This is a genomic window from Nocardioides sp. REDSEA-S30_B4 (genome assembly GCF_001627265.1).
Classification (GTDB): domain Bacteria; phylum Actinomycetota; class Actinomycetes; order Propionibacteriales; family Nocardioidaceae; genus Nocardioides.
The window spans coordinates 1-56,777 of sequence record NZ_LUPI01000022.1 but is presented as its reverse complement, the minus strand read 5'-3'; the positions used below and the strand labels follow the sequence as shown (position 1 = coordinate 56,777).

At 72.8% G+C, this 56,777-nt stretch carries 54 protein-coding genes, 2 tRNA genes and 1 pseudogene (1 of these 57 running past the window's edge); 14 read left to right on the top strand and 43 right to left on the bottom strand.

The features are described from left to right. The 26 genes and pseudogenes from trmD to A6R01_RS05975 form a co-directional block, all read right to left on the bottom strand. Nucleotides 1–783: the 5' portion of a tRNA (guanosine(37)-N1)-methyltransferase TrmD gene (gene trmD / locus A6R01_RS06100; RefSeq protein ID WP_292604538.1), read on the bottom strand. The gene continues 384 nt to the left of window position 1, outside the view; 783 of the gene's 1,167 nt are visible here — the first part of the coding sequence; the start codon lies at nt 781–783; the stop codon falls past the left edge of the window. A 7-nt stretch (nt 784–790) separates the two neighbouring features. Further along, nucleotides 791–1,369, bottom strand: a complete 579-nt coding sequence (gene rimM, locus A6R01_RS06095; protein WP_292604536.1) for a ribosome maturation factor RimM — start codon at nt 1,367–1,369, stop codon at nt 791–793. After that, nucleotides 1,329–1,571, bottom strand: coding sequence for an RNA-binding protein (locus A6R01_RS06090; protein WP_179531545.1), 243 nt, complete (start codon nt 1,569–1,571; stop codon nt 1,329–1,331). Before A6R01_RS06090 ends, rimM begins: the two co-directional genes overlap by 41 nt. 5 nt (nt 1,572–1,576) lie before the next feature. After that, a complete protein-coding gene (rpsP, locus tag A6R01_RS06085) occupies nt 1,577–2,074 on the bottom strand; it encodes a 30S ribosomal protein S16 (RefSeq protein WP_292604534.1) in 498 nt (165 codons plus the stop codon). Nucleotides 2,075–2,290: 216 nt separating this feature from the next. Beyond that, the gene (locus A6R01_RS06080; protein ID WP_292604532.1) at nt 2,291–3,373 is read right to left on the bottom strand and encodes an amidohydrolase family protein; all 1,083 of its coding nucleotides are present in this window, start codon (nt 3,371–3,373) and stop codon (nt 2,291–2,293) included. Nucleotides 3,374–3,401: 28 nt separating this feature from the next. Beyond that, nucleotides 3,402–3,770: a hypothetical protein gene (locus tag A6R01_RS06075; protein ID WP_292604530.1), complete on the bottom strand. Its 369-nt coding sequence runs from the start codon at nt 3,768–3,770 to the stop codon at nt 3,402–3,404. Next, on the bottom strand, nt 3,767–5,353 hold the full coding sequence (gene ffh / locus A6R01_RS06070) for a signal recognition particle protein (protein ID WP_292604528.1): 1,587 nt from the start codon (nt 5,351–5,353) through the stop codon (nt 3,767–3,769). The genes A6R01_RS06075 and ffh overlap by 4 nt, the downstream gene beginning before the upstream one ends. Before the next feature lie 9 nt (nt 5,354–5,362). Then, nucleotides 5,363–7,606, bottom strand: coding sequence for a [protein-PII] uridylyltransferase (locus tag A6R01_RS06065; RefSeq protein WP_292604526.1), 2,244 nt, complete (start codon nt 7,604–7,606; stop codon nt 5,363–5,365). Then, nucleotides 7,603–7,941, bottom strand: a complete 339-nt coding sequence (locus A6R01_RS06060) for a P-II family nitrogen regulator (protein WP_292604524.1) — start codon at nt 7,939–7,941, stop codon at nt 7,603–7,605. Before A6R01_RS06060 ends, A6R01_RS06065 begins: the two co-directional genes overlap by 4 nt. 187 nt (nt 7,942–8,128) lie before the next feature. Next, the gene (locus A6R01_RS06055) at nt 8,129–8,467 is read right to left on the bottom strand and encodes a P-II family nitrogen regulator (RefSeq protein WP_292604522.1); all 339 of its coding nucleotides are present in this window, start codon (nt 8,465–8,467) and stop codon (nt 8,129–8,131) included. Between the two features lie 2 nt (nt 8,468–8,469). Next, complete coding sequence (locus tag A6R01_RS06050) at nt 8,470–9,753, bottom strand: ammonium transporter (RefSeq protein ID WP_292604520.1); 1,284 nt, start codon at nt 9,751–9,753, stop codon at nt 8,470–8,472. A 222-nt stretch (nt 9,754–9,975) separates the two neighbouring features. After that, a pseudogene (gene ftsY / locus A6R01_RS06045) lies at nt 9,976–11,089 on the bottom strand (signal recognition particle-docking protein FtsY). Between the two features lie 124 nt (nt 11,090–11,213). Beyond that, on the bottom strand, nt 11,214–11,426 hold the full coding sequence (locus A6R01_RS06040) for a hypothetical protein (protein ID WP_292604518.1): 213 nt from the start codon (nt 11,424–11,426) through the stop codon (nt 11,214–11,216). A gap of 25 nt (nt 11,427–11,451) precedes the next feature. Further along, nucleotides 11,452–11,904, bottom strand: a complete 453-nt coding sequence (locus tag A6R01_RS06035) for a thioesterase family protein (protein WP_292604516.1) — start codon at nt 11,902–11,904, stop codon at nt 11,452–11,454. Nucleotides 11,905–11,952: 48 nt separating this feature from the next. Further along, complete coding sequence (gene smc, locus A6R01_RS06030) at nt 11,953–15,534, bottom strand: chromosome segregation protein SMC (RefSeq protein WP_292604514.1); 3,582 nt, start codon at nt 15,532–15,534, stop codon at nt 11,953–11,955. A gap of 85 nt (nt 15,535–15,619) precedes the next feature. After that, nucleotides 15,620–16,912 (bottom strand): MFS transporter, encoded by a 1,293-nt coding sequence (locus tag A6R01_RS06025; protein ID WP_292604512.1) that lies wholly within the window; start codon nt 16,910–16,912, stop codon nt 15,620–15,622. Between the two features lie 142 nt (nt 16,913–17,054). Then, nucleotides 17,055–18,182 carry a hypothetical protein gene (locus A6R01_RS06020; RefSeq protein ID WP_292604510.1) on the bottom strand — a complete coding sequence of 376 codons (1,128 nt, stop codon included), beginning with the start codon at nt 18,180–18,182 and terminating at the stop codon, nt 17,055–17,057. Between the two features lie 71 nt (nt 18,183–18,253). After that, nucleotides 18,254–18,457: a hypothetical protein gene (locus A6R01_RS06015; RefSeq protein WP_292604508.1), complete on the bottom strand. Its 204-nt coding sequence runs from the start codon at nt 18,455–18,457 to the stop codon at nt 18,254–18,256. Nucleotides 18,458–18,595: 138 nt separating this feature from the next. Further along, complete coding sequence (gene mutM / locus A6R01_RS06010) at nt 18,596–19,465, bottom strand: bifunctional DNA-formamidopyrimidine glycosylase/DNA-(apurinic or apyrimidinic site) lyase (RefSeq protein WP_292604506.1); 870 nt, start codon at nt 19,463–19,465, stop codon at nt 18,596–18,598. Between the two features lie 6 nt (nt 19,466–19,471). After that, nucleotides 19,472–20,203, bottom strand: coding sequence for a ribonuclease III (gene rnc, locus A6R01_RS06005; RefSeq protein WP_292604575.1), 732 nt, complete (start codon nt 20,201–20,203; stop codon nt 19,472–19,474). A gap of 26 nt (nt 20,204–20,229) precedes the next feature. Then, complete coding sequence (gene rpmF, locus A6R01_RS06000) at nt 20,230–20,415, bottom strand: 50S ribosomal protein L32 (RefSeq protein WP_179531562.1); 186 nt, start codon at nt 20,413–20,415, stop codon at nt 20,230–20,232. Nucleotides 20,416–20,501: 86 nt separating this feature from the next. After that, nucleotides 20,502–21,032 (bottom strand): YceD family protein, encoded by a 531-nt coding sequence (locus tag A6R01_RS05995; RefSeq protein ID WP_292604504.1) that lies wholly within the window; start codon nt 21,030–21,032, stop codon nt 20,502–20,504. Nucleotides 21,033–21,186: 154 nt separating this feature from the next. Next, the gene (coaD, locus tag A6R01_RS05990) at nt 21,187–21,696 is read right to left on the bottom strand and encodes a pantetheine-phosphate adenylyltransferase (protein WP_292604502.1); all 510 of its coding nucleotides are present in this window, start codon (nt 21,694–21,696) and stop codon (nt 21,187–21,189) included. A 3-nt stretch (nt 21,697–21,699) separates the two neighbouring features. After that, complete coding sequence (rsmD, locus tag A6R01_RS05985) at nt 21,700–22,284, bottom strand: 16S rRNA (guanine(966)-N(2))-methyltransferase RsmD (protein ID WP_292604500.1); 585 nt, start codon at nt 22,282–22,284, stop codon at nt 21,700–21,702. 36 nt (nt 22,285–22,320) lie between these two features. Beyond that, nucleotides 22,321–24,540 (bottom strand): ATP-dependent DNA helicase RecG, encoded by a 2,220-nt coding sequence (locus A6R01_RS05980; protein ID WP_292604498.1) that lies wholly within the window; start codon nt 24,538–24,540, stop codon nt 22,321–22,323. A gap of 78 nt (nt 24,541–24,618) precedes the next feature. Further along, the gene (locus A6R01_RS05975; protein ID WP_366925092.1) at nt 24,619–26,361 is read right to left on the bottom strand and encodes a DAK2 domain-containing protein; all 1,743 of its coding nucleotides are present in this window, start codon (nt 26,359–26,361) and stop codon (nt 24,619–24,621) included. A 142-nt stretch (nt 26,362–26,503) separates the two neighbouring features. On the opposite strand from A6R01_RS05975, the gene rpmB reads away from it, so the two are divergent. Then, complete coding sequence (gene rpmB, locus A6R01_RS05970; protein WP_179531565.1) at nt 26,504–26,689, top strand: 50S ribosomal protein L28; 186 nt, start codon at nt 26,504–26,506, stop codon at nt 26,687–26,689. A 137-nt stretch (nt 26,690–26,826) separates the two neighbouring features. On the opposite strand, the gene A6R01_RS05965 is transcribed toward rpmB, so the two are convergent. Next, on the bottom strand, nt 26,827–27,792 hold the full coding sequence (locus A6R01_RS05965; protein ID WP_292604496.1) for a thiamine-phosphate kinase: 966 nt from the start codon (nt 27,790–27,792) through the stop codon (nt 26,827–26,829). A gap of 146 nt (nt 27,793–27,938) precedes the next feature. On the opposite strand from A6R01_RS05965, the gene A6R01_RS05960 reads away from it, so the two are divergent. Genes A6R01_RS05960 through A6R01_RS05950 form a run of 3 tightly spaced genes read left to right on the top strand, consistent with a single transcriptional unit; the run spans nt 27,939 to nt 29,637 of the window. Next, nucleotides 27,939–28,175 carry an Lrp/AsnC ligand binding domain-containing protein gene (locus tag A6R01_RS05960; protein ID WP_028636164.1) on the top strand — a complete coding sequence of 79 codons (237 nt, stop codon included), beginning with the start codon at nt 27,939–27,941 and terminating at the stop codon, nt 28,173–28,175. Then, on the top strand, nt 28,154–28,651 hold the full coding sequence (locus A6R01_RS05955; protein WP_292604494.1) for a DUF3515 family protein: 498 nt from the start codon (nt 28,154–28,156) through the stop codon (nt 28,649–28,651). The genes A6R01_RS05960 and A6R01_RS05955 overlap by 22 nt, the downstream gene beginning before the upstream one ends. A gap of 29 nt (nt 28,652–28,680) precedes the next feature. After that, nucleotides 28,681–29,637, top strand: a complete 957-nt coding sequence (locus A6R01_RS05950; protein ID WP_292604492.1) for a D-alanine--D-alanine ligase — start codon at nt 28,681–28,683, stop codon at nt 29,635–29,637. 106 nt (nt 29,638–29,743) lie between these two features. Here A6R01_RS05950 and A6R01_RS05945 read toward each other — a convergent pair whose 3' ends face one another. Together A6R01_RS05945 and murF are read right to left on the bottom strand one after the other, a co-directional pair. Continuing rightward, nucleotides 29,744–30,823 carry a D-alanine--D-alanine ligase family protein gene (locus A6R01_RS05945; protein ID WP_292604490.1) on the bottom strand — a complete coding sequence of 360 codons (1,080 nt, stop codon included), beginning with the start codon at nt 30,821–30,823 and terminating at the stop codon, nt 29,744–29,746. A 10-nt stretch (nt 30,824–30,833) separates the two neighbouring features. Then, nucleotides 30,834–32,210: a UDP-N-acetylmuramoyl-tripeptide--D-alanyl-D-alanine ligase gene (gene murF, locus A6R01_RS05940; RefSeq protein ID WP_292604488.1), complete on the bottom strand. Its 1,377-nt coding sequence runs from the start codon at nt 32,208–32,210 to the stop codon at nt 30,834–30,836. A 23-nt stretch (nt 32,211–32,233) separates the two neighbouring features. On the opposite strand from murF, the gene A6R01_RS05935 reads away from it, so the two are divergent. Next, nucleotides 32,234–33,307, top strand: coding sequence for an aminotransferase class I/II-fold pyridoxal phosphate-dependent enzyme (locus A6R01_RS05935; RefSeq protein ID WP_292604486.1), 1,074 nt, complete (start codon nt 32,234–32,236; stop codon nt 33,305–33,307). Between the two features lie 54 nt (nt 33,308–33,361). Here the strand turns inward: A6R01_RS05935 and A6R01_RS05930 are convergent, their stop codons facing one another. After that, nucleotides 33,362–34,372 (bottom strand): NAD(P)H-dependent glycerol-3-phosphate dehydrogenase, encoded by a 1,011-nt coding sequence (locus A6R01_RS05930; protein ID WP_292604484.1) that lies wholly within the window; start codon nt 34,370–34,372, stop codon nt 33,362–33,364. Next, entirely contained in the window at nt 34,369–35,112 is a 744-nt protein-coding gene (locus tag A6R01_RS05925; RefSeq protein WP_292604482.1) for a 1-acyl-sn-glycerol-3-phosphate acyltransferase, read from the bottom strand. The genes A6R01_RS05930 and A6R01_RS05925 overlap by 4 nt, the downstream gene beginning before the upstream one ends. 112 nt (nt 35,113–35,224) lie before the next feature. Between A6R01_RS05925 and cofC the strand changes: the two genes are divergently transcribed. Beyond that, nucleotides 35,225–35,875 carry a 2-phospho-L-lactate guanylyltransferase gene (gene cofC / locus A6R01_RS05920; protein WP_292604480.1) on the top strand — a complete coding sequence of 217 codons (651 nt, stop codon included), beginning with the start codon at nt 35,225–35,227 and terminating at the stop codon, nt 35,873–35,875. 96 nt (nt 35,876–35,971) lie between these two features. Here the strand turns inward: cofC and A6R01_RS05915 are convergent, their stop codons facing one another. The 3 genes from A6R01_RS05915 to leuC all read right to left on the bottom strand — a co-directional run bounded on the left by A6R01_RS05915 (nt 35,972) and on the right by leuC (nt 38,829). Further along, the gene (locus A6R01_RS05915; RefSeq protein WP_292604478.1) at nt 35,972–36,643 is read right to left on the bottom strand and encodes an HU family DNA-binding protein; all 672 of its coding nucleotides are present in this window, start codon (nt 36,641–36,643) and stop codon (nt 35,972–35,974) included. A 183-nt stretch (nt 36,644–36,826) separates the two neighbouring features. Beyond that, nucleotides 36,827–37,414 carry a 3-isopropylmalate dehydratase small subunit gene (gene leuD, locus A6R01_RS05910; protein WP_292604476.1) on the bottom strand — a complete coding sequence of 196 codons (588 nt, stop codon included), beginning with the start codon at nt 37,412–37,414 and terminating at the stop codon, nt 36,827–36,829. 14 nt (nt 37,415–37,428) lie between these two features. Then, complete coding sequence (gene leuC / locus A6R01_RS05905) at nt 37,429–38,829, bottom strand: 3-isopropylmalate dehydratase large subunit (RefSeq protein WP_292604474.1); 1,401 nt, start codon at nt 38,827–38,829, stop codon at nt 37,429–37,431. 222 nt (nt 38,830–39,051) lie between these two features. Between leuC and A6R01_RS05900 the strand changes: the two genes are divergently transcribed. Next, entirely contained in the window at nt 39,052–39,783 is a 732-nt protein-coding gene (locus A6R01_RS05900) for an IclR family transcriptional regulator (protein ID WP_179531577.1), read from the top strand. Between the two features lie 88 nt (nt 39,784–39,871). Here the strand turns inward: A6R01_RS05900 and A6R01_RS05895 are convergent, their stop codons facing one another. After that, a complete protein-coding gene (locus tag A6R01_RS05895) occupies nt 39,872–40,354 on the bottom strand; it encodes a methylated-DNA--[protein]-cysteine S-methyltransferase (protein WP_292604472.1) in 483 nt (160 codons plus the stop codon). After that, nucleotides 40,354–41,928 carry an AlkA N-terminal domain-containing protein gene (locus A6R01_RS05890; protein ID WP_292604470.1) on the bottom strand — a complete coding sequence of 525 codons (1,575 nt, stop codon included), beginning with the start codon at nt 41,926–41,928 and terminating at the stop codon, nt 40,354–40,356. Before A6R01_RS05890 ends, A6R01_RS05895 begins: the two co-directional genes overlap by 1 nt. A 136-nt stretch (nt 41,929–42,064) precedes the next feature. On the opposite strand from A6R01_RS05890, the gene A6R01_RS05885 reads away from it, so the two are divergent. Both A6R01_RS05885 and A6R01_RS05880 read left to right on the top strand, forming a co-directional pair. Next, nucleotides 42,065–43,231 carry an LCP family protein gene (locus tag A6R01_RS05885; protein WP_292604468.1) on the top strand — a complete coding sequence of 389 codons (1,167 nt, stop codon included), beginning with the start codon at nt 42,065–42,067 and terminating at the stop codon, nt 43,229–43,231. Nucleotides 43,232–43,402: 171 nt separating this feature from the next. Continuing rightward, a complete protein-coding gene (locus A6R01_RS05880) occupies nt 43,403–43,780 on the top strand; it encodes an MmcQ/YjbR family DNA-binding protein (RefSeq protein ID WP_292604466.1) in 378 nt (125 codons plus the stop codon). A 112-nt stretch (nt 43,781–43,892) separates the two neighbouring features. Here the strand turns inward: A6R01_RS05880 and A6R01_RS05875 are convergent. The 7 genes from A6R01_RS05875 to A6R01_RS05845 all read right to left on the bottom strand — a co-directional run bounded on the left by A6R01_RS05875 (nt 43,893) and on the right by A6R01_RS05845 (nt 50,110). After that, a tRNA-Glu gene (locus A6R01_RS05875) sits at nt 43,893–43,965 on the bottom strand. Nucleotides 43,966–44,094: 129 nt separating this feature from the next. Further along, a tRNA-Gln gene (locus A6R01_RS05870) sits at nt 44,095–44,166 on the bottom strand. A gap of 49 nt (nt 44,167–44,215) precedes the next feature. Next, nucleotides 44,216–45,271, bottom strand: a complete 1,056-nt coding sequence (locus tag A6R01_RS05865; RefSeq protein ID WP_292604464.1) for a type II CAAX endopeptidase family protein — start codon at nt 45,269–45,271, stop codon at nt 44,216–44,218. 14 nt (nt 45,272–45,285) lie between these two features. Beyond that, nucleotides 45,286–46,740, bottom strand: a complete 1,455-nt coding sequence (gene gltX / locus A6R01_RS05860) for a glutamate--tRNA ligase (protein ID WP_292604571.1) — start codon at nt 46,738–46,740, stop codon at nt 45,286–45,288. Nucleotides 46,741–46,802: 62 nt separating this feature from the next. Further along, the gene (locus A6R01_RS05855; protein ID WP_292604462.1) at nt 46,803–47,612 is read right to left on the bottom strand and encodes a fumarylacetoacetate hydrolase family protein; all 810 of its coding nucleotides are present in this window, start codon (nt 47,610–47,612) and stop codon (nt 46,803–46,805) included. Nucleotides 47,613–47,645: 33 nt separating this feature from the next. Continuing rightward, entirely contained in the window at nt 47,646–48,950 is a 1,305-nt protein-coding gene (locus A6R01_RS05850; protein ID WP_292604460.1) for a D-arabinono-1,4-lactone oxidase, read from the bottom strand. After that, the gene (locus A6R01_RS05845) at nt 48,947–50,110 is read right to left on the bottom strand and encodes an alanine racemase (RefSeq protein ID WP_292604458.1); all 1,164 of its coding nucleotides are present in this window, start codon (nt 50,108–50,110) and stop codon (nt 48,947–48,949) included. The genes A6R01_RS05850 and A6R01_RS05845 overlap by 4 nt, the downstream gene beginning before the upstream one ends. Before the next feature lie 78 nt (nt 50,111–50,188). On the opposite strand from A6R01_RS05845, the gene A6R01_RS05840 reads away from it, so the two are divergent. The 5 genes from A6R01_RS05840 to A6R01_RS05820 all read left to right on the top strand — a co-directional run bounded on the left by A6R01_RS05840 (nt 50,189) and on the right by A6R01_RS05820 (nt 56,568). Beyond that, nucleotides 50,189–51,076 carry a 3-methyladenine DNA glycosylase gene (locus A6R01_RS05840; RefSeq protein ID WP_292604456.1) on the top strand — a complete coding sequence of 296 codons (888 nt, stop codon included), beginning with the start codon at nt 50,189–50,191 and terminating at the stop codon, nt 51,074–51,076. A 44-nt stretch (nt 51,077–51,120) separates the two neighbouring features. Beyond that, nucleotides 51,121–51,384 (top strand): hypothetical protein, encoded by a 264-nt coding sequence (locus A6R01_RS05835; RefSeq protein ID WP_292604454.1) that lies wholly within the window; start codon nt 51,121–51,123, stop codon nt 51,382–51,384. A gap of 125 nt (nt 51,385–51,509) precedes the next feature. Beyond that, nucleotides 51,510–52,973: an aspartate aminotransferase family protein gene (locus A6R01_RS05830; protein WP_292604452.1), complete on the top strand. Its 1,464-nt coding sequence runs from the start codon at nt 51,510–51,512 to the stop codon at nt 52,971–52,973. Then, nucleotides 52,970–54,280 (top strand): SidA/IucD/PvdA family monooxygenase, encoded by a 1,311-nt coding sequence (locus A6R01_RS05825; RefSeq protein ID WP_292604451.1) that lies wholly within the window; start codon nt 52,970–52,972, stop codon nt 54,278–54,280. Before A6R01_RS05830 ends, A6R01_RS05825 begins: the two co-directional genes overlap by 4 nt. Further along, entirely contained in the window at nt 54,277–56,568 is a 2,292-nt protein-coding gene (locus A6R01_RS05820) for a GNAT family N-acetyltransferase (protein WP_292604450.1), read from the top strand. Before A6R01_RS05825 ends, A6R01_RS05820 begins: the two co-directional genes overlap by 4 nt. Nucleotides 56,569–56,777 lie beyond the last annotated feature (209 nt).

Below are 56,777 nucleotides of genomic sequence, written 5' to 3'. Positions count from 1 at the left end.
GTTCACGACGGCCTCGGTGACCCAGCAGGCGCGCTGCAGCGTCCACAGCTCACCGGCGTCGGCAGGGACGGCGGGCTCGATCGTCCAGTCCGCCCCGACCGCGGTCGGGGGCAGCAGGTCCGGGCGACGCTCCGCGGTCCGGGACAGCGCCTGCTCGTGGCGCCATGCCGAGATGGCGCCGTGGTTGCCCGACATGAGCACCGGCGGGACCTCGTGCCCGCGCCAGGACGCGGGCTTGGTGTAGACGGGGTGCTCGAGGAGCCCGGACTCGTGGGACTCCTCGACCAGCGAGGCGGCGTTGCCCATGAAGCCGGGCAGCAGCCGCACGACCGCCTCGGTCATCGCCAGCGCCGCGACCTCCCCGCCGTTGAGGACGTAGTCGCCCAGCGAGAGCTCGACGAGCTCGGCGCGGGTCGCCACGTGGTCGAGCACCCGCTGGTCGATGCCCTCGTAGCGCCCGCACAGGAAGACCAGGCGCTCCCTGGTCGCGAGCTCGCGCGCCAGCGGCTGGGTGAACCGTCGCCCGGCGGGGGTCGGCACCACGACGGTCGCGCCGTCGACCGCGAGCTCGTCGAGCGCCTCGCCGAACGGCTCGGGCTTGAGGACCATGCCGGCGCCACCGCCGTACGGCGTGTCGTCGACGGTCCGGTGCCGGTCGTGGGTCCACGAGCGCAGGTCGTGGACGTGCAGCTCGAGGAGGCCCTTCTCGACCGCCTTGCCGGGCAACGAGAGCCGCAGCGCGTCGAGGTAGTCGGGGAAGATCGTGAGGTAGTCCAGGCGCACGGCGCGCTCAGTCCTCGTCGGGCAGCGGCGCCACGAGACCGGGCCGGTCGGCGACCACGACCCGGCCCCCGTCGAGGTCGACCTCGGGCACGAGGGCCGCGACGAAGGGCACCAGCGTGGCGCGGCCGTCGGTGGCCCGGACCGCGAGCAGGTCCTGCGCACCGCCGTGGACCAGCCCGGTGACCTCGCCGATCACCACGCCCTCGAGGTCGTGGACCGCGAGCCCGACCAGCTGGTGGTCGTAGAACTCGTCGGGGTCCTCGGGGGTGTCCTCCGCGCCGAGGGTCACGTGCAGCACCGTGCCACGGAGGGTCTCGGCGACGTTGCGGTCGGCCGCCTCCTCGAAGGCGACCAGCAGCACGCCCTGGTGCCAGCGCGTCCGGGCCACCGTCAGGTGGCCGGGGACGCCCGCCGACCCACGGGGTGCCTCGGTGCGCAGCCGCGCTCCGTCGGCGAACCGCTTCTCCGGCTCGTGTGCTCTGAAATGTGCACCGACCCGCCAGAGATCCTCTGGCGGGTCGGTGCGCGGAACTACAGGCTGCCGGTCAGCGCCGACGGTCGACGTCGACGAAGTCGACGCGCGCACCGCCCTTGCCGGCCAGCGCGCTCACCACGGTGCGGAACGCGCTCGCGGTGCGGCCACCGCGGCCGATCACCTTGCCGAGGTCGTCGGGGTGGACCCGGACCTCGAGGACCGAGCCGCGTCGCAGCTGCTTGTCGCGGACGCTGACCTCGTCGGGGTTGTCGACGATGCCGCGCACCAGGTGCTCGAGCGCCTCGGCGAGCATGGCGCTCAGGCCTCGGCCTTGTCGTCGCCGGCCTCGGCGGCGGGCGCCTCGGCGGTCTCCTCGGCCTTGGGCTCCTCAGCCGGGGTCTCCTCGGCCTTGGGCTCCTCGGTCTTCTCGGCCTTCTTGCTGGCCTTCTTGGTGGTGGCCGCGGCGGCGTCGCCGTCAGCCTCCTTGAGGGCCTCGTTGAAGATCTCGAGCTTGTCGCGCTTGGCGGGCTTGACCTTCAGGGTGCCCTCCTCGCCCGGGAGGCCCTTGAACTTCTGCCAGTCGCCGGTGATCTTGAGGATGGCGGCCACGGCGTCCGAGGGCTGCGCGCCCACGCCGAGCCAGTACTGCGCCCGCTCGGAGACGACGTCGATGTACGACGGGTCCTCCTTGGGGTGGTACTTGCCGATCTCCTCGATTACCTTGCCGTCGCGCTTCTTGCGGGAGTCGACGACGACGATGCGGTACTGCGGCACCCGGATCTTGCCCAGGCGCTTCAAACGGATCTTGACGGCCACGGTTGTGGTGTCTCCTCGATGGTGGAAGGTGGTGAGGCGCACGGGAACCAGGTGGGGACCGGGCACGCGTGCCTCGCGGGCTCTGCCACGGGCGGGAGTGAGAGGGTTCCCACCGGGCAGGACTCAGCCCGAAATGATGCCACGGCCCCCTCAGGACCAGAAATCGGCTCAGAAATCGGCTCCGTCGTCGGATCCGCCGTCGGTCAGGCCGCGTGGCTACCGGGCTGCGACGACGCTCCCCCGCAGCACCACGCGCTCGGGCTCGGCGAGCACCGACAGGTCGGCGCGCGGGTCGCGGTCCAGCACGACGAAGTCGGCCTCCGCCCCCTCCTCGAGGCCGGAGAAGCCCAGCCACTCCCGCGCACGCCAGGACGCCGCGGCCACCACGTCGGGGGCGGGCATGCCCATCTCGTGCATCGCCCGGACCTCCTCCCACAGGTAGCCGTGACGCCCGGTCCCGCCCCCGTCGGAGCCGACGTAGAGGGCCACACCCGCCTCGTGGGCCGCCATCAACGCCTCACGACGCCGGGCATGCAGGGTCTCCATGGTGTCGGCGTACGCCGGGAACTTCTCGCGCCCCTGGTCGGCGAAGACCGGGAACTTGTCGGTCTGCAGCACCGTCGGCACCAGCGCGACGCCCTGCGTCGCCATCTGCTCGACCTGGTCGATCGAGAGCCCGGTGCCGTGCTCCAGGCAGTCGATGCCCGCGTCGAGCAGGCCCTGCAGCACGTCGCGACCGAAGCAGTGCGCGGTCACCTTGGCGCCCTCGGCGTGCGCGGCCTCGATGGCCGCGGCGAACGCCTCGGTCGGGAACGACGGCGCCAGGTCACCAGCGTCGCGGGAGATCCAGTCCCCCACGAGCTTGACCCAGCCGTCACCGCGCCGCGCCTCCTGGACGACGTACGCCGGCAGGTCGGCCGGCTCGACCTCGTGCGCGTAGTTGCGGATATAGCGCTTCGTGCGCGCGATGTGCCGCCCGGCGCGGATCAGGCGCGGCAGGTCCTCGCGCTCCTGGACCCAGCGGGTGTCGGCGGGCGAGCCGCAGTCGCGCAGCAGCAGGGCCCCGGTGTCGCGATCGGCCAACGCCTGCGCGAGCGTGTCCTCCTCACTCACCGCCCCACCGTCCTCGAGGCCGAGGTGGTTGTGGGCGTCGACGAGGCCGGGGACGATCCAGCCTCGGCCGGCCGTCTCGGCCCCGGGCTGCGGCTCGAAGGTGATCCGTCCGTCGACGACGTACAGGTCGCGGACCTCCTCGCCCTGCTCGCCCAGCACCGGACCGGAGAACTTCAGCGCAGTCATGGCCCGCACCGTACGCGGTTCAGCCAGCTCAGAGGCGGTCCAGCAGCCACGACGGGCCGACGACCCGGGCCCCGGCACCGGTGACGTTGGCGGCCAGCGCCCGGTCGGCGGTGACCACCGTGACCGATCGCCCCTTCTCCGCAGCCCGACGCGCCTCGGCAAGGATGGTCGCGTCGCCGTCCTTGGGCGCGTGCACGGTCCGCACGTGGGCGTCCCGCCCGGCCTTCACCCCGCCCTTGGCGGCACCCTCGAGGACGAGCACGAGCTCGTCGCCGGGCACGTCGGCGGTCAGGAGCTGCTCGTGCAGCCGGCGCGCCGCCCCGGCGCGGTCCTTCCACCAGCCATCGGGTCGCGCGCCGACCACGTTGGCGGCGTCGACGACCAGGACCGACCTCACTTCAGGAACTTCGAGAAGTCCTTCGGGAGGTTCAGCTCGGCGGCGGCCTTCTCGTAGTCGACCTCGTCGCCGCCCGGCATCCCGAAGGGGTTGCCACCGGCGGAGGCGGCCTTCTCCTTCGCCGCCTTCTCGGCCTGGGCCGCCTTGGCGGGGTTGCCGGAGACGCGCTTGCCGCCCTTGCCCTTCTTCTGCTGCTGCTTGGGCTTGCGGCCCTTGCCGCCGCCCATCCCGGGCATCCCGGGCATCCCGGGCATCCCCGGCATGCCGGGCATCCCGCCGCCCTTGGCGAGCTGGGTCATCATCTTGCGGGCCTCGAAGAAGCGGTCGACGAGCTGGTTGACGTCGGTCACGGTGCGCCCGCATCCCTTGGCGATGCGCTGGCGGCGGGACCCGTCGATGATCTTGGGGTTGATGCGCTCGGCCGGCGTCATCGAGTAGATGATCGCCTGGATGCGGTCGATCTCGCGGTCGTCGAAGTTCTCGAGCTGGTCGCGGAACTGCCCCATCCCGGGCAGCATCCCCATGATCTTCGACATCGAGCCGAGCTTGCGGACCTGCTGCATCTGCTCGAGGAAGTCGACCAGGGTGAACTCACCGCCGCGACCGGAGAGCTTCTCGGCGGCCTTCATCGCCTGCTCGGCGTCGAAGGTCTTCTCCGCCTGCTCGATCAGGGTGAGCACGTCACCCATGTCGAGGATGCGCGAGGCCATCCGGTCGGGGTGGAAGAGGTCGAAGTCGGTGAGCTTCTCGCCGTTGGAGGCGAACATGACCGGCTTGCCGGTGATGGAGGCGATCGACAGCGCGGCACCACCGCGGGCGTCGCCGTCGAGCTTGGTGAGCACGACGGCGTCGTACCCGACACCCTCGAGGAAGGCCTGGGCCGTGGTCACGGCGTCCTGGCCGATCATGGCGTCGACGACGAAGAGCACCTCGTCGGGCTGCACCGCGTCGCGGATGTCGGCGGCCTGCTGCATCAGCTCGGCGTCGACGCCGAGTCGACCGGCGGTGTCGACGATGACCACGTCGTGGAGCTTGCGCTTGGCCTCCTCGATCGACGCCTGGGCGACCCCGACCGGGTCACCGGTCCCGTTGCCGGGCTCGGGGGCGAAGACCGGGACGCCGACGCGCTCACCGTTGACCTGCAGCTGGTTGACCGCGTTGGGGCGCTGGAGGTCGCAGGCGACCAGCATCGGGGTCTTGCCCTGCTCCTTGAGCCACAGCGCGAGCTTGGCCGCGAGCGTGGTCTTGCCGGCGCCCTGGAGGCCGGCGAGCATGATGACGGTGGGGCCGTTCTTGGCGTAGCGCAGCCGGCGCGTCTCGCCACCGAGGATGTTGACGAGCTCCTCGTTGACGATCTTGACGATCTGCTGCGCCGGGTTCAGCGCACCGCTGACCTCCTCGCCGCGCGCACGCTCCTTGACCGCGCCGACGAACTCCTTGACCACCGGGAGGGCGACGTCGGCCTCGAGCAGCGCGATACGGATCTCGCGCGCGGTGGCATCGATGTCGGCCTCGGAGAGACGGCCCTTCCCCCGGAGGTTCTTGAAGGTGTCGGCGAGGCGATCGGAGAGGGTGGCGAACACCCGCCCAGCCTAACGACCCGGCGCGCGCCCCTGGTCGACACCCTGACCCGACAGCGCCGCCCTGACCGCGTGCGCCGCGTCGGCGGCCCGTGTCTCCGACAGCACACCGGCCCCCGCCTCCTGCAGGTAGAACACGTCCACCGCCTGCGGGCCCAGCGTGTCGACGTGCGCCGAGCGCACCGCCACGTCGAGGTGGGCGAGGGCTGCGCAGACGAGGTAGACCACGCCGGGACGGTCCGCGGCACGGACCTCCAGCACGGTGGCCTGGTCCGAGGCGTCGGCGCGGACCTCCACGATGGGCGCGAGCTCGGTCGCGTCGGCGGGCCGCAGCCGCTGGGCGGGGTCGACCCGGCCCTCGACGATCGCGTCGTACTTGTCCTTGACGAAGCCGGCGTCGAGCTGCGGGTCGGCGACCTCCCAGATCGAGACGCCGTAGCTGTCCTGCGCCCAGATCCGGGCGGCGCGTACGGCGATGCGCTGCAGCGCGAACATCCCGGCGAAGTCCGCGAGCAGCCCCACGCGGTCGGGGGCGATCACCGTCACCCGGGAGCCGTCCTCGGTGTGCTGCACGTGGACGGAGATCTCGCCGTTGCGCACCTCGCGGGGGATCTCGACCTCCTCCATGAGCACCGGCGGCAGGCTGGTGCCGCTGTCGAGGGCTGCCCGGACCCGGCGGGCGAGGTCGCGCACCAGGCCCGAGCGCCAGGCCGACCACGCCTGGGCGGAGGCGGCCTTGGCGTCGGCCTCGGTGAGGGTCGTGAGCAGCGAGAGCGCCTCGGTGGTGCCGATGCGGCTGGCCACGCGGTCCACCGTCGCCGGGTCGTCGGGGTCGCGGGTCGTCGCGGTCTCCGAGAGCAGCAGGTGCCACCGCACCAGCCGCGCGATCAGCTCGACGGCGGAGGGCTCGAAGCCCATCCGAGCGGCGATCTCACGGGCCAGCGGCTCGCCGGCCACGCTGTGCTCGGTCAGGCTCCCCTTGCCGATGTCGTGCAGCAGCGCCGCGACCATGAGCACGTCGGGGCGGCTGACGTGGCGGATCAGGGAGGCCGCCTCCAGGCAGGTCTCCACCACGTGGCGGTCGACGGTGAAGCGGTGGATCGCCGAGGCGTGCGGCAGCAGCCGGATGCGCTCCCACTCCGGGAGCAGCCGGTTGACCGCACCGGTCTCCTCGAGGGTCTCCCACACGTGCAGCAGGCCCTTGCCGGCCAGCATCCGCACCAGCTGCTGGCGGGCCTCGGCGGGCCACGGCTCGGGCATCGGCGGGGTGTCGCGGGCCAGGCGGGCGGCCGTCGGGGGTGCGAGCACGACGTCGAGCTCGCTGGCGGCGGCCGCTGCCCGCAGGAGCAGGACGGGGTCCTCGGACGGGCGGGCCTTGGCGTCGAGCACGATCTCGTTGCGCGACAGCGCCACCCCTGGCGCGACCGGGGTGAGCTGGGGTCGACGGGCGGTGCGTGCGGACACCGGGCGCTTGAGGTAGTCGTCGACCCGGCGCCAGGTCAGGCGGGACAGGTGGGTGATGCGGCGCCCCAGGGTGCGGACGTGGACCTGGGCGCTGCGGGCGTCGGGGAGACCGAGTCCGGTGGCCAGCTCGCTCCACATCTCGGGGTTGATCCGGTCCGTCGAGCGGCCCGCGGCGCCCTGGACGAGGTCGCGCACGTCGAGCAGCGCCTGGCGGCTCTGCTCGAGCTCGATGTGCGGCACGTCCACCAGCCAGGTGGCGGTCAGTGCCTTGAGGACCGTGGCGTCGCGCAACCCGCCCTCGGACTCCTTCAGGTCGGGCACCGAGCGGTGCGCCAGCTCCCCCATCAGCTCGTGGCGTGCCCGCACGAGCTTCTGCAGCGCCGGGAGCCGTTCGCGAGCCTGCTGGCGCCAGTGCGCCAGCATGGTGGTGCGCAGGCGCAGGGTGAGGTTGGGGTCGCCGGCGAGGTGCCGGATGTCGACGAGCCCCAGGGCGACCTTGAGGTCGGCGTCGGCCGCGGCGACCATCTCGTCGAGCCGTCGCACGCTGTGGTCGATCGTCTGTCCCGAGTCCCACAGCGGGTACCAGACCTGGGAGGCGACCTCACCGGGGTCGACGCCCTCGTCGTGCACCAGCACGACGTCGAGGTCGGAGTGGGGCGCGAGCTCGGCACGGCCGTAGCCGCCCACGGCGATCAGCGCGCACCCGACGTCACCGCCGCCGGCGGACTCGTAGGCCTTCGCGCACAGAGCGTCAGCATCGACCGTGCGCTGGGCACGGTCCTCGGCGGTCACAGTGCAGCACTGTCCTTGTCGCCGGTGCGCACGCGCACGACGGTCTCGACCGGGCTGACCCAGACCTTGCCGTCACCGATCCGGCCGGTGGCTGCGCTGCGAGTGATGGCCTCCACGACCGTGTCGGTGTCCTCGTCGGCCACGACGATCTCGACCCGGATCTTGGGCACCAGCGCGATGTCGTACTCCGCACCGCGGTAGACCTCGGTGTGACCCTTCTGGCGCCCGTAGCCGGAGACCTCCGAGACGGTCATGCCGGAGACCCCTGCTGCCTCGAGGGCGGCACGGACGTCCTCCCACTTGTGCGGCTTGATGACCGCGGTCACGAGCTTCATCGCCTGCCTCATCTCTGCTGCTGTGCGGGGGTGGGCCCCCACGATCATGCCGGAACCGGCCGGGTGCCGTCCTCCCGCCCCGCCGGTGGATGCGAACGGCCCGACTCCCCCAGACGGGAGAGCCGGGCCGCTCGTCATCAGGTGCTGCTCAGGCCCCTCGAGAGCCCGTGGGTCAGGGACCCGTGCCTCACAGGGCCGCAGCGTCGCGGTCGCCGGTCCGCACGCGGACCACGCTCTCGACGGTGCTGAGCCAGACCTTGCCGTCACCGATCCGACCGGTCTGCGCGGTCTTGACGATGATGCCGACCACGTCCTCGGCGTCGTCGTCCTCGACCACGATCTCGATCCGGATCTTCGGGACCAGCGCGATGTCGTACTCCGCACCGCGGTAGACCTCGGTGTGACCCTTCTGGCGGCCGTACCCGGAGACCTCCGAGACGGTCATGCCGGTGACGCCGAAGGTCTCGAGGGCCTCGCGGACGTCCTCCCACTTGTGCGGCTTGATGACCGCGGTCACGAGCTTCATTCTCAGGCCTCCGTCTTGGTCGCGAGCAGGCTGGAGCCACCACCGGACAGGCTGGTGTGCAGGTCGTAGGCGCCCTCACCGTGCTGGTCGGAGTCGATGCCCTCGACCTCGGCCTCGTCGGTCACGCGCCACCCGATCGTGTACTTGATGGCCAGCGCGATGATCGCGGTCATGACACCGGACCACACGATGGCGATCAGGGCGGCCATCACCTGGTCGACGAGCGAGTCCACGCCGCCGCCGTAGAACAGGCCGTCCACACCACCCGGCGCGTTGGCCGAGGAGAAGAAGCCGATCAGCACGGTGCCGACGATGCCGCCGACGAGGTGCACGCCGACGACGTCGAGCGAGTCGTCGAAGTTCAGCTTGAACTTCAGGCCCACGGCCCAGGCGCAGAGCGCACCGGAGATCGCACCGATGGCGATGGCGCCCTCGAGGTCGACCGCACCACAGGCCGGGGTGATCGCGACCAGACCGGCCACGATGCCGGACGCGGCACCCAGCGAGGTGGCCTTGCCGTGGAGCAGGCGCTCGACGACCAGCCAGCCGATGATCGCGGCCATCGTGGCGATGGTGGTGTTCAGGAAGGTGACACCGGTCTCCTCGATGAACTGCGCGACGATCTCCTCCTCGGTGGAACCGGAGAAGACGATCGAGCCGACGTTGAAGCCGTACCAGCCGAACCACAGCAGACCGGCACCGATCATGGTGAGCGGCAGGTTGTGCGGCTTCATCGGCTCCTTGCCGAAGCCGATGCGGCGACCGATGATCAGCGCGAGGACCAGGCCGGCGACACCGGCGTTGATGTGGACGACCGTGCCGCCCGCGTAGTCCTGGGCCGGGAAGTTCTCACCGATGAAGCCGCCGCCCCACACCATGTGGGCGATCGGGAAGTAGCTGAAGGTGACCCACAGCGGAAGGAAGACGACCCACGACGAGAGCTTGACGCGGTCGGCCACGGCACCCGAGATCAGGGCCGCGGTGATGACCGCGAAGGTCATCTGGAAGGCGACGGCGACGTAGTCGCCACCCCCGAGGCCGTCGAGGAAGAACAGCTCGAACGGGTCGGCGAAGAACCCGCCGGCCATGCCGGTCGAGAACGACATCGACCAGCCCCACAGCACGTAGACGATGCCGACCACGGCGACCGACACGTAGGACATCATCATCATGTTGAGCACTGACTTCGACCGGCTCATGCCTCCGTAGAAGAGGGCCAGAGCAGGTGCGGTCATCATCAGGACCCAGGCTGTCGCCACCAGCATGAAGGCGGAGTAGCCGTCCACAAAACCTCCAGGGGAATCTGTACGGGGGGAACGGCACCCAGGGCTGCACGACAGCACTGTCGGGAGGGGGTCCGCCCCATTCGTGACTCGACCAAACAGGCCGGAGGTTTCCTCGCTCCGCGCGCGTTGTTTCGGTCACGCAACAGGTGCGCCCGCTGTGTTACATCTGCATGACGGCAGCGGGCGGGAGGTTTGCGCCCACCGCCGCGGTGGAAGCGCGGCTCAGCCGAGCAGCGCGTCCACGAAGGCGCCGGCGTCGAAGGGCGCGAGGTCGTCGGGCCCCTCCCCCAGGCCGACGAGCTTGACGGGCACGCCGAGCTCGCGCTGGACCTGCACGACGATGCCGCCCTTGGCCGACCCGTCGAGCTTGGTGAGCACGATGCCGGTGACCGCGACGGCCTCGGAGAAGACGCGGGCCTGGATCAGGCCGTTCTGGCCGGTGGTCGCGTCGAGGACGAGCAGCACCTCGGTGACCGGCGCCTGCTTCTCGATGACCCGCTTGACCTTGCCCAGCTCGTCCATCAGGCCCTGCTTGTTCTGCAGGCGGCCGGCCGTGTCCACCAGGACGGTGTCCACGCCGCGCTCGGTACCGCTCTGGACGGCTCGGAAGGCGACGCTGGCGGGGTCGGCCCCCTCCTCGCCCCGGACGACGTCGACGCCGACCCGCTCGCCCCAGGTGGCCAGCTGCTCGACCGCCGCAGCGCGGAAGGTGTCAGCAGCACCGAGGACGACGCTGCGGTCCTCGGCGACGAGGATGCGCGCGATCTTGCCCACCGTGGTGGTCTTGCCGGCGCCGTTGACACCCACGACCAGCACGACGCCGGGGGTCCCGTCCTCGCCGCTGACCTGGAGGCGACGGTCGAGGTCGGGGTCGACCAGCGCGACGAGCTCCTCGCGCAGGACCGTGCGGGGATCGCCCTCCCCCTCGACGCGCAGCCGGGTGCGGAGGCGCTCCACCAGCTCCTGGGTGGGCGCCACGCCGATGTCGGCGGTGAGCAGGGTGTCCTCGATGGACTCCCACGTGTCCTCGTCGAGACGGTCCCGCGAGAGCAGGGCGAGCAGGCCGCGGCCCAGCGTGCCCTGGGACCCGGCCAGGCGCTGGCGCAGCCGCACGAGCCGCGAGGCGGTGCCCTCCGGCCGCTCGAGCACCGGCGCCGCCGGCTCCTCGACCCCGGGCTCGACCTCCGGCTCCAGCGTCGCCGGCGGCGCACTCAGCTCGGTCGGGGCCTCGGGGCGCCGGCTTGCGCCGTCCGGTGACCACGAGCCCGACGACGACCGCCACGAGGGCGACGCCGGCCAGGGCGACGAGCAGGATCAGCAGGGCGACGGAGTCCATGGGCGCCATCCAACCACCGGCCCGGGGACCGTCAGGAACCGGCGGGTCCTCCCGGGCGGCGATCCCCGGCCGAGCACCGGGCAGGCACGGTTCACGTGCGGGTCAGGTGCGGGTCAGGTGCCGGTCAGGTGCGGGGGTCCGGCTCCGGGCGCGGCCGGACGGCGGCGTCGCCGTCGGTCTCGTCGAGGGTGGGCAGACGGTCGGCGGCCCGGGTCATCGCGGACCCGAGCCACTCACCGTTCGTCGGCGTCTCGCCCCGGTGCGGGAAGGCCACGTAGAACAGCACGAGGCCGGCGATCACCACGATCCCGAGCATGGCGATGAGGATGGTCAGCACACCGGCCACCGTGCCACAGGTCCGGTCAGGACGGCTCCTCCCCGCGCACGAGCGGGGCGACTGCGGCGCGGATCACGTCCGGCATCGGGGTCACGGGGCGGGCGGGGTCGGTGTTGTCGACGTACACGTGCACGAAGCGCCCCTCCGCGGCCGCCTCGTCACCGTCCCCCTGGAAGAGGCCGATCCGGTAGATCGCCGAGGAGGTGCCGAGACGGTCGCAGACCATGCCCATCTCGATGGGCTCGGGGAACCCGATCTCGCGGAAGTACTGGCACGAGGTCTCCGCCACCACGCCAATCTGCGGGAGCTTGCGCACGTCGACGCCGGTCGCCTCGTAGAGGTGGGCGTTCACCGCGGTGTCGAAGAGCTCGTAGTACGTCGCGTTGTTGAGGTGGCCGTAGGCGTCGTCGTCACGCCAACGGGTGGTCACGGTGCGCCAGGCGACGTACTCGTCACGGGTGGGGCGGGGACGGGGCATGGGACGGCGCCTCTCGTGCTCGTGGGTGGTCCGGGCTGGTCGGCCCGGTCAGGCCGGCTCGGTGTCGCGCAGGCGCTGGCTGATGACCGCGGAGACCCCGTCGCCGCGCATCGTGACGCCGTAGAGGGCGTCGCCGACCTCCATGGTGCGCTTCTGGTGGGTGATGACGAGCAGCTGGGAGTTCTCGCGCAGCTCCTCGTAGATCTCCAGCAGACGCCCGAGGTTGGTGTCGTCGAGCGCCGCCTCCACCTCGTCGAGGATGTAGAACGGACTGGGACGGGCCTTGAAGAGCGCGACGAGGAACGCCACGGCGACCAGGGACCGCTCGCCGCCGGAGAGCAGCGAGAGCCGCTTGACCTTCTTGCCGGGAGGACGCGCCTCGACCTCGACGCCCGTGGTGAGCATGTCGGAGGGGTCGGTGAGGACCAGGCGCCCCTCACCGCCCGGGAAGAGCCGGGCGAAGGTGGCGTCGAAGGCCTTCTCGACGTCGGCGTAGGCCTCGCGGAAGACCTGCTCGACGCGGTCGTCGACGTCCTTGACGATCTCGAGGAGGTCCTTGCGGGTGCGCCGCAGGTCGTCGAGCTGCTCGGAGAGGAACTGGTGGCGCTCCTCGAGCGCGGAGAACTCCTCGAGCGCCAACGGGTTGACCTTGCCGAGCATCGAGAGGGCACGCTCGGCGGCCTTGAGCCGCTTGACCTGCTCGTCACGGACGAAGGGGACCGCCTCTGGGGCCGCGTCGTCCTCCCCCTCACCCTCGGTGGTGGCGCCGTCCTGATCGCCCTGCACCGGCACCAGCTGGTCGGGTCCGTAGTCGGCGACCAGTGCGTCGGGCTCGAGGCCCAGCTCCTCCAGGGTGCGGTTCTCCAGCTGCTCGATGCGCATCCGCTGCTGGGTGCGGGCGACCTCGTCGCGGTGCACCGAGGAGACGAGCTCCTCGTGCTCCTTGGCCAGGTCCCGCAGCTGGCCGCGCACGGTCCGCAGCTGCTCCTCGCGGCCTCGCCGGGCCTCCTCGACCTCGGCGCGGGCGTCGGCCGCCTGCTGGATCGAGGTCTCCAGGCGATGCAGCACGAAGCCGACCGCCGCGGAGACCGCCTCGGCGGCACGCCCCTCCCGCAGGACCCGCTCCCGGCGGGCCGCGGCCTGGGCGCGCTGCTCGCGCTCCTTCGCGGCGCTGCGGCGCAGCCCGTCGGCGCGACCGTGCAGCGCCCTGGCCCGCTCCTCGGACGTGCGCAGCGCCAGCCGGGCGTCCATCTCGGCCTGCCGGGCGTCGCGGGCACGCTCCGCGAGCTCCTCGCGTACGCCGGGGTCCGGCTCCTCCTCGGGGGTCTCCTCGGCCGCGGCCAACCGCTCCTCGAGCTCCGCGAGCCCGGCGACCGCCTGGACCCGTGCCTCTTCGGCCTTCGCGATGGCCTGCTCGAGCCGCTCGGCCTCGCCCCGCGCGGCCCGGGCCTGGGACCCGTGCTGCCCGAGCTCCTCGGCGACGGCGGCGAGGGTGGCGTCGGACTCGTGCAGGCGCGCCAGCGCCACGTCCACGCGCTTGGTCGCCTCGTGCCGCTCGGCCTCCAGCCGGCTGGTCTCGAAAGCGGCCCGCTCCCCGGTGGCGACCGCCTCGGCGAGAGCCGCCTCGGCCTCCTCGACGGCCGCCTGGATCTCCAGCAGGCTCTGCTGCTGACCGGACCCGCCGGCGGCGTACCGCGCGCCGAGCACGTCGCCGGTCGCAGTGACGGCGGTGAGCGACGGCTCGGCCTCGACCAGGGACCGGGCGGCCGCGAGGTCCGCGACCAGCGCGACACGGTCCAGGAGGGTCGCGAGGCCCGCACGCAGCTCACCGGGGCAGTCGATGACGTCGAGGGCCCAGGTCGCCCCCTCGGGCAGGGCCGGCCGCTCCACCGTGCCGGGCGGGGTCGGGCCGTCGGCCAGCAGCAGGGCGGCCCGACCGAGCTCGTGGCCCTCGAGGTGGCCCAGCGCCGCGAGCGCGGCGGCGACGTCGCGCACGGCGACCGCGTCGGCGGCCGCGCCCAGTGCAGCGGCCACCGCGGCCTCGTGCCCGTGCTGGACGGTGAGCAGGGCGACCAGCGAGCCGAGGATCCCGTCGACCTCGTCGGCGGCGGCGAGCAGTGCCCCGGCACCGTCCTTGCGGGTCAGGCCCAGCTCCAGGGCGTCCTTGCGGGCGGTGAGGCTGTGCCGGTCGCGGTCGGCCTGCTGGGCCCGGTCGCGGACCTCGGCCAGCCGCTCCTCGACCTCGTCGAGGGCGGCGGCGGCCTGCTCGTGCTCGGCGTCGAGACCCTCCTCGCCGGCGTCGAGGCCGGCGACCTTCGTCTCCAGGGTGGTGAAGGCAAGCTGTGCCTTCTCGGCGCGGGCGAGGGCGTCCTCGCGCGCCTGACGCAGCCGCTCGACCTCCTCGTCAGCGCCGGCCGCGCGCGACTTCAGCGCGTTGACCTGTCCGTGCAGCCGGGCCAGGCCCTCGCGCCGGTCGGCGGCGGCGCGCTGCAGGCCGGAGATGCGGCGCTCCTCCTCGGCCGCTGAGTCCTCGGCCGCCTTGCGGGCGGTGACCGCGGCGTCGAGGGCGGCGCGGTGGGCGTCGACCTCGGCGGCGATCTGCTGCTCCTGCTCGGCGACCCGGTCGGCCTCGGCCTCCAGTGCCTCGGGGTCGCGACCGCTGGCCGTCTCGACGACGTTGCTCCCAGCGGCGTTGCGGATGCGCTCGGCGGCCAGCGACTGGGTGCCGCGCAGACGCTCGCGCAGGCCGGAGAGGGAGTACCAGGTGTCCTGGGCCGCCGACAGCGCCGGCAGGTCCTCACGCAGCGCCGCCTCCAGGGCGGCCTCGCTCTCCCGGGCCGCGGCGATGGCAGCCTCGACCTCCTCCCGGCGGGCCAAGAGGACCGACTCGTCGGCCATCTCCTGCTCCAGCGCGAGTCGCGCAGTGACCAGGTCGTCGGCGAGCAGGCGGGCCCGGGCGTCGCGCACGTCGGCCTGGACCGTCGCGGCGCGCCGGGCCACCTCGGCCTGGCGGCCCAGCGGCTTGAGCTGGCGGCGGATCTCGGTGAGCAGGTCGTTCAGACGCGTGAGGTTGCCCTCGCACGCGTCGAGCTTGCGCAGCGCCTTCTCCTTGCGCTTGCGGTGCTTGAGGACGCCCGCGGCCTCCTCGATGAAGCCGCGGCGGTCCTCCGGCGTGGCGTGCAGGATCGTGTCGAGCTGCCCCTGCCCGACGATGACGTGCATCTCGCGCCCGATGCCGGAGTCACTGAGCAGCTCCTGCACGTCCAGCAACCGGCAAGGTTGGGAGTTGATGGCGTACTCCGAGCCGCCGGAGCGGAACATCGTGCGACTGATCGTCACCTCGGCGTACTCGATGGGCAGCGCGCCATCGGTGTTGTCGATGGTGAGCAGGACCTCGGCCCGGCCCAGGGGCGGGCGGCCGGAGGTGCCGGCGAAGATGACGTCGTCCATCTTGCCGCCGCGCAGGCTCTTGGCGCTCGCCTCGCCCATCACCCAGGCCAGGGCGTCGACGACGTTGGACTTGCCCGAGCCGTTGGGCCCGACGATGCAGGTGATGCCCGGCTCGAGCTGCAGCGTCGTGGAGGACGCGAAGGACTTGAACCCCTTGAGGGTCAGGCTCTTCAGGTACAACGCGGGACCTTCCCCGTGGACTGGCTGGTGGGTGGGTGGGCGGCTGCTGGTCGGGCGCCGGACCCTCAGGGGGCGCTCGGCGCGCTCACCCTACTCCCGCCGGGGCCTGGTCCTGGGGCTGCTCGTCGGCGTGGGCGATGTGGGAGAGCTGGCCCCACAGCAGCACCAGGAAGACCGCGGACCCGCCGAAGGCGAACCAGAACGGTGCGGTGACGCCGTACGTCTGCGCCAGCGCACCCCCCAGCAGGCCGCCGAGGACCAGGCCACCGAAGCAGCCGACGAGGTTGACGCTGGACACCCGGCCCTGCAGGCGCGTGGGCACCGCCCGCTGCTGGACGGTGATCGAGGTGGTGCCCCAGATGAAGGCGTGCGCCCCGAAGACGAAGAAGATCGCCAGGGCCACCGCGGGCTCGGTGGTCAGCGCCAGCCCCAGGTGCGTGAGGGTCTCCACGACCAGGCCGATGCGCATCAGGTCGCCGAGGCTCACGCGCCGGGTGATCCAGCCGTACGACGCCGTGCCGATCAGCCCGCCCACGGCTCCCACGGTGGTGATCAGCCCGAACCCGACCGCGTGCAGGCCCAGCCGCTCGGTGGCGTAGAGGACGAGCACCGACCAGGCGGCACCGAAGGTGAGGTTGAAGATCATCAGGGTCAGCACCAGGGTGCGGACCGCGGCGTGGTGGGCGACCCACCGGAAGCCCTCGACCACCTCGTGGAGGACGCGCGTGCCCGCAGCCTCGTCGCGGCCGTGGGCCGGCAGCCGGACCCGCGCGATCGTGGCGACCGCGGCGAGGAGCAGCACACCCTGCGCGACGAAGGGCAGCGTGGTGCCGGCCGCGAACAGCGCGGCCCCCAGGGGCGGACCGGCCAGCTGGTTGACGGTGATGAAGCCGGTCTGTATGCGCGCGTTGCCGACCGCGAGGTCGTCGCGGTGCACCAGCATCGGGAGCAACGTCCCGGAGGCGTTGTCGGCGAAGGTCTCCGCCGTCCCGAGGAGGAACAGCGCCACCAGCACCACGCCGATCGACACGGTGCCCGTGACGATGCTCGCGACCAGCAGCCCGAGGACCGCGACCCGGACCACGTCGACACCGATGACCAGCAACCGCCGGTCGAGCCGGTCGGTGACCACGCCCGCGGGCAGCGCGAAGAGCAGCTTGGGCAGCCACTGCAGGGTCGCCGCCAGCGCGATCAGGAACGGCGAGTCGGTCTGCTGGGCCACCAGCAGCGGGCCCGCCGCGATGGCCAGCCCGTCACCGAGGTTGCCGGTCCACACCGAGGACAGCAGCCACCGGAAGTCGGTGCCCAGCCGGGCCGGAGCAGCGATCTCGCCGACCCGGCCCGCTGCTCGACGTACGACGCCCGGGGTGGTCCTCACGAGGTCGGGAGGCTAGTCCGCGCGACTCCGTGGCGCCTCCGAGTTTCTCGGTGGGTCATGGGCCACGCCTGGCTGCACATCGACCCATCCCGCGTCGAGCCGGCGTATTGATACGCCGGGTCGGCGGGTCTCACGGACATGCTCAGGCGGGGGTCGGACGGCGCCGCAGGCGACCGACGCCGAGCACCATCACCACGGCCGCACCGACCAGTGCCAGTGGCGTGGCGCTGCCACCCAATCGCTGCGGCACCGCGACCGAGGAGGCCAGCCGCATCGACGAGCCGGCACCGTGGCCGGTGACGTCCACGGCGTACACGTCGAGACCACGCAGCAGGTCGATGGCGTAGACGATGCTGGTGCGGCGCTGGGTCTGCTTGCCGTTCTTGTAGACCGGGACCCACATGGCGTCCCAGACCTCCGAGGCACCCCACACCGCGCTGGCGTGGGAGGTGGTCTCGCGCGGGTCGCTGACGTCGAGGATCTGGGTGCCGCCGCCGTAGAAGCCCACGGCCACGAGGCCGCCGGGGCGGTAGTCGAACCAGTGGCTGGAGCAGAACGCACCGACGGGCAGCGGGTAGGTGCCGAGGTCGGAGAGCTCGACCTTGTCCAGCGGCACGATGCTCCCCGGCTTGCCGTTCAGCCGCTTGACCCACCAGGTCTGGAAGAAACCGGCCAGGCTGCAGTCGGTCTGCTCGTAGTCCTCTTCGGTGACGAGCAGGACGTTGCCGCGCTTGAGTGAGGGTTTGCGGTTCGGCTTGAAGCGCTTGGCGTGGGGGCGGAAGGAGTTGTGCAGGATGAAGTCGTTCCACCCCTCGAGGGCAGGGTCCTCACCGGCGCCGGCTGCCCCGGTGGTGCCGAGCAGGCGCGGGCGGCCCGGCTTCCTCGTCGACCACATCGACGCGCCGTCGAAGCCGGTGTGGGTGCCGACGCCCGCGGCGTCGAAGTTCCACTTGTGCCCCGCCGTGGGCGAGGGGAACGCCTGCAGGCCCTCGGTACGTCGATCCCCGTCCAGCTCGACGGGGGCGTCGAGGTCGCGCAGGTCGAAGACGGAGAAGGTGCCACTGCCGGAGTTTCCGGCGGAGCAGGCGTAGCGGCACCGAGCACCGTCGACGCAGGCGACGGCGTGGGTGCTGGTGAGTCCCTCCGCACGGGCCGTGATCGCAGGGTCGGTCGGGTCGGTGACGTCGACGACGATCAGCTCGCCGCCCCCGACGTTGACGTGCTGGGGGTCGGTCGGGGCCGCAGCGACCAGGTCGACACCGATGAGCACGAAGCGGCGTACGCCGTCGCGGGTGCGGCGCCGTGCGTGGCGTCGCGGTCACGCCCCGAGGGGCGCGGCGTTCAGGCGGGCTGCATCTCCTGGCGAGGCTCCAGCGGGGCGATCAGGTCGGCGGCCTGGGCGGCCACGAGCCGGTCGTTCTCGGCGGAGAGCTTCGTCACGAGGGCCTCGAGCTCGCTGACGCGGTTGCGCAGTCGCGCGTTGTCCGCGGCGAGACGGGGATCCCGCAGGTCGCTGTTCAGGTAGCCGATCAGCGCCTTGGCCATGAGGAGGACCTTCCGGAGGAGGTGGGAGGGGACGACCCGTGATCCGGGCCGTCTATCAGAATCGCACTGGACAGGCGTCCGGTCAAACCCGCGCAGCACGCGGCTGGACCGGTGTGCTAGTGCTCAGCCCCGACCCTCTCAACGAGGGGAACGCCGGGTGGCCCGAGGCACCGGCTGGCAGCCCGGGCAGAAGTACGACGATCGGTTCATGAACGCCACGCGCCGTACTGCCCGCCCGCACCGGTCGCAGGGCTCCCCCTCGCGGCCGTAGGCGTGCAACGAGCGGTCGAAGTAGCCCGACTCCCCGTTGACGTTGACGTAGAGCGCGTCGAAGGACGTGCCGCCCTGGGCCAGCGCGTCGAGCATCACGTCGCGCGCGTGGCCGAGCAGCTCGACGACCTGGGCCCGGGTGAGGCGGTCGCCGGGCCGCTCCCCGTGGATGCGCGCCCGCCACAGCGCCTCGTCGGCGTAGATGTTGCCGATGCCCGAGACGAGGTCCTGGTCGAGCAGCTGCCGCTTGATCGCAGAGCCGCGACGACGCACCCGGGCCACCACATCGTCGAGGTCGAAGAGCGGGTCGAGCGGGTCCCGGCCGATGTGGGCGATCTCGGGGGGCAGCACCGCTCCCCCCGTCGAGACCATCAGCCCGCCGAACATCCGCTGGTCCACGAAGTGCAGGTGCCGACCCTCGGCGGCGCCGTCGAGGCGCAGACGCACGCGCAGGTGCTTCTCGGGCTCGGCGTCGGCCGGCTGGACCAGCATCTGGCCGCTCATCCCGAGGTGGCACAGCAGCGCGTCGCCGTCGTCGAGGGGCAGCCAGAGGTACTTGCCGCGGCGGCTGGCGCCGGTGATCGTCCGGCCGGCCAGCGCGAGCGCGAAGCCCTCGGGACCGCGCGGGTCCCGGCGTACGGGGCGTTCGTGGAGGACGTCGACGGCGACGACGCGGGCGCCGACCACGTGGCGCTCGAGGCCGGCGCGGACGACCTCGACCTCGGGGAGCTCGGGCACCGCGGCTCAGTCGCTGCCGGCGGCGCTCGCGGTGTCGCCGGAGGTGGTGCCGAGCTGGCCGACGATCTCGCCGTACGCGGTCTCGGCGGCAGCCTGCTCGGCCTCCTTCTTCGACCGGCCGCTGCCGTTGCCGTAGAGCTGCTCGCCGACGCGGACCTTGGCGGTGAAGGTCTTCATGTGGTCGGGCCCGGAGTCCTCGATGACGTACTCCGGGACGCCGAGACCGTGCTCGGCGGAGAGCTCCTGCAGGGAGGTCTTCCAGTCCAGCCCGGCGCCCATGGCCGAGGCGGCCTCGATGAGGGGGTCGAAGAGCCGGTGGACCACCTCGGCGGAGGTCTGCATGCCTCCGCCGGAGAGGTGCACCGCCCCGATGACCGCCTCGACGGTGTCGGAGAGGATCGAGGCCTTGTTGCGCCCGCCCGTGGCCTCCTCGCCGCGGCCGAGCTTGACGTGCTCACCCAGCCCGATGCTGCGGCCGACCTCGGCGAGAGCGCGCGCGTTGACCACCGCGGCCCGCAGCTTGGCCAGCCGTCCCTCGGAGAGGTCGGGGTGGGTGCGGTAGAGCGTCTCGGTCACGACGACGCCGAGCACCGAGTCACCCAGGAACTCCAGGCGCTCGTTGGTCGGCAGGCCGCCGTTCTCGTAGGCGTAGGACCGATGCGTGAGGGCGCGCTCGAGCAGCTCGGGGTCCAGCTCCGGGTCCCCGAGCGCCGAGCGCAGCCCGCTGTAGTCGTCGATGGTGCCGGTCAGGGCAGCAGGGCCGCTCAGAGGACCTGACGACGGTCGGACCGGGCGCCGTACTGGCCGCACTCGCCGCACGCGCGGTGCGGGAGGTGCTTGGCACCACACGCGGGGTTCGCGCAGGTCACCAGGGTCGGGGCGCTGGTCTTCCAGGCCGAACGACGGTGCCGGGTGTTGCTGCGCGACATCTTCCGCTTCGGGACAGCCACTGTTCTCTCCTTGTACCGGGGCCGGGAGGTCCGGCCCAGCTCTGCTTGTCGGGCTCTGCTGGCCGACCCTGCGCTGGCGGGGCCGACTACTGCTGGTCTGGGTCCTGCTGGTCCTGCTGGAGGCCCGCGAGACCGGCCCACCGGGGGTCGATCGGTGCCTCGTGCGCGTGGTCCGGGTCCTCGGCCAGTCGCGCCCCGCACTCGGGGCACAGACCGGGGCAGTCCGGCTCACACATGGGCTGGAACGGCAGCTCCAGCACCACCGCGTCCCTCAGCTGCGGCTCCAGGTCGACCAGGTCGTCCTGCAGCCTGCTGACCTCGTCGTCCTCGTCGTGGGAGGTCTGGTGCTCGGCGTAGACGTACAGCTCCTGGAACCGCACCTCGACGTCGTCGTCGATGGGCTCCAGGCACCGTGCGCACTCACCCTCGAGCGCGGCTCGCGCCGTGCCCGTCACCAGCACTCCCTCCATGACCGCCTCGAGCCGCAGGTCCATCTCGACCGGCGAGCCCTCGGGGACACGGAGGACGTCGATGCCCAGATCCGCTGGGGCCGGCACCGTCCGTGACACCTCACGCTGGGACCCCGGGCGGCGGCCGAGCTCGCGGGTGTCGAGCACGAGCGGCGCTCTCGGGTCCAGGCTGGTCAGGTGATCACTTCCGGGTCCGGGCACAACAGATCGCGTAGAAGCGTAACCGTCGTGCGGGTGGGCGACAAAACGACGTCGGGGCAGGTCAGCGGTGGAGCTGGCTCCCCCGGGGACCGTGGTGCGGTCAGCCCCGCGCGGCGTTGCGTGCGGCGTTCTCGGCGATCCTCTCAGCCAGACGCTCGTGGACGAAGTCGGGGACCAGGGTCGACACGTCGCCGCCGTAGGTCGCCACCTCCTTGACCAGGCTGCTGGCCAGGAAGGACCACTCGGGGCTCGTGGGGACGAACACGGTCTCGACGTCGGTGAGCGAGGCGTTCATCTGCGCCATCTGCAGCTCGTAGTCGAAGTCGCTGACCGCCCGCAGGCCCTTCACGATGGCCTGGATGTCGTGCTCGACGCAGAAGTCGGTGAGCAGCCCGGTGAAGCCCTCCACCCGGACGTTGGCCCACGGCGCGCAGGCCCGGCGCAGCATGTCCATCCGCTCGTCGGAGGAGAACAGTCGGCTGCTCGACTTGGACTTGTTGACACCGACCGCGACGACGACCTCGTCGAAGAGGGAGGCGGCCCGCCCCACGATGTCGAGGTGTCCGTTGGTGACCGGGTCGAAGGACCCCGGGCAGACGGCTCGGCGCACGCGCTACTCCTCCGGCTGGGCTGACGGGCCGGGCCACTCGGCCGACCACAGGGTCGTCTCACCGTACTTGCGGCGGCGCTGCCCGGTGAACCCGACCGGCCACGCGGGCTCGGGACTGCGCCGGCCGCGCTCCACCACGACCAGGGCGTCCGGTGCCAGCCACCGGTGCTCGACGAGGGCGGCCAGGTCGGCCTCGATTTCGTCGTCGTCCAGGGGGTACGGCGGGTCGGCCAGCACGAGGTCGTAGGGCTGCTCAGGGGCGGCCGAGAGCACCGTGCGGACCGCCCCGGTCACCACCCGGGCGCCGCTCAGGCCCAGGGTCCGGGCGTTCGTGGAGATCACCGCGGCCGTGCGTCGGTCCTTCTCGACCAGCAGCGCGTGGGACGCGCCGCGGCTGCACGCCTCCAAGCCGAGCGCCCCGGAGCCGGCGTACAGGTCGAGGACGCGGAGCCCGGAGAGGGTGCCGCACCAGGACTCCACCGCGGAGAAGAGCGCCTCGCGGACCCGGTCGCTCGTCGGCCTGGTGGCGTCCCCCTTCGGCGTCTCGAGGCGTCGTCCTCCCGCACTGCCGCCGATGATCCGCGTCATGGTCCACACCCTAGGGGCGCAGCCGCCGGGTCCCGATCAGGAGCGGGTGGCGAACTCCGCGCGCACCGACTCCTCGAGGTCGAGCACGAGGTCACGGACCAACGGCAGCGAGTCGAGGTCGGGGTCCTCGTCCAGGATCCGTGAGGAGACCTCGCGGGCGTGCAGGATCGTCTTCTCGTCGCGCAGGACCCGCAGGTCGCGCAGGCTGGAGGTGAAGCCGGACTGGGAGGCGCCGAGCACGTCGCCCTCGCGCCGCTGCTCGAGGTCGACGCGACTGAGCTCGAAGCCGTCGGTGGTCGAGGCGACCGCGTCGAGCCGCTCCCGAGCGGGACTGCCGACCTCGGCGTGGCTCACGAGCAGGCAGAGGCCGGGCAGGCCGCCTCGGCCGACCCGGCCGCGGAGCTGGTGGAGCTGGGAGACACCGAACCGGTCGGCGTCGAGCAGCACCATGGTCGTGGCGTTGGCGACGTCGACGCCGACCTCGATGACGGTGGTGGAGACCAGCACGTCGAGCTCACCGGCGGCGAAGGCGCGCATGGTGCGATCCTTCTCCTCCGCCGGCAGCCCCCCGTGCAGGAGCCCGACGCGCAGCCCGGCGAGCGGGCCCTCGGCCAGCTCGGCGGCGACCTCCTCGACAGCGGCCAGCGGACGCTGCGGCCGCGTCTCCCCCTCGACGGCGGGGGCGTCGCCCTCCCCCTGCTCGGTGACGTCGCCGGAGATGCGCGGGCAGACGACGTAGACCTGATGGCCCTTCTCCACCTCCTCGCGGGCGCGCTGCCAGACCCGCTCGATCCAGTGCGGGGCGTCCGCGAGCGGGACCACGGTCGTCTGGATGGGTGCGCGGCCGGCCGGGAGCTCGGAGAGCGTGGAGGTCTCCAGGTCGCCGAAGACGGTCATCGCGACCGTGCGCGGGATCGGCGTCGCGGTCATCACCAGGACGTGCGGCGGGGTGCCCGCCTTGTCCGTCAGCGCCGCCCGCTGCTCGACGCCGAAGCGGTGCTGCTCGTCGACCACGACCAGGCCGAGGTCGGCGAACTGGACGACGTCCTCGAGCAGGGCGTGGGTGCCGACGACCAGGCCCGCCTCGCCGGAGGCGAGCCGCAGCAGCGGCTCGGTGCGCTGCGCCCTGGTCATCGACCCGGTCAGCAGCTCCAGGGTGGTCGCCTCCGGGTGCCCGCCGAGCATCCCACCGCCCGCGAGGTCGCCGAGCATGGCGCTGAGCGAGCGGTGGTGCTGCTGGGCAAGGACCTCGGTGGGCGCCAGGAGCGCGGCCTGGCCACCGGAGTCGACCACGCGCAGCATCGCGCGCAGCGCCACGAGCGTCTTGCCCGAGCCGACCTCGCCCTGGAGCAGCCGGTTCATCGGGTGCGGGCGGGCCAGGTCGGCCTCGATCTCCGCGCCCACCTGCTGCTGACCGCCGGTCAGCTCGAAGGGCAGCCGCTCGTCGAAGGCCGCCAGCAGTCCCCCGCCCCCGGTGCGCGGTCGGGCGCCCTGCGCGTGCAGCGCCCGGCGACGGCGCGCGAGCACCAGCTGGGTGGTCAGCGCCTCCTCGAAGCGGAACCGCTGCAGGGCCCGGGTGACCTGGCCGCGGTCCTCGGGGTGGTGCACCCACTCGAGCGCCTGCCGCACGTCGAGCAGTCCCTCGCGCTCGCGCAGCCCGCCGGGGAGCAGCTCGGGGAGGTCGTCGACGACGGAGAGGGCGAAGGAGATCGCGCGCTGGAGGTCCCAGGACTCGACGTTCGCGGTGAGGGGGTAGATCGGGTAGAGGTCGCCGAGGGTCTCCAGGGCGAGCTGGGCGGCGTCCTCGCCGGGGGTGCCCATGAGCACCATCTGCGGGTTGGTGAGCTGCCAGGTGTCGCGGAACCGCCCGACCTTGCCCTGGAAGATCCCGCGTCGACCCGCGGTGAGGCGTCGCTCGTGCCAGGACGCGATGTGCTCGGACTTGGCGAAGAAGGTCATCGACAGCGGCGGACCGTCGGTCTCGAGGACCGCCTCGACGCGGAACGCGCGACGGTTGGTGCGCCGGTCGGTGTAGGTGCGGCGCCGGCTCTCGCCGACGCGGCCCACCACGACCAGCATCTCCCCCTCGTGCAGGGCGTCGACCTCGGAGAGCTCGCCGGTCTTGACGTACTTGCGGGGGAAGTGGCGCAACAGGTCGCCCACCGTGCGCAGACCGAGGCCCTCGACGACGGCGTCGACGGTCTTCTTCTTGGCATCGCCCAGCACGGTCTGCACCGGCGAGTCCACGGTGATCACGACTGGTCTCCTTGTCCGGGGCTGGGCTGCTGGGTGGGCTACTGGGTGGGCTGCTGGGTGGGCGACTGGCTGGGGCTGCTACTCGACGGCGAGGAGCAGCGGGTAGCGCTCCTGTCCCCCGTCGTAGACCATCACGTCGACGTGCGGACGGTGCTCCTCGACCCAGGCGGCCAGGCGGTGCGCGAGCGCGCCGTCGGGGTCCTCCGCGCCGGAGACGACGGTGACCAGCTCCCCGCCACCGCCGAGCAGCCTGTCGGCCACCTGGGCGGCGACCTCGTCGAGGTCGCTGCCCACCACCGCGAAGTCGCCCTCGACGACGCCGAGCACGTCACCGGGCTCGCAGGGCCCGGCCATCGTCATGGCGGTGCGGGCGGCGATGGTCACGGCGCCGTGGCGGGCGTGCCGGGCGGTGGCGGTCATCTCCACCACGTCGGCGTCGAAGGCCCGGCCCGGCTCGTGCACGGCCAGGGCGGCCAGGCCCTGCACCTGCGCCGAGGTGGGCACGACCACGACCCGCACGCCGAGGTCCTGCTGGGCGGTGTGCGCGGCGACCTGCGCCACGCGCACCGAGTCGGGGTCGTTGGGCAGGACCACGACCTCCTGGGCGCCGCAGCCGGTGATGGCCTCCAACAGCTCGCCGGTGGAGGGGCGGCGACCCGGACCGCCCTCGACCACCACGGCACCCGCCTCGGTGAAGAGCGCGGCCAGGCCGGGGCCGGCGGCGACGGTGACGACGGCCCGGCCCGAGCGCGGCGCCGCGGCGGCCCGCTGCTCGGCCACCTGCTCGGCGAAGTGGGTCACGCGGATGCGGTGCGGGCGGCCGGCCTCGATGCCGGCCTCGATCGCTGCGCCCACGTCGTCGACGTGGACGTGGACGTTCCACAGCGGCTCGTCCCCGACGACCACCAGGCTGTCGCCCAGGCCGGCCAGCGTCTCGCGCAGCGCCGGCACCCGGTCGGCGGGCGCGTCGAGGAGGTACATCACCTCGTACGACGGCCCGTCCTCGCTCAGGTCGCCGCCGGTCTGCTCGGGGTCGGCGCCCGCGCCGGTGGTCCCGGCGGGCAGCACGGGCACCGGGATCTGGTGGCTGCCCAGGCGCGTGCGCACCTGCGGCGGCACCCGGCCGGTGAGGGCGGTCTCGGCGGCGTCGAGGACGACGCTGAAGCCCCGACCTCCCGCGTCGACCACCCCGGCGTCCGCGAGCACCTGCAGCTGCTGAGGCGTCGCGGCCAGCGCCTCGCGGGCGGCCGCGGCCGCTGCGGTGAGCACGTCGCGGGTGCGTGCGGCCGGGTCGACCACGGCCTCGCCGGCGGCCTCGGCCGCTGCCCTGGCCACGGTGAGCATGGTGCCCTCGACGGGCGTGCCGACAGCGGCGTACGCGGCATCGGCGGCCAGCCGCATCCCCTCGGCCATCACCGCGGCGGCACGGTCGTCGGGACCGGCCTCCGCGAGCCGCCGCGCCAGGGCGCGCAGCATCTCGCTGAGGATGACGCCGGAGTTGCCGCGGGCGCCGAGCAGTGCCCCGCGCCCCAGCGCCTCCAGGCCCGGGCCGACCCCGCACTGCGCCGGCCCCCCGGCCTGCGCGACCGCGGTCTCCACGGCGTCGCGGGCGGCGGCGATGGTGAGGTACATGTTGGTGCCGGTGTCACCGTCGGGCACGGGGTAGACGTTGAGCGCGTCGACCTCCTCCCGCGCGGCCTCGAGCGCGCGGGCCGCGACCTCGGTGAACCGCAGCACGCCCTCGAGGCTCACCCCCCGGGGCAGCACCTCGACGCCGTCGGGCATCGTGGGGGTCGGCTGGTCGTGTCGCGGGTCGGGCACGGCCCCGAGGGTAGTGGGCCGCTCCGACGTCGATTCGGCGATCGAGGGGTGTGGCGATACTCTTGTGCGGTTGCCCGGGGCCGCTCACGGCCTCTCGGGCCCTCTCGACTCGTTCCAACACATCGATCCTCAGGAGTTCACGGTGGCTGCCGTCTGCGACATCTGCGCCAAGAAGCCTGGCTTCGGCAACAACCGGCCGTGGTCGCGCAAGATCACGAAGCGCCGCTTCGACCCCAACATCCAGCGCGTGCGTGCCGTGGTCAACGGCACCCCGAAGCGGATGAACGTCTGCACCGGTTGCCTCAAGGCCGGCAAGGTCTCGCGCTGACGCGAGCCGCCCGACCGGTCTGAGGAGCACCCAGACCAACGGAGCATGCAGGGAAGACCGTCACCTGGAGGGGTGGCGGTCTTCTTCTGTTCCGGGCCGGCGGCCCCCGTCGCCCGCCGCCACCTACGGCAGAGGTCTCAGAAGGCCGTCCAGCCGGCCGGCCCGTCGTAGGGGGCGCCGTCCACGGTGACGCCCTCCCCCTCGGTGACCGCGCCGATCACGGTCCAGCCCGCCGGCACGCTCGCGGCGTCGGCGAACGTCGCCAGGAGGGCGTGGTCGTCGCCCCCGCCGAGCACGTAGCGCAGCGGGTCGGACCCGGTCGCCGCGGCCACCGCGTGCAGCGGCTCGGGGACCTCCAGGGTCCCGGTGCGCACGTCGATGCGGACACCGGACGCCCGGGCGAGGTGCCCCGCCTCGGACAGCAGCCCGTCGGAGACGTCGATCATCGAGGTGGCACCGGCCGCGGCGGCCTCCGGCCCGGCGTCGTACGGCGGAGCGGGCCGTCGGTAGGCCTCGACCAGCACCCGGGGCGAGCGGAAGCCGCGGCCGAGCACCGCCAGGCCCCCGGCGGCCCAGCCCTGCCGCCCCGCCAGCGCGAGGACGTCACCGGGCTCCGCGCCGCTGCGGAGGACCGGCGCGACCGTGCACGCACCGAGCACGGTGACCGAGACGACCAGCTGGTCGCCCCGGGTCAGGTCTCCGCCGACCACGCTGGCGCCGACCGCCCGGCACTCCTCGGCGAAGCCCTCGGCGAACTCGGTGGCCCAGGCCACCGGCAGGTCGGCCGGGACCGCCATGCCCACGGTGAGGCTGTGGGCGCGGCCGCCCATCGCGTTGATGTCGGAGAGGTTCTGCGCCGCGGCGCGGTGGCCCACGTCGCGTGCCGGCACCCAGTCGCGCCGGAAGTGGCGGCCCTCGACCAGCATGTCGGTCGAGACGACGACGTGGCCGGTGCGGATCCGCAGCACGGCGGCGTCGTCACCGGGGCCCACGAGCACCTGCTCGCCCTGCTCGAAGGCGGCGGTGAGGGCGTCGATCAGCTCGAACTCGCCGAGCTCCTCGATGGTGGCGTCCTCGGGGCGGGCCTGGGGTGCGTCCGACATGGCCCCATCCCACCACCCGCGGCGCCGTCCGGGGACACCGGCCGCTGTCGTGCCACGGCACTGATGCGGGTAGGTTGCTGCCCGACACATCCGGGTGACGTGTCCGCGGCAGCGTCGCCGCGCAACCGACCCAGAGGGAGACAACGATGGTCGTCCAGGCCTACATCCTGATCCAGACCGATGTCGGCAAGGCCGCCGAGGTCGCCGCTGCCATCGCGCAGGTCAAGGGCGTGACCCTCGCCGAGGACGTCACCGGCCCCTACGACGTCATCGTGCGCGCCGAGGCCCGCAACGTCGACGAGCTGGGCAAGCTGGTCGTCTCGAAGGTGCAGAACCTCGACGGCATCACCCGCACGCTCACGTGCCCCGTCGTCCACATCTGAGCGCTCCCCCGCCGAGCGCCGCGCGCGTCCGACGCCCCGTCTCCCGCCGGAGCCGGGGCGTCGTCGCGTGCGCGGTCGCGCTGCTGGCGTCGATCGTGCTGGCCGGGTGCTCGGGGACGTCGGTCGAGCCGGTCGGGGCCGAGCCGCTGGACGCCGCCGGCCGGGCCGCCTGCGAGGCGTTCCTCGCCGACCTGCCCTCGGCCGCGGACGGTGCCCTGGTGACCTGCGGGGCGCCTGAGCCGGCGACGCTCGAGGCGACGTCGGAGTGCGACGAGGTGCGTGGCGTCGGCTGGTTCATCGACCCCGACGAGCTCTCGGACGCCGAGTCACCCGTGACCGCCACCGCCATCGGCGTACGACCCCGGGTGGCGGTGGTCTTCCCACCCGACGAGCGCGGCCAGCGCTCCCTGGAGGTGCTCTCGGCGCTCGCCGACCCGGTGACCGAGCACCTCGAGCGGGTCAGCCGCTGTCGCTGAGCGTCGGCGGGCTGTGGGACCCTGCTGCCATGAGCACCCACGAGGAGCTGTCCGGTCCGGTCGCCGTCATCGCCGGCGGGCTCAGCCACGAGCGTGACGTCTCGCTGGCCAGCGGCCGCAACCTGGTGCGCGAGCTGCGCCAGCTCGGCGTCGAGGCCGAGGCCTACGACTTCGACCGCAACCTGCTGACCCGCCTGGAGCAGGACAAGGTCGTCGCGGCGGTGCCCGCCCTGCACGGACAGTTCGGCGAGGACGGCGAGATCCAGACGCTGCTCGAGCTCATCGGCCTGCCCTTCGTCGGCTCCGGGAGCCGCGCCTGCCGCGTCGCCTGGGACAAGGCCACCGCCCGCGAGCTGCTGCGCCGCGAGGGCATCCCGGTGCCCGAGAGCGTCGGCCTGTCCGCCCAGACCTTCCGCGACATCGGGGCCAACGCACTGATGGAGCACGTGATGCACCGCCTCGGCGAGCGCGTCGTGGTCAAGCCGACCCGCTGCGGCAGCGCGCTGGGCGTCACCGGCGTCGACGGCATGGGCGCTCTTCCCTCGGCCCTGGTGCGCTCCTACGCCTACTGCGAGGACGCCGTCATCGAGCGCTTCCATGACGGCGTCGACGTCAGCGTCGTGGTCGTCGAGGACGCCGACGGCCCGCGCGCGCTGACCCCGGTGGCGGTCTACTACGAGAAGGGCCACGAGTTCGACTTCTCCGCGCGCTACACCGCCGAGTTCGTCTCCCTGGAGAAGCCGGCGTTCCCTGACGAGGTGATCGAGAAGCTCAGCCGCACCGCCTGTGAGGCGCACCGGGTGCTGGGTCTCTCCGACGTCTCGCGCTGCGACTTCATCGTCTCCCCCGACGGCTCGTTCGTCGTGCTGGAGACCGCCATCACCCCCGGCACCACCGAGACCTCGGTGATGCCGTTCGCCTGCACCCTGTCGGGCACCTCGCTGGGCGAGGTCACCCTCGACCTGGTGCGGCGCGTGCTGGCCTGAGGCGGCTGAGAGGTTCATCGGCCGGCCGATGAACCTTGCCGCAGGACGACGGAGGTCCATCGGCCAGAGGCATGGTCTGTCGGCCGGCCGATGAACCTCGCCGAGCTCAGCGCAGCCCGGTCGGACGCTCCAGCGCGAGCTGGATGAGCTCGTCCACGAGCTCGGTGTAAGGCAGGCCCGAGGCCTCCCACATCTTGGAGTACATCGAGATCGGGGTGAACCCGGGCATCGTGTTGATCTCGTTGAGCAGCACCTCGCCCTGCGGCGTGACGAAGCAGTCCACCCGGGACAGCCCCTCCGCGCCGATCGCCTCGAAGGCCTCCACGGCCAGCTCGCGCACCCGCTCGGCGACCTCCTCGGGCAGGTCGGCCGGGGCGTCGGTGCGGGCATGGGTGGCCGAGAGGTACTTGGACTCGAAGTCGTAGAAGCCGGCCTGGTCGTGGTCGACGACGATCTCGCCGGGGACCGACGCACGCGGGCGCCCACCGGCGCGGCCACCGAGCACCGCGCACTCGATCTCGCGACCCTCGACACCCTCCTCCACGAGCACCTTGGGGTCGTGGACGCGGGCCTCCTCGATCGCCTCGGACAGCCCGGTCAGGTCGTCGACGCGGGTCACGCCGAGCGAGGAGCCGGCGCGAGCGGGCTTCACGAACACCGGGAACCGCAGCTGGGCCTGCACCCGGTCGACCACCGCCGACGGGCTCTGCTCCCACTCCCGCGGCTTCACCACGACGTACGGCGCGACGGGCAGGCCGTGCCCGGCGAAGACGAGCTTCATGTACGCCTTGTCCATCCCGACCGCGGAGGCCAGCACCCCGGCACCGACGTAGGGCAGCCCCGCGAGCTCGAGGAGGCCCTGGATGGTGCCGTCCTCGCCGTACGGGCCGTGCAGCAGCGGGAAGACCACGTCGACCGGCCCCGCCTCGGCCAGGCCCGCGATCTCGCGCCCGCCCTCGGCGGTGACCTCCGGCAACGAGCCGGAGGTCAGCTCGAAGCGGGCCGAGTCGCCGGAGGGCAGCACCCACTCGCCGTCGCGGGTGATGCCGACGGGGAGGACGTCGTACTTCTCGCGGTCGATGGCCTTCATGACCCCGGCCGCTGTCGCCGCGGAGATCGAGTGCTCGCCGGAACGACCCCCGAAGACGAGGGCCACGCGCACCTTGCGGGAGGGGCTGTCGGTCATGGGCCGGACGCTACTTCAGCGTCGCTGCCACCTCGTCGAGGCGCGCGCCACGGGAGGCCTTGAGGAGAACCGCGTCACCTTCGCGGAGGTTCTCGGCCAGCCAGGAGACCGCCGAGGCGTTGTCCGGGAGCCACGTCGAGCGCTCCCCCGCGCCCTCGTGGAGGCCACGCGCGGCCTCGCCCACCACGACCACGTGGTCGACGCCGTGGTCGGCGGCGTAGGCACCGATGCCCCGGTGCTCCTCGTCGTGGGTCTCCCCCAGCTCCTTCATCTCGCCGAGCACCGCGATGGTGCGGTGCACGTCGGCGTCGGCACCGATCGCCGCGAGCGCGTCGATCGCGGCCCGGACCGAGTCGGGATTGGCGTTGTAGGAGTCGTTCAGCACGATCACGCCGCGGTCGAGCTCGCGCAGCTCCATCCGCCACTGGGAGAGCGTCTCGACCTCGCTGAGGGCGGTGGCCGCCTCGCCGAGGGGTACGCCGCAGGCGACCGCGGCCGCTGCAGCAGCCGCCGCGTTGAGCGCCTGGTGGGCCCCCACCAGCCGCAGCGCCACCTCCGCCTGCTCCTCAGCGTGCGCGAGCCGGAACGTGGGCCGGCCCAGTCGATCCAGGGCCAGTCCCTCGACCCGCACGTCGGCGGCCGCGACGTCGCCGAAGGACAGCACCCGCCCGGCGGTGCGTGCCGCCATCGCGGAGACGCGCTCGTCGCCGGCGTTGAGGACCGCCGTGCCGTCCGCGGTCAGGGCCTCGACCAGCTCGCCCTTGGCCTGCGCGATCGCGTCGCGGGAGCCGAACTCCCCCAGGTGCGCCTGACCGACGTTGAGGACCACCGACACGTCCGGTCGGACCAGCCCCGTCAGCTCCGCGATGTGGCCGATGCCGCGGGCACCCATCTCGAGCACCAGGAAGCGGGTCGTCGGCTCCACGCGCAGCGCGGTCAGCGGCATGCCCAGCTCGTTGTTGAACGACCCCCGGGTCGCGACCGTGGCCGCCGACCGGCCCAGCACCGCCGCCAGCAGGTCCTTGGTCGACGTCTTGCCCTGGGACCCCGTCAGTGCCACGACGGTCAGGTCGCCCTCCTCGCGGACCCGGCTGACGACGTACGACGCGAGGCGCTGGAGCGCGGCGCGCACGTCCTCGACGACGACCGTGGGCAGCTCGGTGGGACGCGACCCGAGCACGGCCACCGCACCGGCGGCTGCGGCCTGCGGGACGTGGTCGTGGCCGTCGACGCGCTCGCCGACGAACGCGGCGAACAGTCCTCCCGGGGTGGCCTCGCGGCCGTCGATGACGACGGCGCCGTCCACGACAGGCGCGGTGTCCGGGGTCGTGCCGACGAGCTCCCCGTCGACGATCTCGGCGACCCGGGCCAGGCTGAGGGCGATCACCGGGCCGACCCTAGTGTGTGCGCATGGCCGACGACTCCCTGCGCCCCTCGACCATCGCCGTGACGACGGGTCGACCGCCGCACGACGTGGACCAGCCGCTCAACACCCCGATCACGATGGCCTCGACCTACGTGGCCGGCGGTGAGCGGGAGTACGGCCGCTACGGCAACCCCACCTGGCAGGCCTTCGAGGAGGTCCTCGGCAAGCTCGAGGGCGGCCGCGCCCTGTCGTTCTCCTCCGGGCTCGCGGCGGTCTCGGTCGTGCTGGACCTGGTCGGCCAGGGTGCGCTGGTGCTCGCGCCGGACGCGGCCTACCAGGGCAGCCTGTCGCAGATCGCCGACCTCGAGATGCGCGGACGGCTGCGCTCGAAGCTCGTCGACATCGCCGACACCGACGCGGTGGTCGCCGCGTGCGACGAGGACGTGGCCCTGGTGTGGGTCGAGTCGCCGACCAACCCCAACCTCGACGTCGCCGACATCGAGCGGATCTGCACGGCGGCGCACGAGGCCGGCGCGTACGTCGTCGTCGACAACACCTTCGCCACCCCGCTGCTCCAGCGCCCGCTCGACCTCGGTGCCGACCTGGTGGTCCACTCGGCCACGAAGTACCTCGCCGGCCACTCCGACGCCCTCCTCGGCGCCCTGGTCACCCGCGACGACCAGCTGTTCACCGTGCTCAAGCAGCGTCGCGACCTCCTCGGCGCCGTGCCGGGCACCCTCGAGGCGTGGTTGGCGGTGCGCGGCATGCGCACCCTGCACCTGCGGGTCGAGCGCGCCCAGGCCAACGCCGCCGAGCTGGCCCGCCGTCTCGGGGAGCACCCGGCCGTGCAGCTGGTGCGCTACCCGGGCTTCGGGGCGATCGTGAGCGTCGAGCTGGCCGCGGGCGCGCTGGCCGCGGACCTGCTGCCGCGCAAGACCCGCCTGTGGGTGCACGCCACCAGCCTCGGCGGCGTGGAGTCCACCCTCGAGCGGCGCCGTCGCTGGAAGAGCGAGCCGACCACCGTCTCCGACGCCCTGGTCCGCCTCTCCGTGGGTGTCGAGGACGTCGAGGACCTCTGGGAGGACCTCTCCCGCGCCCTCGACGGCCTCACCGACTGACCCATCTCCCGCCGAACCGGCGCATCCTTCCGGAAGGTCGCTCCGGTTCGGCGCTCAGGCGGTCTCGGGCTTGGTGTCGCGGGCGAGGATCGCGTCCATCATCCCCTGAGCGGTCAGGTTGCCCGCGACGACCTCGTCGACGTACGTCGCGATGGGGGCGTCGACGCCGGACTGCTCGGCCAGCGCGCGCAGCGACGAGCAGGACTTCGCGCCCTCGGCGACCTGGCGGGTGCTGGCGTAGATCTCCTCGGTGGTCATGCCCTGCCCCAGCTTCTCGCCGAAGGTGCGGTTGCGTGAGAGCGGCGAGGAGCAGGTGGCGACCAGGTCACCCAGACCGGCCAGGCCCATGAGGGTCAGCGGGTTGGCCCCGAGCTTCATCGCCAGCCGCGCGGTCTCGGCCAACCCGCGCGTGATGATCGAGGCGGTGGTGTTGTCCCCGAACCCGAGACCCACGGCCATGCCGACGGCCAGGCCGACGACGTTCTTGTAGGCGCCGCCAAGCTCGCAGCCGAGCACGTCGACGGAGGTGTAGGGGCGGAACGCCGGGCTGTGCACCCGCTGCTGCAGCCGCGTGGCGACGTCCTCGTCGACACAGGCCACGACCGCGGCCGCAGGCTCGCGGCGCGCGATCTCCTTGGCCAGGTTGGGTCCGCTGACGACCGCGATGCGCTCGGGACCCGCACCGGTCTCCTGCGCGATGACCTCGCTCATCCGGCTCAGGGTCGAGAGCTCCACGCCCTTCATCAGGGAGACCATCACCGCGTCGGGGTGCACGTGCGGCGCCCAGCTGCGGAGGTTGTCGCGGAAGGACTGCGAGGGCGTGGCCCACACGACCACGTCGGCGCCGTCGAGCGCTGCCTCGACGTCGTGCGTGGCGCGCACGCTCGGCGGCAGCTCGATGCTGGGGAGGTAGTCGGCGTTCTCGCGCCGCTCGTTGATGGCGGTGGCCACCTCCTCGCGACGCGCCCAGATCGTGACGTCGTTGCCGGCGTCGGCCAGCACGATGGAGAACGCGGTGCCCCACGACCCCGCGCCGAAGACCGCGACCTTGCCGAACTCGCTCATGCCGACTTCCTGTCTTTGTAGGGGTCTCCGGAGACACGCATGTCGTACCTCTCCGCGGGTGCCTGCGCCCCACGGATCTCCTCGACCTGCGCGGTGATCGCGGTCAGGATCCGGTCGGTGGCCTGCTTGACCACCTCGGGGGTCAGCTCGCGCTGCCGCAGGTCGTCCAGAGCGACGGGCTCGCCGACCGACATCGTGACCCGCTTGCGCGGGACGAGGTGCGGCTTCTTGGAGTACGGCGGCAGCAGCTGCTGCGCGCCCCACTGACCCACCGGAAGCACCGGCGCCCCCGTCTCCAGCCCGATCCGCGCCGCGCCGGACTTGCCGGTCATCGGCCACATGTCGGGGTCACGCGTGATCGTGCCCTCGGGGTAGACCACGACGCACCCTCCTTGGCGGACGGCCTCGACGGCGGCGGCGTACGCGACGGCACCCTTGCCCTCGCGCTCGACGGGGATCTGGCCGGCCGCGGTGAGGAAACGGCGCAGGAAGGCGTTGCTGAACAGGCCCGACTTCGCGAGGTAGCGCGGCAGCCGGCCGTGGTCGTAGACGATGTGCGCGGCCGTGAGCGGGTCGAGGTGCGAGATGTGGTTGATCGCCAGGACGCACCCGCCGGTGGCGGGGATCCGCTCGCCGTGCCGCCAGTCGTGGACGGTCGTGGCCAGGAGCAGGGGCTTGATGATGCCCACGCCCAGGCTGAAGGCCCACCCTCGTCGTTGCTGCAGCTTCCGCACGGTCACCGGGGCAGGCTACTCGGCTCGTGACCGACGCCACGACAGGCGGGCGGGCGCGTGCCGGACGGGAGTGGGACCACGGAGCAGGACGACGTGCACGCCTGGGAGGATGGGTGCGATGTCCGTCCCCGCCCACCCTCCGACGTACGCCGTCGTGGTGCCCGTGAAGCCGCCGGCACGCGGCAAGTCACGGCTGGTCGGGATCGCCGACGGTGCGCGCGAGGAGCTCGCTGCCGCCTTCGCCCTGGACACGGTGACCGCGTGCCTGGCCGCCGCACACGTCGGCGCGGTCCTGGTCGCCACGGACGATGCCCGCTTCTCCGCGGCCTTGGCGGCGACGGGGGCTCCGTGCATCCCCGACGGCGACTCCTCCGACCTCAACGCGACGTTGCGCCAGACTGCCGCTGAAGCACGCCGACGCTGGCCCTCGATGCGCCCGGTGGCCCTGTGCGCCGACCTGCCGGCGCTCGACCCAGCCGACCTCGACGCAGCGCTGGCTTCCCCCGTCCTCGCCGGTGGGGTCGCGGGGTTCGTCGCCGATGCGGCCGGCATCGGGACCACGTTGTACTCCGCGTCCTGGGAGGCGTTCGCCCCTCGCTACGGCGAGGGCTCGCGGCTCGCCCACCTCGACGCCGGAGCCGTCGAGGTGACCGGCCCGCTCACCACGCTGCGTCGCGACGTCGACGACGTGCCGGACCTCCAGGCCGCAGCTGCGCTCGGCGTCGGCACGCACACGCGTCGGGTGCTGGACGCGCTCGGCCTCTTCTGAGCACACCGGCGATGGCGCCGATCCTCTGCCACGACACGCGATCGGGCCCGTCCGCTGCTGCGGACGGGCCCGATCGGACGTGGGCGAGCCGGAGACTCAGGAGCTCGAGGCCGCCTTCTTGGCCGGAGCCTTCTTGGCCGGAGCCTTCTTCGCAGGGGCCTTCTTCGCAGGGGCCTTCTTCGCGGGGGCCTTCGTGGCGGGCGCCTTCTTCGCGGCCGTCGTGGTCTTCTTCGCCGGAGCCTTCTTGGCAGCCGTCGTGGTCGTGGCCGGAGCCTTCTTCGCAGGCGCCTTCTTCGCCGGCGCCTGCTTGGCGGGCGCCTTCTTGGCGGGAGCGGCCGACTTGACAGGTGCCTTCTTGGCCGAAGCCTTCTTCGCAGGCGCCTTCTTCGCCGGGCCGGCCTTCTTCACCGCGCTGGCTGCCTTGGCCGCCGGTGCCGCAGCGGCGCTGGCGGCCGAGCCGGCCTTGGCCACCGTGAGCTTGGGCAGCTTCTTGGCGCCGGAGATGACGTTCTTCAGGTCCTGGCCCGGGGTGAACTTCGGGACCGCGGTCTTCTTGGCCTTCATGCGCTCGCCGGTGCGCGGGTTGCGCACCCACCGGGCGTCGCGGACCTTCTTCTCGAAGGAGCCGAAGCCGGTGATGGCGACCTTCTCGCCCTTGGCGACCTCACGGGTGATGGTGTCGAGGACGGACTCGAGCGCGTGGGCCGCTGCCTTCTTGTTCCCCTCGAAGCGCGCGGAGAGCGCATCGATGAGCTGGGTCTTGTTCACAGGATTTCCCTTCGTGCAAACCTCGGTGCGCCGAGCACGCGCTCGGACTTCCCATGCACGCTAGGGATTCGTGGCCCGGGTCACAATGACCAACGCCGCGAACTTCGTGTTTTCCTCACGATGATCGCGGCGTCGGTTCGTCAGTGCTTGTGGTCGAGCGGGTGGTGAAGCCGGGTGAAGCCGTTACTGCGTGACGGGCTTGAAGCTCGGACGCGTGGCCTCGAAGGCAGCGATGTCGGCCTCGTTGCCCAGCGTGATGCCGATGTCGTCGAGACCGTTGAGCAGACGCCAGCGGGTGTAGTCGTCGATCTGGAAGGGCGCGACCAGGTCGCCGCAGGTCACGGTCCGGGCCTCGAGGTCCACCGTGATCCGGGTCGTCGGGTCGTCCTCGATCGCGGCCCACAGCTGCTCGATGACGTCCTGCTCGACCGGCACCGACAGCAGGCCGGCCTTGCCGGAGTTGCCGCGGAAGATGTCGGCGAAACGGCTCGAGAGCACGACCTTGAAGCCGTAGTCCATCAGCGCCCACACGGCGTGCTCGCGCGAGGAGCCGGTGCCGAAGTCGGGCCCGGCGACGAGGATCGAGACACCGGCGTACTCAGGCTTGTTGGCCACGAAGTCGGGGTCGTTGCGCCACGCGGCGAACAGCCCGTCCTCGAAGCCGGTGCGGGTCACGCGCTTGAGGTAGACCGCCGGGATGATCTGGTCGGTGTCGACGTTGCTGCGGCGCAGCGGAAGCGCCGTTCCCGTGTGGGAGGTGAACTTCTCCATGGCTCCAGTTCCTCTCAGACCAGGTCCGCGGGCGAGGCGAGCGTGCCCTTGACGGCGGTGGCGGCGGCGACGGGCACCGAGACCAGGTGGGTGCGACCACCCTTGCCCTGGCGACCCTCGAAGTTGCGGTTGGACGTGGACGCGGAGCGCTCCTGCGGGTCCAGGGTGTCGGGGTTCATGCCCAGGCACATGGAGCAGCCGGCGCCGCGCCACTCGCCGCCCGCCTCCTTGAAGACGACGTCGAGTCCCTCCTCCTCGGCCTGCAGGCGCACCCGCACCGAGCCGGGCACGACCAGCAGCCGGGTGCCCTCGGCGACCTTGTGGCCCTTGATGACCTCGGCGGCCAGGCGCAGGTCCTCGATGCGGCCGTTGGTGCACGAGCCGACGAACACGGTGTCGACCTTCACCTCGCGCATGGGGGTGCCGGCCTCGAGACCCATGTAGGCCAGGGCCTTCTCGCAGGCCACCTTGTCCGTGGCGTCCTCGAAGTCGTCGGGTGACGGGACGTGCGCGCCCAGCGGGACGCCCTGACCGGGGTTGGTCCCCCAGGTGACGAACGGCGTGACGTCGCCGGCGTCGATGACGATCTCCTTGTCGAAGGTCGCGTCGTCGTCGGTGCGCAGGCTCTTCCAGTGGGCGACGGCGGCGTCCCACTCGGCACCCTTCGGCGCCTCGGGCTTGCCCTCGATGTAGTCGAAGGTCGTCTGGTCCGGCGCGATCATGCCGGCCTTGGCTCCCCACTCGATGGACATGTTGCAGACCGTCATCCGGCCCTCCATCGAGAGCTGCTCGATGGCCTCGCCGCGGTACTCGACGATGTAGCCCTGGCCGCCACCGGTGCCGGTCTGCGCGATCAGGTAGAGGATCAGGTCCTTGGCGGTGACGCCCTCGGGCAGGGTCCCGTTGACGGTGACGGCCATCGTCCTCGGCTTGGCCTGCATCAGGGTCTGCGTCGCCAGCACGTGCTCCACCTCGGAGGTGCCGATGCCGAAGGCGATCGCACCGAACGCGCCGTGGGTGGAGGTGTGGCTGTCGCCGCACACGATCGTCATGCCGGGCTGGGTGAGGCCCAGCTGCGGGCCGACGACGTGGACGATGCCCTGGTCGAGGTCACCGAGGGGGTGCAGCCGGACACCGAACTCGGCGGCGTTCTTGCGCAGCGTCTCGACCTGGGTTCGGGAGACGGGGTCGGCGATCGGCTTGTCCCAGTCGAGCGTGGGGACGTTGTGGTCCTCGGTCGCCAGCGTGAGGTCGGGACGGCGCACCGGGCGCCCGGCCAGCCGCAGGCCGTCGAAGGCCTGCGGGGAGGTGACCTCGTGGATGAGGTGGAGGTCGATGTAGAGGAGGTCCGGCTCCCCGGGGGTCGATCGGACGACGTGCTCGTCCCAGACCTTCTCGGCAAGGGTCCTGCCCATGACGCACTCCTTCGTGACCTTCGGTTGGCGGGTGTCCGTCCGGCCCGACGGCGTACGGAGGCACGCAGGGTCGGGCGGTTCGACAGGTCGATGCTACGCCCAAGATCCCATCTCGTGAGACACGATTCCCAGGATGTGAGACCGCTCTTGCCAAGGCAAAGACTCGTGAGGCGCGCGTCACAGTGCTTGCCATCCCATTCCCCGAGACATCAGTATTGCTATATGGACAGCAGTGGAGTGGGCGTTCTCGACAAGGCGGCGATCGTGCTGACGGCCCTGGAGTCGGGCCCGGCGACCCTGGCGGGCCTGGTCAGCGCCACGGGCCTCGCCCGACCCACCGCGCACCGTCTCGCGGTGGCGCTGGAGCACCACCGTCTCGTCGCCCGCGACATGCAGGGCCGCTTCGTCCTCGGCCCGCGGCTCGCCGAGCTCTCGGCCGCCGCCGGCGAGGACCGCCTCCTCGCCACCGCCGGCCCTGTGCTCGCGCGACTGCGCGACATCACCGGCGAGTCCGCCCAGCTGTGGCGCCGCCAGGGCGACCACCGCGTGTGCGTGGCGGCCGCCGAGCGCCCCTCCGGCCTGCGCGACACCATCCCCGTCGGCACGCAGCTGACGATGCGTGCCGGTTCCGCGGCCCAGGTGCTGCTGGCCTGGGAGGACCCCGAGCGCATGCACCGCGGCCTGCAGAACGCCGCCTACTCCGCCGCCGCCCTCTCCGGCATCCGCCGACGCGGCTGGGCGCAGTCGGTCGGCGAGCGCGAGCAGGGCGTCGCCTCGGTGTCCGCCCCGGTCCGCTCCCCCAGCGGCAAGATCATCGCCGCCGTGTCGGTGTCCGGCCCGCTCGAGCGGCTCTCGCGCACGCCGGGTCGCATGCACGCGCCGGCGGTCATGGCCGCGGCCGAGCGGCTCTCGGAGTCGCTGCGCCGCGCCGCGGCGGACGGTCAGTCGGCCTGATCGCGGCCTCGCCGGGTCGGCCGTGCGTGAGCGACGGCTCGGCCGTGCGTGAGCGACGGCTCGGCCGTGCGTGAGTGACGGTTCGGCGTCAGAAGAGCGCGTCGGTGCGTTCGAGGTCCAGCAGCAGCTGCTTGCGCTCCAGCCCACCGGCGTACCCGGTGAGGGTGCCGTTGGCGCCGATGACGCGGTGGCAGGGGATGACGATCGGGATCGGGTTGCGGCCGTTGGCCAGGCCGACCGCGCGGGAGGCGGCGTTGGTCATGCCCAGGCGGTGCGCGATGGCGCCGTACGACGCGGTCTCGCCGTAGCCGATGCCGCGCAGCTGCTCCCAGACCCGTTGCTGGAAGTCGCTGCCCTGCGGGGCGAGCGGGAGGTCGAAGTCGGTGAGCGTGCCGTCGAAGTAGGCGGCCAGCTGGCGCACGGCCTCGACCAGCACCGGGAGGTCGTCCTGCCGCGCACCACGGGGGCGTCCGTCGCCCTCGGCCCAGGGCGAGAACTCGATGGCCGTGATCGCACCGCGGTGCTCGACGATGCGCAGCGGCCCGATGGGGCTCGGGGTCTCGGTCCACATCAGTTGGTCTCCTGCAGGTCGGTGGGCTGGGGTGCCGGCTCGGGGGTGGGCGGCATCAGGGTCTGCCACAGGTGCAGCAGGGCGTAGGAGCGCCAGGGGCGCCACCGGTCGCTGCCGACGATCGCCTCCGCCGGGTCGGCGCCGAGCCGCGTCAAGGCGGTGCGCACGCCCACGTCGGTCGGGAGGAACACGTCGGGGTGGGCCAGCGCGCGCATCGCGACGTAGTCGGCGGTCCACGGGCCGATGCCGGGCAGCGCGAGCATCCGCTCGCGTACCGCGTCGCGCTCGGGTCCGCGGTCGAGCGCGACCTCTCCCCAGGCCAGCGCCGCCGCCAGCCCGACGAGCGCACGCCCACGCGTCCGCGGCATCGGGAGCGTCTCGGGGTCGAGGCCGGCCACGACGTCGGTGCGCGGGAACACGTGCGTCAACCCGGGTACGCCGGTGTCGACCCGGGTCCCGTGCGCGGCGACGATCCGGCCGGTCACCGTCCGGGCGCCGGTGACCGAGACCTGCTGGCCGATCACCGTGCGAAGCGCCGTCTCCCCGCCGTCGACCTGGCCGGGCACGCGCAGGCCCGGGTGACGGGCCACGAGGGGGGCGAGCAGCCTGTCCGCACCCAGGTGCGCGCTCACCGCCAGCGGGTCGCAGTCGGCGTCGACGAGCCGTCGGGCGCGCTCGACGGCGGCGCCGGTGTCACGCAGGTCGGTGAGCGTGAACGTCGCCGCCACCTGGGCGGTGCGGCCGGGCTCGAGGTCGTCGAGCGAGGGGTCGAGGTGGAGGCGCAGGGTGCCGGGGCCGTGCGGGAGGTCGAGGGTGCGGGCGTACCAGCCGGGTCCGGCGACCTCGACGCCCGGCACGAGGTGGTAGGCCAGGAAGTCCAGCAGCGCCGTGGCCGCGAAGGGCGTGCGGACCGCCAGTCGCATGGTGAGCGTGCCCGCGGCGGTCGACTCGGCCGCACCGTGCGAGCCCGCTGCGGATCGGCGTGCGCGCAGGGCGCTGGGACTGGCGTCGTACACCTCGCGGACGGTGTCGTTGAACTGCCGCACGCTGGCGAAGCCGGCGGCGAAGGCGACGTCGGCCAACGACAGGTCGGTGGTCTCCACCAGGACCCTCGCCGTCTGCGCCCGGCGCGCCCGGGCGAGGGCGAGCGGCCCGGCACCGAGCTCGGCGACCAGCACGCGCCCGAGGTGGCGCGGCGTGTAGCCGATGCGCCGGGCCAGGCCCTCGACCCCCTCACGGTCCACGACGCCGTCGGCGATCAGCCGCATCGCGCGGCCGGCCACCCCGGCGTGGACGTCCCAGTCCGGGCTGCCCGGCGTGGCGTCCGGCAGGCAGCGCTTGCAGGCGCGGTAGCCGGCGGCCTGCGCGGACGCCGCGGAGCGGTGGAAGGTCACGTTGCCGGCGGCGGGGGTGCGTGCCGGGCAGGAGGGCCGGCAGTAGATGCCGGTCGTGCGGACCGCGGTGTAGAAGACACCGTCGTAGCGGCGGTCGCGCGAGCTGACGGCGGCGTAGCAGGACGCCGGATCCAGCCCCCGGTCCAGCACCGGGTCCAGGGGGCTCGTCGTCTCGCTCACGATGCCATCATGCACGTCGCCACCGACAGTCTCTGGCGGGAATCGGACACGGCCGCGGGCCGGGACGCGGTGCCACGACGCACCGTCCGGGCCGGGGGTGCGCGGGCGGTGACCACCCCTGAGGGAGGATCGGGGGGTGCCACAGCACCTGCGGGTCGACCATTCCCACCGACGGACCGTCGTGCGCGTCGTGCTGCTCACCCACGTGCTGCTGGCCATCGTGACCGCAGCGGCGGTCACCCTGGCCTACCGGCACCTCGACGGCGACATCCGCTCCCAGGACGTCACGGGGATGCTGACCGACCGCCCGGAGAAGCAGGAGGTCGAGGGCCCGAAGGAGCCGCTGAACATCCTCGTGATGGGCACCGACGACCGCTCGTGCGAGGGCTGCGCCATCGACGGCGAGTCCGGCGGCGGAGGCTCGGACACCACGCTGCTGGTGCACGTCTCCGCGGACCGCCAGGAGGCCTACGGCATCTCGTTGCCCCGCGACGCCCTGGTCACGCGGCCCGACTGCATGGACGACGACGGCGAGGTGATCCCGGGCGGTGAGCTCGAGATGTTCAACTCCGCCTTCGCCCTCGGCGGTCCGGCGTGCACGATCCAGACGGTCGAGCAGCTCACCGGGGTGCTGATCGACCACTACGTCACCGTCGACTTCAACGGCTTCGTCGACATGGTCGACGCCGTCGGCGGGGTGGAGGTGTGCATCCCCAAGGACGTCTCCGACCCGACGCACAACATCTTCTTCGACGCCGGCACCCAGACCCTCGAGGGCCGGGAGGCGCTCGACTACGTCCGCGAGCGCTACGTGCTCTCGGCCAACTCAGACATCGGCCGGATGCGTCGTCAGCAGGCGTTCATCGCCTCGATGATCAACAAGGTCGTCTCCGCCGGCACCCTGACCCGTCCCGACCGCGTCTACAGCTTCCTCTCCGCGGCCACCCGGTCGATCACCGTCGACGAGGAGCTGGGCTCGATCCAGGACCTGGTCGACCTGGCGCTGCAGTTCCGCGACACCGGGCTGGGCAGCATCGAGTTCGTGACGGTGCCCAACGAGGCCTACGCGCCCGACCCGAACCGGCTCGTCTGGTCCGACAAGGCCGCCAAGCTGTGGAAGCGCGTGGCCAAGGACAAGCCACTGACCAAGAAGCTCGGTCGGCGGTCCATCAGCGCCAAGGACCCGGTCGGCACCTCGTCGGCCGACCCGAGCGCCACGGCCACCGAGCCCGTCGACCCCGACGAGGCGGCCGAGCGGGAGAAGGAGCGGGCCGAGGCGCTCGCCAACGGCCTCTGCGCCTGAGGTTCCGGACCGGCGGTGGGCAGTCACCCTTTCCGTCGGCCGGATCGGTCGAGGACTCACCGCTCCCGCCGGCTCGGGTCGGGCAGCGGTGAGTGATCAACCCATGGACGACCCCGGACGGTTGAGGACTCACCGCTCCCGGGCGTCGGTGGCTCGTGCCAGGCTGGGCCCGTGAGCCGCCGCAAGGAGCGTCCCGAAATCCCCGAGGAGTGGGTACGCCGCATCGACGGCGTGCTCGGGGCGTTCCCCCGGTGCGCGGCCGAGCCGGCCTGGGTCGGCACCCGCTGGCGGGTGGGGTCGGCCACGGTGGCGCACGTGTTCGGCGGCGAGGACGGCCTGTTCCGCATCATGTTCCGCGCCGAGCCCGACGAGGTGATGGCGCTGCAGCACCTCGGCGACCCGTACTTCAAGGCCTCGTGGGGCAGTGACGTCGTGGGGCTGCTGCTCGACGACGACACCGACTGGGCCGAGCTGGCCGAGCTGCTGACCGACTCCTACTGCGTCCAGGCGCCCGAGCGGCTGGCCGCGCAGGTCCAGCGGCCGGGCTGAGCCGCGCAGGCCCAGCGGCCGGTTGAGCCGCGCCGGCGCCCGGTGCGAGGACAGCCGCGAGCACGAGGAACGACGAAGGCCCGGTCCTGGTGGACCGGGCCTTCGTGAGACGTACTCCGTACGGGATTCGAACCCGTGTTTCCGGCGTGAGAGGCCAGCGTCCTAGGCCACTAGACGAACGGAGCATGTTCTTTATTCTGTTGCTTCGGGCTGCCTCTCGGCCTCCCTGGCGACCTGCGGAACTCTAGCCTCAGGCCTTCGTCCCGGCCAAATCGGGGTGATCCTGAGCGGATCTCCGACCTGGTGGTCACTTGCTGGGGTACTAGGACTCGAACCTAGAACAACTGAACCAGAATCAGCCGTGTTGCCAATTACACCATACCCCAAGGGGGTACCTCGCCGCCTGCTCCGCAGGCCCGAGGACCGACGGGAACCTTACACGCGAGGGTCGGGGCCGACCAATTCGGAGGGGGGTCCCGGCGGACCACCCCAGGGACCCGGCGGACCTGGCGGACCCGGCGGGCCCGGTGGGGGCGGAGGACCGGAGGGGCCCTGGGTGCCCGGCGGCCCCGGGGGCCGCTGTCCCGCCGACGGCGTCGGGCCGCCCTCGGTGGCGATGCCGGCCCGACGGGCCACCCACAGCACCACGCCGAGGTAGACCAGGCTCTGGGTCAGCGTCACGGGCAGGCTCCACCAGGTGCCGCCGGTGGGGTTCATGGCCGTGGTCATGTCGCTGAAGGCCAGGGCCATGCCGAAGGCCAGCAGGTTGTTGAGCACGTGCATGGCGATGCCGGCCTCGAGCCCACCGGTGGCCAGCACCAGGAAGCCCGCGACGAGCCCGAACGCGAACCGGTCGACGAAGACCGGCGGGTCCTGCGCCCCGTGCGCCAGGGCGAAGAGCAGGGCGGGCACCACGACCGCGACCACCCGCGAGGGGATCAGGGTGCCGACGGCCTGGGTGAGGTAGCCCCGGAACGCGAACTCCTCCCCCGCCGCCTGCAGCGGAGTGAGCAGCACGACCACGAGCAGGAAGTCGCGCATGGTCCGGCTCCACGAGTTGAGCTCACCGGTGATCTCGGCCCCGTTGCCCTGCGCGGGCAGGACGGCCGAGACGACCAGGGTCGCGACCAGCGCCACCACGGAGAGCCCGAGGCAGGTCGCCAGCCACCCCCACCGCACCCGGCGTACGACGGAGGCGGCCCAGCCGGGGTGCAGCCCGTGCACGAGCCACACGGCCAGCACCACCGCCGGGATCGCCGCGGCCCAGCCGATGTTGACCAGTGCCAGGAACGACGGGGTGATCTCGTCGGTGCCGGAGAGCCGGTCCAGTGCCACGTCCGGCGGCAGGCCGCCGAGGATCAGCCCGGCGGCGATCACCCCGGCCGCCGCGGTCTGGGCGACCAGGAAGATCACCCCGACCATGACGACGCCCAGCAGCACCCACCAGCGCGACGGGCGGCCGGCGGTGAGCAGGCGGTGGTAGGCCAGCACGGGTGGCTCCCGGATCAGAGCGCGGAGGCCAGGCGGGCCAGCGACCGCTCGCGCCCCAGCAGCTCCATCGACTCGAACAGCGGCGGGCTCACGCGGCGGCCGGTGACCGCGACACGGACGGGGCCGTAGGCGACCCGGGGCTTGAGGCCCATCTCGTCGACCAGCGTCGCCTGCAGGGCGTCCTGGATCGCCTGGGTGGACCAGGTGTCGAGCGCCGCGACGGCGTCGTGCGCGGCCTTGACCACGCCGCGGCCGGTCTCGTCGAGCAGCTTGGCGACGTCGGCCTCGTCGCGGGTGAAGTCGGCCTCGTCCACGAAGAGGAACCCCAGCATGTCGGCGACCTCGGCGAGCTTGTTGACCCGCTCGGCGACCAGCGGCATCGCCAGCTCCAGCAGCTGGGCGTCGGCGTCACGCACCGGGTCTCCGACCACGCCGGCGGCCTTGAGGAACGGCAGCGCGCGGTGGGTGATCTCCTCGACCGGCAGCATCCGCAGGTGGGCGGTGTTGATGGCCTCGGCCTTCTTCAGGTCGAATCGCGCCGGGTTGGCGTTGACGTCGGCGATGTCGAAGGCCTCGACCATCTCCTCGAGCGTGAACACGTCACGGTCGGCCGCGATCGCCCAGCCCAGCAGCGCCACGTAGTTGAGCAGGCCCTCGGGCAGGAAGCCCTGGTCGCGGTAGGCCAGCGCGTGCGCCTGCGGGTCGCGCTTGGAGAGCTTCTTGTTGCCCTCCCCCATGACGTAGGGCAGGTGGCCGTAGAGCGGGGTGGCCTCGGCGACGCCGATCGCCCTCATCGCCTCGAACAGCGCGATCTGGCGGGGGGTCGAGGAGAGCAGGTCCTCGCCGCGCAGCACGTGGGTGATGCGCATGGTCGCGTCGTCCACGGGAGCGGTGAGCGTGTAGAGCGGGTCGCCGTTGGCGCGGCACAGCGCGAAGTCGGGGACGAACTGCGTCTCGAAGGTCACCTCGCCGCGGACCAGGTCGTCCCAGGTGATCGAGCCGTCGGGCATCCGGAAGCGCACCAGCGGCTCGCGGCCCTCGGCCACGAACGCGTCGCGCTGCTCGGGCGAGAGCTCGCGGCAGAAGCCGTCGTACCCCATCACCTTGGAGCCGGACTCCTTGCGGCGCGCCTCCACCTCGTCGTTGCGGCAGTAGCAGTCGTAGGTGTACGACGACTCCCGCAGCTTGCCGAGCACGTCGCGGTAGAGGTCGCCCCGCTCGGACTGGCGGTAGGGGCCGTAGGAGCCACCGACCTCGACGCCCTCGTCCCAGGTCAGGCCGAGCCAGCGGAAGAGCTCGAGGATCGCGGTGTAGGACTCCTCGGTCGAGCGCTCCTTGTCGGTGTCCTCGATGCGCAGCACGAACGTGCCGCCGCGACCGGTCAGCTCGGCGTGCTTGGCGAAGGCGTAGTTGAACAGGGCGGTGCGGACCAGTCCGACGTGCGGGGACCCGGTCGGCGACGGGGCCATCCGGACGCGCACAGGCGTGTCGGGCGTGGCGGGACCCTGGGTGGTGCTCTCGGACACGGGGTTCAGCGCTCCTTGATCGTGTTGGTCAGCGCGCCGAGGCCGTCGATGGCGACCTCGACCTCGTCGCCGACGTGCATGCGGCCGACGCCCTCGGGGGTGCCGGTGAGGATGACGTCGCCCGGCAGCAGGGTCATCACGCTGCTGACGTGGGCGACGAGGGTGGGGACGTCGAAGATCATGTCGGCGGTCGAGCCGTCCTGGACGACGTCGCCGTTGAGGTAGGTGCGCACGCGCACGCCGTCGGCGAAGGCCTGCGGGTCGAGGTCGGTCTCGACCCAGGGGCCCAGCGGGCAGAAGGAGTCGAAGCCCTTGGCCCGCGTCCACTGGTCGTCGCTGCGCTGCAGGTCGCGCGCGGTGACGTCGTTGGCGATGGTGTAGCCGTGGATGACGTCGGTGGCCTTCTCGGGCGGGACGTCGCGGCAGATCCGGCCGATGACCACGGCCAGCTCGCCCTCGTACTGCAGGTCCTGGGTCTGGCGCGGGTGGAAGACCGGGTCGCCCGGGCCGACCACCGAGGTGTTGGGCTTGAGGAACATCAGCGGCTCGCTGGGCACGTCGTTGCCGAGCTCGGCCGCGTGCTTGGCGTAGTTGCGGCCGATGCCGACGACCTTGCTGCGGGGCAGGACCGGCGCGAGGAAGCGGACGTCCTCGAGACGGTGCTCCTGCTCGAGCAGCTTGACGCCGACGTACAACGGGTCGCCGGCGAGGGCCACGATGACCGCGTCCTCGCCCAGCTGGCCGTGCTCGTCGAGGTCGCCGGTCACGACGCCGTACTGCGGGTCCTCGCCCGTGGTGAATCTCGCGATGCGCACCGCTCGACCCTATCGAGTCCGGCCGCGCGGACCTCAGTCGCCGAGCACCTGCCTGAGGTGGTCGTTGGCGAGCAGCCGGTGCGGGTCGGCCTCGTCGCGGATCGCCAGGACGTCGCCGAAGCGGGCGTAGGCCCGGGAGAGGTACGCCGAGTCGAGGGTGTGCCGCTTGCCCCAGTGCGGCCGGCCGTCGTGGGCGACGAAGACCTCCTGGGCGGCGGCGAAGTACGGCGAGGGGTCCTGGCGGTGGTAGGTGTGCACCGCCACGTAGCAGCTCTCGCGCTCGTGGGCGGTGGAGAGCCACACGTCGTCGGCGGCGGTGAAGCGCACCTCGATCGGGAACGACACGTGCTCGCCGCTGGTCGCGAACCACCGCTGCAGGGCGCCGATCACCTCCGGCAGCGCGGCGCGGGGCATCGCGAACTCCGACTCGTGGAAGCGCACCCGACGGCGCGACACGAACACCTCGTGCGACGGCGCGACGAACTCTCGCGCCGAAAGCGCCGAGCCGGAGAAGCGGTTGATCCGCGGCACCAGCGAGGGCCGGGCGCGGGCGACCCGGTTGAGCACCTCGAACGCGCCGTTGCTGAGCAGCTCGTCGTCCACGAGGCCGCGCAGCCGGCCGATCGGCGCCGGGGCGGTGCCCTCGGGCACGCGGTTGTTGCGCTTGAGCAGGGCCTTCTCGGTGTGCGGGAACCAGTAGAACTCGCAGTGGTCGTTGCCCCCGACGAGCTCCGGCAGCCGCTCGAGGACCTCCGGCAGCGGCATCGGCTCCTCGCGGGCGTGGAGCAGGAACGCGGGCACGCACTGCAGGGTGACCTCGGTGACGATGCCCAGCGCGCCCAGCGAGACCCGCACGGCGCCGAACCACGGGTGCTGCTCGTCGACCTCGACCACGTCGCCGGACGCCGTCACCAGCTGCACGGCGACGACGGCCTTGGCGATGCCGTGCAGCCGGTCACCGGTGCCGTGGGTGCCGGTACCGATCGCTCCGGCCACGGTCTGCGGGTCGACGTCGCCGAGGTTGGGCAGCGCCAGGCCCAGCCGGTCGAGCTCCCGGTTGAGGGTGCGCAGCGACATCCCCGCCTGCACCCGCACGCGGCCGTCGGGCGTGTGCCCGAGCAGCCTGGCCATCCCGTCGAGCCGCACCTGCACGCCGTCGGTCGCGCACAGCGGCGTGAAGGAGTGACCCGAGCCGACCGGGCGCACCGTGAGGCCGTCGTGGGCGGCGTCGGCGAGCACCTGCGCGACCTCGGCGGTCGAGGTGGGCGCGGCCACCCGCTGAGGGGTGCAGCGGACGCTGCCGCTCCAGTTGCGCCACGTGGTCCTGGTGGTGCTCATCCGAAGACCCTCCCCTCGCCTCGGTACGTCGGCACCACGCGCGTGACCCCGTCCGCGTCGACCCGGGCGACCTCGGCCAGCCGCTCGCACATCTCCCCTGCCTTCGCGTGCCGCAGCAGCACCCGGTCGCCGACCGCCAGCGTGCCGGCACCGGCTCCGCGGACCGGGGTCTGCACCTCGCCCGCGCCCTCGGCGCGGGTGAGCGCCAGGCCCTCCGGCCACACCGGGGTCGGGGCGCGGCTCGCGCCGGTCGGACCGGAGGCGATGAAGCCCCCGGAGAACAGCGTGGCGAGATCCGCGGCCGGACGACGCACGACGTCGAGCGCGTAGTAGCCCGCGGGGCGGGGGCTGAAGCCGGCGTACCCGTCGAAGAGGGTGGGGGCGAAGAGGCCGGAGCCGGCGGTGAGCTCGGTGAGGACGGGGTCGTCGCCGACGACGTGCAGGCTGCCGGTGCCGCCGGCGTTGACGATCTCCAGCTCCGCGTGGCGTCCGACGGCGGTGACCACGGCCGCGCGTCGGTCGACGAGCTCGGCGGCGGAGCGGCGCTTCATCAGCCGGACCGCGGGCGAGGAGTCGGGGACCCCGGCGATCTGCGCGTCGTAGAACATCAGCCCGACCAGCGCGAAGCCGGGGCGCTCGGCGACCGCGCGCGCCAGTCGCTCGGCCTCCTCGGCGGTGTGCACCGGCGAGCGGCGGGCGCCGAGGTGCAGCGGGCCCAGCCGCAGCGAGGCGTCGACGTCGAGGCAGACCCGGATCGTGGGGTGGCCGGCCCCGAGGACCGCGTCGACGAGGTCGAGGTGGTCGGTGGAGTCGACCATGACCGTGATGGCGGCGCGGCGGTGCTCGTCGGCCACGAGGTCCCGCAGCGCCTCGCGGCTCACCGAGGGGTAGGCCAGCAGCACGTCGTCGTGGCCGAGGTCGGCGAGCCACACCGACTCGGCCAGCGAGTAGGTCATCACGCCGGCGAAGCCCGGGCGGTGGAGCACCTCCTCGACCACCGAGCGGACCCGCACCGACTTCGTCGCCACCCGGATCGGCACTCCGCCGGCGCGGCGGACCAGGTCGTCGGCGTTCGCGGCCAGCGCGTCGTCGTCGACGATCCCGAGCGGCGCCTCGAGGTGGGCGGTGGCGGACAGCAGCTGGGCTCGCCGGTGGACCATGTGCGCCAGTCAACACCAGCCCGGCGGCGTACGTCGTCGGTTCCTGCGCGCGCGTCGGGCGCGCCTACCGTGGGACCCATGCAGGTGCGGACGGTGCTGTCGCGGGCGGAGTGGGAGCCGCTCGCCGAGGCGCACGCCGCGCGGGGGGACCGCTACACGCGACCGCACCTCGAGCGCCGCGAGGCGCGGGTCAAGCACCCCGTCCACGACTTCCTGTTCACCTACTACTCCCAGCGGCCCGCGCAGCTGCGGCGCTGGCACCCAGGTGTCGGCGTGGCGCTCGAGGACGCGCCCGAGCACGCGGGCTGGAAGGGCTACCGGGTCGTGCCCCCCAGCGGGCGCCATAGCGCCCGCTCAGGGGCACGAGTCGAGGTGGACCCGGCGTACGTCGCTGCGCAGCGCCCGCTCGTCGAGGCGATCCGGCGGCTGCTGGTGGCCACCGCGTCGCGGCCGCCCCAGCTGGGCTGCTTCGGGCTGCACGAGTGGGCGATGGTGCACCGCGCCTCCGAACACGGCACCCGGCACGAGTGGCCGCTGCGGCTCGGCGAGCGCGGCACCGACGAGGTGGTCGAGGGGCACCGGATCACCTGCACCCACTTCGACGCGTTCCGCTTCTTCACCCCCTCCGCCCGGCCGCTGAACACCCTGAGTCCGGGGTCGAAGGACCGCGAGGAGTTCGAGCAGCCGGGCTGCCTGCACGCCGGGATGGACCTCTACAAGCACGCCTTCCGGCTCAGCCCGATGGTGCCCTCGGAGCTGGTGGCCGACTGCTTCGAGCTGGCGTGGGACATCCGCGTGCTCGACATGCGCGCGTCGCCGTACGACCTGGCGGACCTGGGGCTGGAGCCGGTGCGCATCGAGACCGCCGAGGGCAAGCGGACCTACGCCGACGCGCAGGCCGCGTTCGCCGCGCGGGGCGCTCCCCTGCGCGCACGCCTGGTCGAGGCGTGCGACGCGCTGATCTGAGTCGAGTGGCTCAGGTCACGCCCGGACGTGCCGAAGGACAGGGCATGACCCACCTGCTGCGACTCGACGCCGTGGCGCACCGCGACGAGTTCGCCGTGCGGCTGGACGGCCACCTGCTCGGCCACGTCGTCCGCGACCCCCGCGCCCTCACCGAGATCTGGACCTGGTGGGCCGACGGTGGCGGCGTCCCGCAGCAGCACGAGGACTCCCGCGAGATGGCGGTCTACCGCCTGCTCGTCGGGTACGGCCTGGACTTCTCCACCGCGCGTTCGCTGGTGCAGCGCGGCGCCGTGCTCGTCGCCGCCTGACCCGCCCCTCGCCTCCCACCTTCACTCGATCGGTCACGTCGTCCGCGATCCGGGCGGCTGTTTGCACCCCTACTCGAGGTGCGCTTAGGTAAGCCTTACCTAATCCATCTCGGGAAGGATTCTCGGTGCCACCCACCCCTGCCCTCCTGCGGCACGTGCTGCACCCGGCCCACGCCGGCGAGTACGCCACCGCCACCCGCCTGGCCGTCGACCACCTCACCACGGCCCTCGGCCGGGTCCGCGGCCCCGCGACCGGCCTGGACCCCGACCGCGCGGCCAAGCCCGTGCGCGACGTCGACCTCGACGCGCCCCTCGGGTGCACCGCCCAGGCCCTCGCCGAGCTCGACCGCGTCTGGCTCGACGACACCGTCTGGTTCCACGAGCCCGGGTACGCCGCCCACCTCAACTGCCCGGTCCTCATCCCCTCCCTGGTCGCCGAGGTGCTCGTCAGCGGCGTGAACGCCAGCCTGGACACCTTCGACCAGTCAGTCGGCGGCACGTTCGTGGAGCGCCACCTGGTCGACTGGGTCTGCGAGCGGGCGGGCCTCGGCCCCGCCGCCGACGGGGTCTTCACCTCCGGCGGCACCCAGTCCAACCTGCAGGGCCTGCACCTGGCCCGCGACCACGTCCGCGCGCGCACCGGGGCCGACCTCGACCGGCTGCGGGTGCTGGTCTCGGTCGACGGGCACTACTCCGTCCAGCGGTCGGCCCGACTGCTGGGCCTCTCCCCCGACGCCGTCATGGCCGTCCCCGTCGACGGGCGGCGCCGGATGCGTCCCGACGCGCTGGCCGACGCGTTGTCCCAGGTGGAAGCCGAGGGCACCGTGCCGATGGCCGTCGTCGCCACCGCCGGCACCACCGACCACGGGGCGATCGACCCACTGGGCGCGGCCGCCGACCTCGCGCACGAGCACGGGGCGTGGCTGCACGTCGACGCGGCGTACGGCGGTGGGCTGCTCGTCTCCCGCCGGCGCCGGCACCTCCTCGACGGCATCGAGCGCGCCGACTCGGTGACGGTGGACTTCCACAAGACGTGGTTCCAGCCGGTCTCGTGCAGCGCCGTGCTGGTCCGCGACCGCGCGCACCTGCGGCACGTGACGGCCCACGCCGACTACCTCAACCCCGCCGACGGCGGCGGGCTGACGACCCGCCGGCCCGACCAGGTCGACAAGAGCCTGCAGACCACGCGGCGCTTCGACGCGCTCAAGCTGTGGCTGACCCTGCGGGTGATGGGCGCGGACGCGGTCGGGGAGCTGGTCGACGCGGTCGTCGACCTGGCCCAGGCCGCACACCAGCGGTTGCGCGAGGACGACCGTGTCGAGGTGCTCGCAGCCCCGGAGCTCAGCACCCTGCTGCTGCGACCGGTCGCCCCCGGGCTCGACGCCGCCGCGGTCGACGCGCTCGTGCCGCGGGTGCGCGCGGCGCTCTGGGACGGCGGGGAGCACGTGGTCGCCGCGACCGTCGTGGACGGGCGCCGCTGGCTCAAGCTCACCCTGCTCAACCCGATGGCCGGCGTCGAGGACGTGATGTCGGTGGTCGAGGGCATCGTCGCCGCTGCGGACGACCTGCTCGGGGAGAAGGCGGCATGAGGGTCCACGACCTGCTCGGCATCGGTCTGGGCCCCTTCAACCTGGGTCTGGCCGCACTCGCCGACCCGCTGCCCGACGTCGACGCGGTCTTCCTCGAGGGCCGCGAGGAGGTGTCCTGGCACCCCGGGATGATGCTGTCCGAGGCCACCTTGCAGGTGCCGTTCCTCGCCGACCTCGTGACGATGGCCGACCCCACCTCTCGGTGGTCCTTCCTCGCCTTCCTCAAGGAGACCGGGCGGCTCTACCCCTTCTACGTGCGCGAGTCGTTCTACCCCCTGCGCAGCGAGTACGACGACTACCTGCGCTGGGTCGCCGAGCGGCTGCCGTCGGTGCGGCTGGGGCAGCGGGTCACCGGCGTCGAGCGCGGGGACGACGGCGTCTACACCGCGACCACGGCTGCCGGCGACACCTGGCACGCGCGGCGGCTGGTCCTCGGGGTCGGCACCCGGCCGAGCCTTCCCGACAGCGTGCGCGCCGCCGGTGGCCCGGCGGTGCACACCGCCGACTACCTCCCGGCCCGCGAGCGCCTGCAGCGCTGCCGCACGGTCACGCTCGTCGGCAGCGGCCAGAGCGCGGCCGAGGTCTACCACGACCTGCTCGCCGCCAGCCCCGACCACGACTACGACCTGGTGTGGCTCACGCGCAGCCCGCGCTTCTTCCCGATGGAGTACACCAAGCTCACCCTCGAGCTGACCTCCCCGGAGTACTCCACCTACTTCCAGAGCCTCCCCGACGCGACCCGCGCCCGTCTGCTCCGCGAGCAGCGCAGCCTCTACAAGGGCATCAGCGGCGAGCTGGTCGACGCGATCTCCGACCTGCACTACCGGCTGCGGGTCCAGGGCCACGGTCCGCGGACCACCCTGGTCACCAACACCTCGCTGACCGGCGCCACCTGGGACGGCACGGCCTACGACCTCGCGCTTCACCACGACGAGACCGGCGAGGACTTCGCGCTGCGCACCGACGGCCTGGTGCTCGGCACCGGCTACCGCGCGGAGCTGCCCGCCTTCCTCGACGGGGTCCGCGACCGGTTGCGGCTCGACGGGGAGGGCCGGCCGTGCGCGGACGCGTCGTACGCCGTCGACGTCACCGGCCGCGAGGTCTTCGTGCAGAACGCCGAGGAGCACACCCACGGCTTCGTCGCCCCCGACCTCGGCATGGGCGCGCACCGCAGCGCCACCATCCTCAACGCCGTCACCGGGCGCGAGGCCTACCCCGTCGAGAAGCGGGTCGCCACCCAGACCTTCGGCGTGCCCGAGCACCTGCGCACGCACCGCACGGCCCACCCCCAGGAGGTCTCCGCATGAGGACCACGATCGAGCCGCTCACCCTGGACGGGGCGACCGTGCGGATGCTGCACCGCTGGGTCACCCACCCCCGATCCCGCTACTGGCAGATGGGCGAGGCGTCCCCCGACGAGGTGGCGCTGGAGTACGCCGGCATCAGCGCGTCGGCGACCCACCACGCCTGGCTCGGGCGGGTCGACGGCGAGCCGACGTTCCTCGCCGAGACCTACGACCCGGCGCACTCCCCGCTCGCCGGGCTGCCGGAGGTGCGCGAGGGCGACCTGGGCATGCACGTGCTCGTCGCACCCCCCGAGGGGCCCCCGCGCTCGGGGCTCACCCGCACAGTCTTCGCCGCGGTGCTCGAGCACTGCTTCGCCGAGGAGTCCGTACGCCGCGTGGTCGTCGAGCCCGACGTCGGCAACGACGCCATCGCCCGGCTCAACAAGGAGGCCGGCTTCGTCGTCGCCCGCACCGTCGAGCTGCCCGGGAAGACCGCGGCGCTGTCGTTCCTGACCCGCGAGGACTGGGTGGCGGCGTCCGGCCGGCAGACCGACCCGGCGCCCCACCTCAGCCCGTCCCTGCTGGCAGCCGCCCAGCGCCGGCTGGTGACCAAGGCGCTCTCCGAGCTGTGCCACGAACGGCTGTTCGCGCCCGTCCCGGACGGGCCCGGACGGTGGCGCGTGGCCGGGCCGACGTCGACCCACCGCTTCGCGGCGCGGGTCCTGCCGCTGGAGCACTGGGACGTCGACCCCGACTCGGTCACCCGCGAGGTCGACGGCGAGGCCGTGGACCTCGACGTCCAGGAGCTCGTGGTCGAGCACGCCGAGGCCCTCGGGCTGCGCGGCGACCTGGTCGAGGTCTACCTCGAGGAGCTGGCCGCCACCCTGGCGTGGACCTGCTGGCAGCTGGCCCACCCGGGGCCGCCGGTGGCCTCGCTGCTGTCGGCCTCGCACGGCGAGGTGGAGGCCGCGATGACCGAGGGTCACCCGGGCTTCCTGGCCAACCGCGGGCGGATCGGCTTCGGCCTCGCCGACCACGAGGCCTACTCCCCCGACGCCGCCGCTCCCGTCCGGCTCGTGTGGCTGGCCGTGCGCCGCGACCGGGCCCGGCTCTCGCTGGGCGAGGGCTGGACCGAGGAGGGGCTCTACGCCACCGGTCTCGGCTCCGACGTCGAGCTGATGCACGACCGGCTTCGCCGCCGCGGGCTCGATCCCGCGGACCACCTGCTGATGCCGGTCCACCCCTGGCAGTGGGACCGCAAGGTCGCGGTCACCTTCGCCCCCGACGTGGCGCGGCGCGACCTCGTGGTGCTGGGCGAGGGCACCTCGCGCCACCAGGCGATGCAGTCGATCCGGACCTTCGCCGACCTGGACCATCCGCGTCGACCGCAGGTGAAGACCGCGCTGGCCATCCAGAACATGGGGTTCGTGCGCGGATTGTCACCGGCGTACATGGAGGCGACGCCGGCGATCAGTGACTGGGTGGCCCGGCTGGTGACCGAGGACCCGGCGCTGCAGCGGATGGGGTTCTCGGTGCTGCGGGAGGTGGCGGCGGTCGGCTACACCGGCGACGTCTTCCACCGCGCCGCCCCGGGTGCACCGCAGCGCAAGATGCTCGCAGCCCTGTGGCGGGAGAGCCCGGTGGGGGCGGTCGGCGACGGCGAGCGCATCGTGACGCTCGCCTCGCTGCTGCACCGCGACGCGGCCGGTGACTCCTTCGCCACCGCGCTGGTCGAGGCGTCCGGGCTCACCGCGCGGGAGTGGCTGGCCCGGTGCCTGGACGCCTACCTGCGCCCGGTCGTGCACTGCCTGCTGGCCCACGACCTCGCATTCATGCCGCACGGGGAGAACCTCCTGCTGGTGCTGCGCGACCAGGCCCCCGTGCGCTGCGTGATGAAGGACCTCGGGGAGGAGGTCGCGGTGCTCTCCCAGACCCGCGCGCTGCCGCCGGAGGTCGAGCGGGTGCGCGCCGAGGTCGACGACGACGACCGGTGCCTGGCGGTGCTCACCGACGTCGTCGACGGCGTGCTGCGCCACCTCGCCTCGATCTGGGACCGCGACGGCGTGCTGCCCGTGGCCGACTTCTGGGACGAGGTGGCCTGCTGCCTCGAGCGCCACGCCGCCGACCATCCCGAGCTGGCGTCGGCGGCGGCCGACTACGACCTGCAGCGGCCGACGTTCCGGCACTCCTGCCTCAACCGGCTCCAGCTGCGCGACGCCCGCCACATGGTCGACCTGTCCGACCAGGCCTCGTCGTTCCTGTACGCCGGCGAGCTGGACAACCCGCTGCACCGCGGGGTCGTCGGCTGAGCCGGCCGGGTTCGTCGGCTGGCCGACAGACCCGGGAGTCAGACGGAACCTGTCAACCTGCGTGGAGTCGGTCGCGGTTGGTTTCTTGGTTGATGGCCACTTGGGCCATAGGGGTCGGTACCCGGGGCGGGCTGGCGAACCGTTCGGGGTGGGCGGTGTAGAGGGCGTCCATGGCGGCTTGGCGCCGATGGTGGACACCGGTCCAGGTG

Bases quoted from the DNA above. Each gene is read 5' to 3' on its own strand.
- A6R01_RS06090 (WP_179531545.1), bottom strand. From the start codon at position 1,571: ATGCTCGCCGAGGCGCTCGAGCACCTGGTGCGCGGCATCGTCGACAAC.
- A6R01_RS06080 (WP_292604532.1), bottom strand. From the start codon at position 3,373: ATGACTGCGCTGAAGTTCTCCGGTCCGGTGCTGGGCGAGCAGGGCGAG.
- A6R01_RS06060 (WP_292604524.1), bottom strand. From the start codon at position 7,941: ATGAAGCTCGTGACCGCGGTCATCAAGCCGCACAAGTGGGAGGACGTC.
- A6R01_RS06055 (WP_292604522.1), bottom strand. From the start codon at position 8,467: ATGAAGCTCGTGACCGCGGTCATCAAGCCGCACAAGTGGGAGGACGTC.
- A6R01_RS06035 (WP_292604516.1), bottom strand. From the start codon at position 11,904: ATGCCCCGTCCCCGCCCCACCCGTGACGAGTACGTCGCCTGGCGCACC.
- A6R01_RS06015 (WP_292604508.1), bottom strand. From the start codon at position 18,457: ATGGCCAAGGCGCTGATCGGCTACCTGAACAGCGACCTGCGGGATCCC.
- rsmD (WP_292604500.1), bottom strand. From the start codon at position 22,284: ATGACGCGGATCATCGGCGGCAGTGCGGGAGGACGACGCCTCGAGACG.
- A6R01_RS05965 (WP_292604496.1), bottom strand. From the start codon at position 27,792: ATGTCGGACGCACCCCAGGCCCGCCCCGAGGACGCCACCATCGAGGAG.
- A6R01_RS05960 (WP_028636164.1), top strand. From the start codon at position 27,939: ATGGTCGTCCAGGCCTACATCCTGATCCAGACCGATGTCGGCAAGGCC.
- A6R01_RS05950 (WP_292604492.1), top strand. From the start codon at position 28,681: ATGAGCACCCACGAGGAGCTGTCCGGTCCGGTCGCCGTCATCGCCGGC.
- A6R01_RS05945 (WP_292604490.1), bottom strand. From the start codon at position 30,823: ATGACCGACAGCCCCTCCCGCAAGGTGCGCGTGGCCCTCGTCTTCGGG.
- A6R01_RS05935 (WP_292604486.1), top strand. From the start codon at position 32,234: ATGGCCGACGACTCCCTGCGCCCCTCGACCATCGCCGTGACGACGGGT.
- A6R01_RS05930 (WP_292604484.1), bottom strand. From the start codon at position 34,372: ATGAGCGAGTTCGGCAAGGTCGCGGTCTTCGGCGCGGGGTCGTGGGGC.
- cofC (WP_292604480.1), top strand. From the start codon at position 35,225: ATGTCCGTCCCCGCCCACCCTCCGACGTACGCCGTCGTGGTGCCCGTG.
- leuD (WP_292604476.1), bottom strand. From the start codon at position 37,414: ATGGAGAAGTTCACCTCCCACACGGGAACGGCGCTTCCGCTGCGCCGC.
- leuC (WP_292604474.1), bottom strand. From the start codon at position 38,829: ATGGGCAGGACCCTTGCCGAGAAGGTCTGGGACGAGCACGTCGTCCGA.
- A6R01_RS05900 (WP_179531577.1), top strand. From the start codon at position 39,052: ATGGACAGCAGTGGAGTGGGCGTTCTCGACAAGGCGGCGATCGTGCTG.
- A6R01_RS05895 (WP_292604472.1), bottom strand. From the start codon at position 40,354: ATGTGGACCGAGACCCCGAGCCCCATCGGGCCGCTGCGCATCGTCGAG.
- gltX (WP_292604571.1), bottom strand. From the start codon at position 46,740: ATGGCCCCGTCGCCGACCGGGTCCCCGCACGTCGGACTGGTCCGCACC.
- A6R01_RS05850 (WP_292604460.1), bottom strand. From the start codon at position 48,950: ATGAGCACCACCAGGACCACGTGGCGCAACTGGAGCGGCAGCGTCCGC.
- A6R01_RS05845 (WP_292604458.1), bottom strand. From the start codon at position 50,110: ATGGTCCACCGGCGAGCCCAGCTGCTGTCCGCCACCGCCCACCTCGAG.
- A6R01_RS05840 (WP_292604456.1), top strand. From the start codon at position 50,189: ATGCAGGTGCGGACGGTGCTGTCGCGGGCGGAGTGGGAGCCGCTCGCC.
- A6R01_RS05835 (WP_292604454.1), top strand. From the start codon at position 51,121: ATGACCCACCTGCTGCGACTCGACGCCGTGGCGCACCGCGACGAGTTC.
- A6R01_RS05825 (WP_292604451.1), top strand. From the start codon at position 52,970: ATGAGGGTCCACGACCTGCTCGGCATCGGTCTGGGCCCCTTCAACCTG.
- A6R01_RS05820 (WP_292604450.1), top strand. From the start codon at position 54,277: ATGAGGACCACGATCGAGCCGCTCACCCTGGACGGGGCGACCGTGCGG.